The sequence below is a fragment of the Rhodovulum sp. 12E13 genome (assembly GCF_003340565.1).
Classification (GTDB): Bacteria; Pseudomonadota; Alphaproteobacteria; order Rhodobacterales; family Rhodobacteraceae; genus HLUCCA09.
The window spans coordinates 1-56,417 of record NZ_QPLK01000002.1; the positions used below are offsets into that span (position 1 = coordinate 1).

Annotated in this window: 47 protein-coding genes and 2 tRNA genes; 31 read left to right on the forward strand and 18 right to left on the reverse strand. The window is 70.4% G+C overall.

Translation table 11 applies throughout. The annotated features are described in order from the left end of the window. Positions 1-505 precede the first annotated feature (505 nt). Positions 506-1,690 carry a DUF6538 domain-containing protein gene (locus DLJ49_RS01675; protein WP_115391791.1) on the reverse strand — a complete coding sequence of 395 codons (1,185 nt, stop codon included), beginning with the start codon at positions 1,688-1,690 and terminating at the stop codon, positions 506-508. 61 nt (positions 1,691-1,751) lie between these two features. Then, positions 1,752-1,826 (reverse strand) — tRNA-Thr (locus tag DLJ49_RS01680). 343 nt (positions 1,827-2,169) lie between these two features. Between DLJ49_RS01680 and murA the strand changes: the two genes are divergently transcribed. From murA to DLJ49_RS01715, 6 genes are all read left to right on the forward strand, one after another. Beyond that, the gene (murA, locus tag DLJ49_RS01690; RefSeq protein WP_115391793.1) at positions 2,170-3,477 is read left to right on the forward strand and encodes a UDP-N-acetylglucosamine 1-carboxyvinyltransferase; all 1,308 of its coding nucleotides are present in this window, start codon (positions 2,170-2,172) and stop codon (positions 3,475-3,477) included. 2 nt (positions 3,478-3,479) lie between these two features. Beyond that, positions 3,480-3,962, forward strand: a complete 483-nt coding sequence (locus DLJ49_RS01695; protein WP_115391794.1) for a DUF2948 family protein — start codon at positions 3,480-3,482, stop codon at positions 3,960-3,962. 279 nt (positions 3,963-4,241) lie between these two features. Continuing rightward, the gene (gene hisD / locus DLJ49_RS01700) at positions 4,242-5,546 is read left to right on the forward strand and encodes a histidinol dehydrogenase (protein ID WP_115391795.1); all 1,305 of its coding nucleotides are present in this window, start codon (positions 4,242-4,244) and stop codon (positions 5,544-5,546) included. A 65-nt stretch (positions 5,547-5,611) separates the two neighbouring features. Continuing rightward, a complete protein-coding gene (locus DLJ49_RS01705; protein ID WP_115391796.1) occupies positions 5,612-6,250 on the forward strand; it encodes a cation efflux transmembrane domain-containing protein in 639 nt (212 codons plus the stop codon). A 103-nt stretch (positions 6,251-6,353) separates the two neighbouring features. Beyond that, positions 6,354-6,833 carry a UPF0262 family protein gene (locus DLJ49_RS01710; protein WP_115391797.1) on the forward strand — a complete coding sequence of 160 codons (480 nt, stop codon included), beginning with the start codon at positions 6,354-6,356 and terminating at the stop codon, positions 6,831-6,833. A gap of 66 nt (positions 6,834-6,899) precedes the next feature. Further along, complete coding sequence (locus DLJ49_RS01715; RefSeq protein WP_233488654.1) at positions 6,900-7,325, forward strand: arsenate-mycothiol transferase ArsC; 426 nt, start codon at positions 6,900-6,902, stop codon at positions 7,323-7,325. A gap of 52 nt (positions 7,326-7,377) precedes the next feature. Here the strand turns inward: DLJ49_RS01715 and lipB are convergent, their stop codons facing one another. After that, positions 7,378-8,097 (reverse strand): lipoyl(octanoyl) transferase LipB, encoded by a 720-nt coding sequence (lipB, locus tag DLJ49_RS01720; protein WP_115391799.1) that lies wholly within the window; start codon positions 8,095-8,097, stop codon positions 7,378-7,380. Between the two features lie 211 nt (positions 8,098-8,308). Between lipB and DLJ49_RS01725 the strand changes: the two genes are divergently transcribed. The 3 genes from DLJ49_RS01725 (at position 8,309) to DLJ49_RS01735 (ending at position 12,181) form a co-directional block, all read left to right on the forward strand. After that, positions 8,309-8,395 (forward strand) — tRNA-Leu (locus DLJ49_RS01725). A 170-nt stretch (positions 8,396-8,565) separates the two neighbouring features. Continuing rightward, positions 8,566-11,100, forward strand: a complete 2,535-nt coding sequence (locus DLJ49_RS01730) for a heavy metal translocating P-type ATPase (RefSeq protein WP_115391800.1) — start codon at positions 8,566-8,568, stop codon at positions 11,098-11,100. 91 nt (positions 11,101-11,191) lie between these two features. Next, positions 11,192-12,181: a cation diffusion facilitator family transporter gene (locus DLJ49_RS01735; RefSeq protein ID WP_115391801.1), complete on the forward strand. Its 990-nt coding sequence runs from the start codon at positions 11,192-11,194 to the stop codon at positions 12,179-12,181. Here DLJ49_RS01735 and DLJ49_RS01740 read toward each other — a convergent pair. Beyond that, entirely contained in the window at positions 12,147-13,019 is an 873-nt protein-coding gene (locus DLJ49_RS01740) for an MBL fold metallo-hydrolase (RefSeq protein ID WP_115391802.1), read from the reverse strand. The two genes, DLJ49_RS01735 and DLJ49_RS01740, sit on opposite strands and share 35 nt — an antisense overlap. Before the next feature lie 110 nt (positions 13,020-13,129). Here DLJ49_RS01740 and queG point away from each other — a divergent pair, with 110 nt between their 5' ends. Both queG and DLJ49_RS01750 read left to right on the forward strand, forming a co-directional pair. Next, positions 13,130-14,209: a tRNA epoxyqueuosine(34) reductase QueG gene (queG, locus tag DLJ49_RS01745; protein WP_115391803.1), complete on the forward strand. Its 1,080-nt coding sequence runs from the start codon at positions 13,130-13,132 to the stop codon at positions 14,207-14,209. 56 nt (positions 14,210-14,265) lie between these two features. Next, positions 14,266-14,466 (forward strand): hypothetical protein, encoded by a 201-nt coding sequence (locus DLJ49_RS01750; RefSeq protein WP_115391804.1) that lies wholly within the window; start codon positions 14,266-14,268, stop codon positions 14,464-14,466. A gap of 51 nt (positions 14,467-14,517) precedes the next feature. On the opposite strand, the gene DLJ49_RS01755 is transcribed toward DLJ49_RS01750, so the two are convergent. After that, positions 14,518-14,961 carry a hypothetical protein gene (locus DLJ49_RS01755; RefSeq protein ID WP_115391805.1) on the reverse strand — a complete coding sequence of 148 codons (444 nt, stop codon included), beginning with the start codon at positions 14,959-14,961 and terminating at the stop codon, positions 14,518-14,520. Between the two features lie 78 nt (positions 14,962-15,039). After that, entirely contained in the window at positions 15,040-15,909 is an 870-nt protein-coding gene (locus DLJ49_RS01760; RefSeq protein ID WP_115391806.1) for a branched-chain amino acid aminotransferase, read from the reverse strand. 170 nt (positions 15,910-16,079) lie between these two features. Here DLJ49_RS01760 and DLJ49_RS01765 point away from each other — a divergent pair, with 170 nt between their 5' ends. The 7 genes from DLJ49_RS01765 (at position 16,080) to DLJ49_RS01795 (ending at position 22,595) form a co-directional block, all read left to right on the forward strand. Further along, positions 16,080-16,595, forward strand: coding sequence for a MarR family winged helix-turn-helix transcriptional regulator (locus DLJ49_RS01765; RefSeq protein WP_115391807.1), 516 nt, complete (start codon positions 16,080-16,082; stop codon positions 16,593-16,595). Continuing rightward, on the forward strand, positions 16,592-17,374 hold the full coding sequence (locus DLJ49_RS01770; RefSeq protein ID WP_115391808.1) for a response regulator: 783 nt from the start codon (positions 16,592-16,594) through the stop codon (positions 17,372-17,374). Before DLJ49_RS01765 ends, DLJ49_RS01770 begins: the two co-directional genes overlap by 4 nt. Before the next feature lie 78 nt (positions 17,375-17,452). Then, on the forward strand, positions 17,453-18,391 hold the full coding sequence (locus DLJ49_RS01775; protein WP_115391809.1) for a histone deacetylase family protein: 939 nt from the start codon (positions 17,453-17,455) through the stop codon (positions 18,389-18,391). After that, on the forward strand, positions 18,388-18,636 hold the full coding sequence (locus DLJ49_RS01780) for an exodeoxyribonuclease VII small subunit (RefSeq protein ID WP_115391810.1): 249 nt from the start codon (positions 18,388-18,390) through the stop codon (positions 18,634-18,636). Before DLJ49_RS01775 ends, DLJ49_RS01780 begins: the two co-directional genes overlap by 4 nt. Next, complete coding sequence (locus tag DLJ49_RS01785; RefSeq protein ID WP_115391811.1) at positions 18,629-19,519, forward strand: polyprenyl synthetase family protein; 891 nt, start codon at positions 18,629-18,631, stop codon at positions 19,517-19,519. The genes DLJ49_RS01780 and DLJ49_RS01785 overlap by 8 nt, the downstream gene beginning before the upstream one ends. A 33-nt stretch (positions 19,520-19,552) precedes the next feature. Then, positions 19,553-21,511, forward strand: a complete 1,959-nt coding sequence (gene dxs / locus DLJ49_RS01790; protein WP_115391812.1) for a 1-deoxy-D-xylulose-5-phosphate synthase — start codon at positions 19,553-19,555, stop codon at positions 21,509-21,511. 58 nt (positions 21,512-21,569) lie between these two features. Beyond that, the gene (locus DLJ49_RS01795; RefSeq protein ID WP_115391813.1) at positions 21,570-22,595 is read left to right on the forward strand and encodes a PilZ domain-containing protein; all 1,026 of its coding nucleotides are present in this window, start codon (positions 21,570-21,572) and stop codon (positions 22,593-22,595) included. Here DLJ49_RS01795 and DLJ49_RS01800 read toward each other — a convergent pair. From DLJ49_RS01800 to DLJ49_RS01810, 3 genes are read right to left on the reverse strand one after another with little or no spacing between them, the layout of a single operon-like run. After that, positions 22,592-23,929 (reverse strand): glycosyltransferase, encoded by a 1,338-nt coding sequence (locus DLJ49_RS01800; RefSeq protein WP_115391814.1) that lies wholly within the window; start codon positions 23,927-23,929, stop codon positions 22,592-22,594. The two genes, DLJ49_RS01795 and DLJ49_RS01800, sit on opposite strands and share 4 nt — an antisense overlap. Continuing rightward, positions 23,926-26,298: a glycosyltransferase gene (locus tag DLJ49_RS01805; protein ID WP_115391815.1), complete on the reverse strand. Its 2,373-nt coding sequence runs from the start codon at positions 26,296-26,298 to the stop codon at positions 23,926-23,928. Before DLJ49_RS01805 ends, DLJ49_RS01800 begins: the two co-directional genes overlap by 4 nt. After that, positions 26,298-27,668 (reverse strand): class I SAM-dependent methyltransferase, encoded by a 1,371-nt coding sequence (locus DLJ49_RS01810; RefSeq protein WP_233488619.1) that lies wholly within the window; start codon positions 27,666-27,668, stop codon positions 26,298-26,300. Before DLJ49_RS01810 ends, DLJ49_RS01805 begins: the two co-directional genes overlap by 1 nt. Positions 27,669-27,971: 303 nt before the next feature. On the opposite strand from DLJ49_RS01810, the gene DLJ49_RS01815 reads away from it, so the two are divergent. The 3 genes from DLJ49_RS01815 to DLJ49_RS01825 all read left to right on the forward strand — a co-directional run bounded on the left by DLJ49_RS01815 (position 27,972) and on the right by DLJ49_RS01825 (position 35,485). Then, positions 27,972-32,105, forward strand: coding sequence for a beta strand repeat-containing protein (locus tag DLJ49_RS01815; protein WP_147277254.1), 4,134 nt, complete (start codon positions 27,972-27,974; stop codon positions 32,103-32,105). A 296-nt stretch (positions 32,106-32,401) separates the two neighbouring features. Further along, positions 32,402-34,138 (forward strand): type I secretion system permease/ATPase, encoded by a 1,737-nt coding sequence (locus tag DLJ49_RS01820; RefSeq protein ID WP_115391817.1) that lies wholly within the window; start codon positions 32,402-32,404, stop codon positions 34,136-34,138. Positions 34,139-34,219: 81 nt separating this feature from the next. Then, positions 34,220-35,485, forward strand: a complete 1,266-nt coding sequence (locus DLJ49_RS01825; protein ID WP_158547375.1) for an HlyD family type I secretion periplasmic adaptor subunit — start codon at positions 34,220-34,222, stop codon at positions 35,483-35,485. Between the two features lie 130 nt (positions 35,486-35,615). Here the strand turns inward: DLJ49_RS01825 and DLJ49_RS01830 are convergent, their stop codons facing one another. The 5 genes from DLJ49_RS01830 to DLJ49_RS01850 all read right to left on the reverse strand — a co-directional run bounded on the left by DLJ49_RS01830 (position 35,616) and on the right by DLJ49_RS01850 (position 41,118). Continuing rightward, positions 35,616-37,526: a prolipoprotein diacylglyceryl transferase gene (locus DLJ49_RS01830; protein ID WP_115391819.1), complete on the reverse strand. Its 1,911-nt coding sequence runs from the start codon at positions 37,524-37,526 to the stop codon at positions 35,616-35,618. 64 nt (positions 37,527-37,590) lie between these two features. Then, the gene (locus DLJ49_RS01835) at positions 37,591-37,896 is read right to left on the reverse strand and encodes a helix-turn-helix domain-containing protein (RefSeq protein ID WP_115392079.1); all 306 of its coding nucleotides are present in this window, start codon (positions 37,894-37,896) and stop codon (positions 37,591-37,593) included. Between the two features lie 283 nt (positions 37,897-38,179). Continuing rightward, on the reverse strand, positions 38,180-39,601 hold the full coding sequence (locus DLJ49_RS01840; protein ID WP_115391820.1) for a glycosyltransferase family 4 protein: 1,422 nt from the start codon (positions 39,599-39,601) through the stop codon (positions 38,180-38,182). Positions 39,602-39,711: 110 nt separating this feature from the next. After that, the gene (locus tag DLJ49_RS01845) at positions 39,712-40,251 is read right to left on the reverse strand and encodes an MgtC/SapB family protein (RefSeq protein WP_115391821.1); all 540 of its coding nucleotides are present in this window, start codon (positions 40,249-40,251) and stop codon (positions 39,712-39,714) included. Positions 40,252-40,263: 12 nt separating this feature from the next. Further along, the gene (locus DLJ49_RS01850; protein ID WP_115391822.1) at positions 40,264-41,118 is read right to left on the reverse strand and encodes an SDR family oxidoreductase; all 855 of its coding nucleotides are present in this window, start codon (positions 41,116-41,118) and stop codon (positions 40,264-40,266) included. 267 nt (positions 41,119-41,385) lie between these two features. On the opposite strand from DLJ49_RS01850, the gene DLJ49_RS01855 reads away from it, so the two are divergent. The 5 genes from DLJ49_RS01855 (at position 41,386) to DLJ49_RS01875 (ending at position 46,390) form a co-directional block, all read left to right on the forward strand. Then, entirely contained in the window at positions 41,386-42,051 is a 666-nt protein-coding gene (locus DLJ49_RS01855) for an exopolysaccharide biosynthesis protein (protein WP_115391823.1), read from the forward strand. Between the two features lie 155 nt (positions 42,052-42,206). After that, positions 42,207-44,000 carry an IlvD/Edd family dehydratase gene (locus DLJ49_RS01860; protein ID WP_115391824.1) on the forward strand — a complete coding sequence of 598 codons (1,794 nt, stop codon included), beginning with the start codon at positions 42,207-42,209 and terminating at the stop codon, positions 43,998-44,000. A gap of 9 nt (positions 44,001-44,009) precedes the next feature. Beyond that, complete coding sequence (locus DLJ49_RS01865; RefSeq protein WP_115391825.1) at positions 44,010-44,927, forward strand: sugar kinase; 918 nt, start codon at positions 44,010-44,012, stop codon at positions 44,925-44,927. 90 nt (positions 44,928-45,017) lie between these two features. Further along, positions 45,018-45,776, forward strand: a complete 759-nt coding sequence (locus tag DLJ49_RS01870) for an SDR family oxidoreductase (protein ID WP_369932366.1) — start codon at positions 45,018-45,020, stop codon at positions 45,774-45,776. Further along, positions 45,773-46,390 (forward strand): enoyl-CoA hydratase/isomerase family protein, encoded by a 618-nt coding sequence (locus DLJ49_RS01875; protein ID WP_115391826.1) that lies wholly within the window; start codon positions 45,773-45,775, stop codon positions 46,388-46,390. The genes DLJ49_RS01870 and DLJ49_RS01875 overlap by 4 nt, the downstream gene beginning before the upstream one ends. Before the next feature lie 8 nt (positions 46,391-46,398). Here DLJ49_RS01875 and DLJ49_RS01880 read toward each other — a convergent pair whose 3' ends face one another. Continuing rightward, positions 46,399-48,891: a mechanosensitive ion channel domain-containing protein gene (locus DLJ49_RS01880; protein WP_115391827.1), complete on the reverse strand. Its 2,493-nt coding sequence runs from the start codon at positions 48,889-48,891 to the stop codon at positions 46,399-46,401. A 135-nt stretch (positions 48,892-49,026) separates the two neighbouring features. On the opposite strand from DLJ49_RS01880, the gene hydA reads away from it, so the two are divergent. The 4 genes from hydA to DLJ49_RS01900 all read left to right on the forward strand — a co-directional run bounded on the left by hydA (position 49,027) and on the right by DLJ49_RS01900 (position 52,579). Continuing rightward, on the forward strand, positions 49,027-50,421 hold the full coding sequence (hydA, locus tag DLJ49_RS01885) for a dihydropyrimidinase (protein ID WP_115391828.1): 1,395 nt from the start codon (positions 49,027-49,029) through the stop codon (positions 50,419-50,421). After that, complete coding sequence (locus tag DLJ49_RS01890) at positions 50,418-50,813, forward strand: VOC family protein (RefSeq protein ID WP_115391829.1); 396 nt, start codon at positions 50,418-50,420, stop codon at positions 50,811-50,813. The genes hydA and DLJ49_RS01890 overlap by 4 nt, the downstream gene beginning before the upstream one ends. 172 nt (positions 50,814-50,985) lie before the next feature. Then, a complete protein-coding gene (locus DLJ49_RS01895; RefSeq protein WP_115391830.1) occupies positions 50,986-51,675 on the forward strand; it encodes an aspartate/glutamate racemase family protein in 690 nt (229 codons plus the stop codon). Next, the gene (locus DLJ49_RS01900) at positions 51,665-52,579 is read left to right on the forward strand and encodes a dihydrodipicolinate synthase family protein (RefSeq protein ID WP_199533273.1); all 915 of its coding nucleotides are present in this window, start codon (positions 51,665-51,667) and stop codon (positions 52,577-52,579) included. Before DLJ49_RS01895 ends, DLJ49_RS01900 begins: the two co-directional genes overlap by 11 nt. A gap of 4 nt (positions 52,580-52,583) precedes the next feature. Here the strand turns inward: DLJ49_RS01900 and DLJ49_RS01905 are convergent, their stop codons facing one another. The 3 genes from DLJ49_RS01905 to DLJ49_RS01915 are packed head-to-tail and all read right to left on the reverse strand — an operon-like array spanning position 52,584 to position 54,621. Next, entirely contained in the window at positions 52,584-53,453 is an 870-nt protein-coding gene (locus tag DLJ49_RS01905) for an SDR family oxidoreductase (protein ID WP_115391832.1), read from the reverse strand. 3 nt (positions 53,454-53,456) lie between these two features. Further along, the gene (locus DLJ49_RS01910; RefSeq protein WP_115391833.1) at positions 53,457-53,879 is read right to left on the reverse strand and encodes a DUF1810 domain-containing protein; all 423 of its coding nucleotides are present in this window, start codon (positions 53,877-53,879) and stop codon (positions 53,457-53,459) included. Further along, a complete protein-coding gene (locus DLJ49_RS01915) occupies positions 53,869-54,621 on the reverse strand; it encodes a class II aldolase/adducin family protein (RefSeq protein ID WP_115391834.1) in 753 nt (250 codons plus the stop codon). The genes DLJ49_RS01910 and DLJ49_RS01915 overlap by 11 nt, the downstream gene beginning before the upstream one ends. 213 nt (positions 54,622-54,834) lie before the next feature. Here DLJ49_RS01915 and DLJ49_RS01920 point away from each other — a divergent pair, with 213 nt between their 5' ends. Further along, entirely contained in the window at positions 54,835-56,319 is a 1,485-nt protein-coding gene (locus DLJ49_RS01920; RefSeq protein ID WP_115391835.1) for an AMP nucleosidase, read from the forward strand. The last annotated feature ends 98 nt before the right edge of the window (positions 56,320-56,417 follow it).

Here is a 56,417-nt window from a genome sequence, read left to right on the forward strand (position 1 = left end):
GTCTGCTTCTTCTTCATCGCGTGGCGGAGGCCGGGAAAGGCGGGCTGCTTGGGCATCGGGGGCCTCCTTCGTGGTCCCGCCCAGTCTACCCCACGCCGATCAGAGAGCGAGGTTTTTCAGACGTTCCCATTGATCCGATTGCACCAGACAACCCCAATCGAACCAGATTCCCCCCAATTCTGTCGAACTTCGGCTACCCGGCCCCGGTGGAGGCACCGCCATCAACCCGAAGCCATGCCCCTGGGTGGGTCGCGCTCCACCCTGAGGCGGCAGCACAGGCCGTGCCCGGTGCCGTAGTACGAATCGTAGTACCAACGGTGCCTGTTGACCGCGCCTCCGGCCCACTGCTACCCCAGCAAACGCTGAGTGCAGGGCCACAGAGGGTGCTGTGACGGGAGCCAGCCAAGGGCAACCACGCCCTCCGGCAGCACCATCTCCACAGACAACCCTCTGGCTCTCCTCAGCTTTTCTGGAGCTGACCGGAGGCGTAGAACATGCCCCGGAGCTACACCGCCGCTTTCATCCACTTGGCGAGGACCTCAAGCGGGTAGCCCCTGCCGTAGCTGTGCCCCACGCCTTCGGTCTGCCAACCACCAATCTGGTCCACGATGTCAGCCGGGCACTCGACGGCTCGGAGGCGATCCCTCATCGAGTGGCGAAAGCTGTGCATGGTGCAGCGCTCAGGGACGTGTGGCTTCATCCATTTGTTCAGCGCCGCGCTGGCAGAGTTCGCGCTGGTCGCGTCTCCCTTGTTGTAGCGAGGGAAGGCGAACTCGCTGCCGGTCGGCTCAGCAATGATCCGATGAGCGGCCCACAGCGATACGCCAACAAGGGGGACCGTCCTTGCGCTTGTCGAGGTTTTCAGCCGCCGCCATGGATGCTCGCGGATGAGTACGTGCGGGATGGGCGCGTCGAGGACGATGTCCTCCCGAAGAAGACCCACAGCCTCGGCGAGGCGTATCCCGGTGTCGGACACAAGCGCCACGAGCCAGCGAGCCTCGTCATCGACGGCATAGCATCTCTCTTGGACCTTGCGGATGTCCACCAGCGAGAGCGGCTGTCGATCCTCCACACCGGCCTTCCGGTCGTAGTAGACCCCGGCGAATGGATTGGTGAGGGTTATCCCGATCTCCGAGGCGGCGAAGTTGATCACGGAGCGAACCGTGCCGAAGACCCTCGTGATGCTGCTGCCCGACAGTTGTCGCTTGATCAGTGCATCGCGGAAGGCGTTGGCGTCGGCCCGCTTGTAGGCTGAGATGTCCTTGTCGCCGCAGGCGTCGATGACGTATCCGCATGACCGTTCCGCAGCTCTGTGGAAGGTGGCAGGGCGGTTGGCCCCCTTGAGCCGCAAGTAGAGCGCGACGGCCTCGCTGAGGCTGATCCCCTGCTCCTCTGTCTCAGGCTGGGCCAAGGGCGACCCAGGCATGGCGATGGGACGAGACCCGCCCATCCTGAGGAGGTGCTTACCCGGCAGGTCCATGCTGTGCATCCGCAGGAAGTGCCAATGCTCGTCGAGCTGCTGCGACGCCTTGAGCGCCCGCGCTCTGGCCACCGAGGCCGACCTCGTCCTCAGAGAGAAGGAAATCTTGCCGCTCGTGTAGTGGTCTCGCAGGTCGCTCGGGACCCGTCGCGTGAAGTAGAACACCCCCTGCTTCTCGAATGTGAAAGGGGCGGATTTGTTCTCCGGCATGTTCTACGCCTCCGGTCAGCTCCAGAAAAGCTGAGGAGAGTCAGAGGGTTGTCTGTGGAGATGGTGCTGCCGGAGAGATTTGAACTCTCGACCTCTCCCTTACCAAGGGAGTGCTCTACCCCTGAGCTACGGCAGCGTCCGACGCGGCCGGTCATACAGGCATGGACCGTGCGTGCAAGGCATTTCTGCCGCAATGCGGGCAGGGCGTGCCCTGCGCCTCTGGACGTGCCGGGGCATGCTGGCGTAAGGCCCCGCGCATGGGTGGAGGTGGACGCTCCCGCTGGCCCGATGCCGGCACGGTGCCGCGCGACGCGCGGTTGAAGGCCGCTCTGCGGGCCAATCTCCGCCGGCGCAAGGCGCGCCCGGCAGAGGAGCAGGCGACGCCCGGCCCCGCGGCAGGCGATCCGGGACAGCCGGACGCCCGGGAGGCAGGCAGGCCCGGAGAGAGCGGCCAAGGCGAGAACGGGGGCACTTGAGGCATGGACAGGATCGTCGTCACCGGGAACGGCCCGCTATCGGGGGCGATCCAGATATCCGGCGCCAAGAACGCCTGTCTCGCGCTGATGCCGGCGACCCTGCTCAGCGAGTCGCCGCTTACGCTGACCAACGCGCCGCGCCTGTCGGACATCCGCATGATGGCGACATTGCTGCGCTCGCTCGGCGCCGAGGTGTCGTCGCTTGCCGACGGCAAGGTGCTGGCGCTGTCGTCGCACGCGCTGACCGGCTCGCGCGCCGAATACGATATCGTGCGCAAGATGCGCGCCTCGATCCTCGTCCTGGGGCCGCTGCTGGCGCGGCTCGGCCATGCCGAGGTGTCGCTGCCCGGCGGCTGCGCCATCGGCGCGCGGCCCGTCGACCTGCACCTGCGCGCGCTCGAGGCGATGGGTGCCGAGCTCGACCTGCGCGATGGATACGTTCACGCCCGGGCGCCCGGCGGGCGGCTCAAGGGGGCGCGCGTCGTCTTTCCGCTCGTCTCGGTCGGCGCCACCGAGAACGCGCTCCTGGCGGCGACGCTCGCCAAGGGCACGACCGTGCTCGAGAACGCCGCGCGCGAGCCCGAGATCGTCGATCTCGCCCGCTGCCTGCGCGCGATGGGCGCCCGGATCGGGGGCGAGGGAACGGCCACGATCACCGTCGAGGGGGTCGATTCGCTCGGCGGGGCCACGCACGAGGTGGTGGCCGACCGGATCGAGCTCGGCACCTACATGCTGGCGCCCGTCATCACCGGCGGCGAGGTGGACCTGCTTGGCGGACGGCTCGACCTCGTCGAGGCGTTCGTGGAAAAGCTGCACGCGGCCGATGTCGAGGTGACGCAGACCAACCGCGGCATCCGCGTCAAGCGCGCCAACGGCGTGGTGCGGGCCGTCGACGTCGCCACCGCGCCCTTCCCTGGCTTCCCGACCGACCTGCAGGCGCAGATGATGGCGCTGCTGAGCACGGCTCAGGGGGTGAGCCGGCTGGAGGAGACGATCTTCGAGAACCGTTTCATGCACGCCCCTGAACTCGCGCGGATGGGCGCCAGGATCGACGTGCAGGGCGGAGTGGCCACGGTGACAGGCGTCGAGCGGCTGAAGGGCGCGCCGGTGATGGCGACCGACCTGCGCGCCTCGGTCTCGCTGATCCTCGCGGGCCTCGCGGCCGAAGGCGAGACGGTGGTCAGCCGCGTCTATCATCTCGACCGCGGCTACGAGCGGGTGGAAGAGAAGCTCGGTGCGTGCGGGGCGAAGATCGAGCGCATCGCCGGCGAGGGATCGGCCGAGGCGATGGCGGAAGAAGGCGTGTCCTGACGATGCCGGGCGACGCCTCGTTCGACGAGGGCGGCGAGCGCCCGCTCTTCCTCGCGGCGATGGATGACGAAGGGCTGGCCGTGATCTCGGCGCTGGCGCAGGACGCGGTGTTTCCGGTGTCCGAGATGCGGTGGCAGCCGCGGCGGCGCCGCTTCGCCGTGCTGCTCAATCGCTTCCGCTGGGAGGACAGGGCGCGTGCCGAGGCGCGCGGGCGCCCCTACGAGAGGGTGCGGTCGCTGCTGGTGGTCGACGACGTGCTGGCGGTGCGCAGCCAGGGCATCGACCGGTCGGAGGCCGAGACGGTGCTGTCGCTGCTCTCGGTGACGTGGGAGCCGGGCGAGGACGGTGCGGGCCGCGTGCTGCTGACCCTCGCCGGGGACGGGGCGGTGGGCCTCGAGGCCGAGTGCCTCGACGTGACCCTGAAGGACGTGACCCGCCCCTACGCGGCGCCCTCCGGCACGGCGCCCGGACACGACCTGGACTGAGCATGTCACGGGCCGTTTCCGGACGGCGTGCCTGCGGCACGTTCCCTCTTGCCCTTCGGGCGGGGTGGGGCGCTGCCCCCGTCGCCTGCGGCGACTCCCCCGGAGTATTTGAGCCAGGATGATGGGAGAGGCGGGGCGCGCGCAGGCGGCGGGTGCCCGGGCGGGTAGTGTGCCGGACCGCGGCCCGCGCCCGTGGGGCAGGTGCGTCGTGCGCGGGGCGAGTGCTTGTGAGCCGGGCATCGGAGCGGTATCTGCCGGCGGGCGAGAGGGGAGAATGCGATGCCGGTCTTTCTGGACAGTGCGGAGCCGGGGTTCGACGCGGCGTTCGGCGCGCTTCTGACGGCCAAGCGCGAGGAGTCGCCCGAGGTCGAGGGCGCGGTCGACGCGATCATCGCCGACGTGCGGGCGCGGGGCGATGCGGCGCTGGTCGAGCTGACCGAGCGTTTCGACAGGATCCGTCTGACGCCGGAGACGCTCGCCTTTTCAGAAACGGAGATCGAGGCGCTGGTGGCGAAGGTGCCCGCGGCCGAGCGCTCTGCACTGGAGATCGCGGCCGATCGCATCCGTGCCTACCACGAGCGCCAGATGCCCCGGGACGAGAGCTGGACCGACGAGGCGGGCGCCGCGCTCGGCTGGCGGTGGAGCGCGGTGGGCGCGGCCGGACTTTACGTGCCGGGAGGGCTCGCCGCCTACCCGTCGTCGGTACTGATGAACGCGATTCCGGCGCGGGTGGCGGGCGTGGGCCGGCTGGTGATGACGGTGCCGACGCCTGACGGGGTGGCGGATCCGCTGGTGCTGGCGGCCTGCCGGGTGGCGGGAGTCGACGCGGTCTACCGGGTGGGCGGCGCGCAGGCGATCGCCGCGCTCGCCTATGGCACCGAGACGATCGCCGCCGTCGACAAGGTGACGGGGCCGGGCAACGCCTACGTCGCCGCCGCCAAGCGGCGCGTCTTCGGGCGGGTCGGCATCGACATGATCGCGGGGCCCTCGGAGATCCTCGTGATCGCCGACGGCACGGCCGACCCCGACTGGGTGGCGGTCGATCTGCTCAGCCAGGCCGAGCACGACGAGAGCGCACAGTCGATCCTGATCACGCCCGACGCCGCGTTCGGCCGGGCGGTGGCGCAGGCCGTCGAGGCGCGGCTGCCCGCGCTCGAGCGGGCCGCCATCGCCGGGGCGAGCTGGCGCGACTATGGCGCGGTGATCGTGGTGCGCGACCTCGACGAGGCCGCCGCCCTGTCGGACCGGATCGCGCCCGAGCACCTGGAGCTGTGCGTCGACGATCCCGACGCGCTGGCCGGGAAGGTGACCAACGCGGGCGCGATCTTTCTCGGGTCATGGACCCCCGAGGCGATCGGCGACTACGTGGGCGGGCCGAACCACGTGCTGCCCACCGCGCGCTCGGCGCGCTTTTCGTCCGGTCTTTCGGTGATGGACTTTCTCAAGCGCACGACGCTGGCGCGCATGACGCCGGGCGCCCTGGCCCAGGTCGGCCCGGCGGCCGAGACGCTCGCCGCCGCCGAGGGGCTGGGCGCTCACGGCCTGTCGGTGCGTCTGCGGCTCGACCGGCTGAACGAGGGGTAGGGGCAGGCCGGGGCTTGCCTCGCCGCGCCCGTGCCCTCACGCTGAGGTGGGCGAAAGGAGGCGACATGGCGGGCTGCGCCTGCGGCACGAATGTCAGGTTCGAGGGAGTCTCGCGGCGGTATCGCCGCGTGCTCCTGGCCGTGATCGCGATCAACGCGGTCATGTTCGTCGTGGAGATGACGGCGGGTGTGCTCGCGGGATCGCAAGCGCTCAAGGCCGACGCGCTCGACTTTCTCGGCGACACCCTGACCTATGCCCTGTCGCTCTGGGCCATCGGTCGGCCGCTGTCGGTGCGGTCGGCCGCGGCGCTGGTGAAGGGCGCGAGCCTTGGGGCCATGGGGCTTTGGGTACTGGGCGCGACGCTCTGGCAGGTGCTCTCGACGGACGTGCCCGTGGCGCCCGTGATGGGGGCTGTCGGCGCGCTCGCCTTCGCGGCAAACGTTGCCAGTGTTCTGTTGCTTCTGCGCTACCGCGACGGCGATTCCAACGTGCGCTCGGTGTGGCTGTGCAGCCGCAACGATGCGATCGGCAACGTCGCCGTGATCGGGGCCGCGGGCTCGGTGGCGCTGACGGGCGCGGCGTGGCCGGACCTGCTGGTCGCCGCGGCGATGGCGGCTCTCTTCCTGTGGTCGTCGGCACAGATCGTCACCCAGGCCCTCGCCGAGCGTGCCGAGGCGCGCGCCGGGGCGAACGCGCCGACCTGACCCGACGGCGCGCCCGTGCGCAGCCGCGCGCCCTCCGGTGCCGCGCCGGATTGCCCCGCACAACGCCCCGCGATAGAGCTTTCGCGTCACAAGGCTGCCGCCCATGTCCCGCATCGCGCATATCGAGATCGACGACTCGCACCTGCCCCCGCCGACGCCCGAGATCGAGCAGGAGCGGAAGGTGGCGATCTTCGACCTGCTGGAGGACAATTCCTTCGCCCTGCCGCCCCGTGGCGACCAGCCGGTGCCCCCCGGTCCCTACCGTCTTTCGCTTGCGATCCGCGAGCGCAGGCTCGTCTTCGATATCGCCCAGGAGGAGGGGGCGCAAGTCGGCGAGTTCCACCTGTCGCTGTCGCCCTTCCGGCAGGTGGTCAAGGATTACTGGCAGATCTGCGAAAGCTACTTCGACGCCGTCAAGAAGCTGCCGCCCAGCCAGATCGAGGCGATCGACATGGCCCGGCGCGGCATCCACAACGAGGGCGCGCGGGTGCTTCAGGAGCGGCTCGAGGGCAAGGCCGAGGTCGACATCGATACGGCGCGGCGGCTCTTCACCCTGATCTGCGTGCTGCATTACGGTATGTGAGGCAGCGTGGGTGATCTCCCCTCCTCGATCCTGTTCTGCTGCGACCATAATTCGGTGCGCTCGCCCATGGCCGAGGGGCTGGCCAAGAAGATCTACGGCACCCAGGCCTACCTGCAATCCGCCGGCGTGCATGGCGACCGCGAGATCGACGGCTTCGCCATCGCCGTCTGCGCCGAACTGGGTGTGGAGCTGTCGCGCCACCGCTCGCGCAGTTTCGACGAGATGCAGCAATGGGGCGACGATCTTGGCGGCTTCGACCTGATCGTGGCGCTCTCGCCCGCCTCGCAGCGTCAGGCGCTGGAGCTGACGCGCACCCACTCGCTCGACGTGCTCTACTGGCCGGTGATGGATCCCACGGGCCTCGGTGGCACGCGCGAGCGGCAGCTCGAGGCATACCGGCAGGCGCGCGACCAGATCGTGGAGCGCATGATCGCCACCTGGGGCGGCCGAGCGCCCGAACCAGTCGCGGGCAACGCGGCGCGGGGCGCCTGACGCGGGCGTGCCGGCGCGCGAGCACGGCGGCGCATGACCGGCCGGCCCGGCCTCACGTTCGGGGTTGGATCGGGTGTGCCGCCGGCCCCGATGCGGGCGCGGCGTTTTCCGCGGGCGGCTCCGGCGGCGGAAAGTGGTCGGCGAAGGTCGCGCGCAGTGCGACGTCGAGATCGGCCATCGTCACCGGAAGACCGAGATCGACCAGCGAGGTCACGCCGTGCCCCTCGATGCCGCAGGGCACGATTCCGTCGAAATGCGACAGGTCGGGCTCGACGTTGATGGCGATGCCGTGAAAGCTCACCCACCGCCGCAGGCGGATGCCTATGGCGGCGATCTTGTCCTCCCGCGGGGTGCCGTCGGGCAGAGGCGCCTTTTCTGGCCGCGGCACCCAGACGCCTACCCGGTCGCGATGCACCACGCCGGCCACGTTGAACCGGTCGAGCGCAGCGATCGCCCAGGCCTCCAGCCGCGAGACGAAGGCGCGCACGTCGCGCCCGCGCCGGTTGAGGTCGAGCATGACGTAGACGATGCGCTGCCCCGGCCCGTGATAGGTATATTGTCCGCCCCGCCGCGTCTCGTGGACCGGGAAGCGGTCGGGCCAGCGGAGATCCTCCTGCCGGGCCGAGGTGCCGGCGGTGTAGAGCGCCGGGTGCTCGAGCAGCCAGATCGCCTCGTTCGCCGTGCCCGACGCGATGGCGGCGGCGCGCGCTTCCATCTCTGCGACAGCGCGCTGGTAAGGCACCGGCGCCTCCGAGATCAGCCAGTCGGTCATCCATCCGTCCGTTGCCCGAACGGCAGGCCCGCAGCCTGCCCTGCGTGCCACATAGCGCCTCGATGCGGCCGTGTCGTCCCCCCGCTGCTGCGGTTGAAAGCGCCTCGCGCTCACCGCGCACCGGCACGGCTGCGATGCGGGCCGACGGCGGGCGCATCCCCTCTTGCGAGGCCGCGCGCGACTCGCTAGGTAGCCGCTCACCAAGTCGCGGGCGGTCGTGGCGGAATTGGTAGACGCGCAGCGTTGAGGTCGCTGTGGGGTAAAACCCGTGGAAGTTCGAGTCTTCTCGACCGCACCACCCTTATCCGAAGAACGCGCCGGCCCTGGTGGCCGGCGCTTCTTGTTTCGGCAGCGACGTCCGCGACATGGCGCCGTCGGGGTGCGGCAAAGCTGACTGGTCCTGCCCTTGACCTTCCAGCGGCTGGAGGCCCCATATGCCCGATCATGACGCATGATCGGACCCCTGCCATGACCACCGACACTCTCTCCCTCCGGATCGACGGAATGTCCTGTGCCTCCTGCGTGGGCCGCGTGGAGCGCGCGCTCGCAGGCGTCGAGGGGGTGACGGACGCCGAGGTGAACCTCGCCACCGGCGGCGCGACCGTGCGGCATGACGGTACGGTGACGGCGGCGCGGCTGGCCGAGGCGCTGGAGGCGCAGGGCAAGCCGATGCGCACCGACCGGGCGACACTCGATGTCGAGGGTCTGAGCTGCGCCTCGTGCGTGGGCCGGCTCGAGCGGGTCCTCGCCGCGGTGCCGGGCGTGCTGTCGGCCGAGGTCAACCTCGCCACGGGGCGGGCCGAGGTGCACTTCGCCGAAGGGGCCGTCGCGCCCGAGGCGTTGGCGCGGGCCTCGACCGAGGCGGGCTATCCCGCCCGGCCGCACGGCGAAGGTGACGCTGCGTCAGAGGTCGTGCCCGACCGTGAGGCTGCGCAAGCCGAAGAGACCGCGACCCTGCGCCGCGACGCGCTGATCGCGGGCGCGCTGACGCTGCCTGTCTTCATGATCGAGATGGGCGGGCACATGATCCCCGGCGTGCATGACCTGGTGCACCGCACCATCGGGATGCAGGCGTCGTGGGTGCTGCAATTCGTGCTGACGACGCTGGTGCTGGCCGGTCCGGGGCGCCGGTTCTACACGGCGGGCTTTCCGGCGCTGGTCCGCGGCGCGCCCGACATGAACGCTCTCGTGGCGCTGGGCACGTCGGCCGCCTACGCCTACTCGGTCGTCGCCACCTTCCTGCCGTCGCTTCTGCCCGCCGGCACCCGCGCGGTCTATTTCGAGGCGGCGGCGGTGATCGTCACGCTGATCCTGGTCGGCCGCTTTCTCGAGGCGCGGGCGCGGGGGCGCACGGGCGAGGCCATCCGCCGCCTCGCCGGGCTTCGGCCGAAAACGGCGCGCGTCGAACGCGGCGGAGAGGTCGCCGAGACCGCCATCTCCGAGATCGCGCCGGGCGACCTGATCCATGTCCGCCCCGGCGAGCGCATCGCGGTCGACGGCGAGGTGGCGCAGGGCACGTCCTATGTCGACGAGAGCATGATCACGGGCGAGCCGGTCCCGGTGGAAAAGGCGCCGGGCGCGCCCGTGACCGGCGGCACGGTCAACGGATCGGGCGCGCTGGTCTTCCGCGCGACGCGGGTCGGCGCCGACACGGTGCTCGCGCAGATCATCCGCATGGTCGAGGAGGCGCAGGGCGCGCGGCTGCCGATCCAGAGCCTCGTCAACCGCATCACGCTATGGTTCGTGCCCGCCGTGCTGGTCGTGGCGGTGGCGACGGTCGCCGTCTGGCTGCTCGTCGGGCCGGAGCCGGTGCTGACCCACGCGCTGGTCGCGGGCGTGTCGGTGCTGATCATCGCCTGCCCCTGCGCGATGGGGCTCGCGACGCCGACCTCGATCATGGTCGGCACCGGCCGGGCGGCCGATCTCGGCGTGCTGTTCCGCCGGGGCGACGCGCTGCAGGCGCTCGAGGGCGTGAGCGTGGTCGCCATGGACAAGACGGGCACCCTGACCGAGGGGCGCCCCGCCCTGACGGCGTGGGAGGCGGTGCCGGGCGTCGATGCCGAGGCGCTGCTGGCCCGCGTCGCGGGGATCGAGGATCGTTCGGAGCACCCCATCGCCCGTGCCATCGTGGCGGGGGCCGAGCGGCGCGGCCTGGCCCGCGAGACGCCCGACACGGTGGAGGCTCTGGCGGGGCTCGGCGTGCGGGCGCGGGCGCAGGGCGACGAGGTGCTGGTCGGCGCCGCCCGGCTGATGGACCGCGAGGGCGTCGACACCGCGCCGCTCGCCGCGCGTGCCGAGGCGCTTGCCGAGGAGGGGCAGACGGCGCTCTACGTCGCCGTCGGCGGTCAGGTCGCGGCGCTCGCCGCCGTCTCCGACCCGGTGCGCGAGAGCGCGCGGCGCACCGTCGAGCACCTGCACGGGCTGGGCCTGAAGGTGGCGATGGTCACGGGCGACGGTGCGGCGACGGCGCAGGCGGTGGCCCGCAGGCTCGGCATCGACGAGGTGGTGGCCGAGGTCATGCCCGACGGCAAGGTCGAGGCGGTCGACCGGCTGCGCGGGGAGGGCCGCATCGCCTTCGTCGGCGACGGGATCAACGACGCGCCGGCGCTGGCGGCGGCCGACGTGGGCATCGCCATCGGCAGCGGCACCGACGTCGCCATCGAGAGCGCCGACGTGGTGCTGATGGCGGGCGACCCGGCCGGCGTGGCCAATGCCTTTGCCATGAGCCGGGCGACGATGCGCAACATCCGGCAGAATCTCGTCTGGGCCTTCGGCTACAACGTGGCGCTCATCCCGGTGGCGGCAGGCGCGCTCTACGTCTTCGGCGGGCCGCTCCTGTCGCCGATGCTGGCCGCGGGCGCCATGGCGCTGTCGAGCGTCTTCGTGCTGACCAATGCGCTCCGCCTGCGCTTCGCCGGGGGCACGGCGCAGGCGGGCACCGGCCCTTCGGGCGGCGCGCGGGCGACGGCCCGGCCGGCCGCCGTGCCGGCCCCGGCGGAGTGACGCCGCCGCCCGGCGGGGGCGACTTGCCTCATCGCCCTGGTGGCCCTTGACGGGATAGGCACGCCCCGCGCGACGATACCGGCGAGGCGCCATGAAGAGCGAGGCGGACAGGCGGCGGCTCAACCTCTCGGCCGGGGCGGCCTCGGTCACGGTGGCCCTGACGCTCGTGGTGCTCAAGGCCTGGGCGCTGGCGCAGACGCAGGCGCTGTCGATCGCGGCGACCCTGGCCGACAGTGGGCTTGACCTGCTGGTGTCGGCTTCGGGCCTCGCCGCCATCGCCTATGCCGCGCGCCCCCCCGACGAGGATCACGCCTTCGGCCACGGCTCGGCCGAGGATCTTGCCGCGCTCGGGCAGGCGCTGTTCCTGATCGGTGCGGCCGGGGCCATCGGCGCGGTCGCGGTCTATCGGCTCGCGGCAGGTGGCGAGACGCAGCTTCACGCCGAGGGGCGCGGGGTGATCGTGCTGGTCATCTCGATCGGGCTCACCCTCTCCCTCGTCGCCTGGCAGCGGCACGTCGCGCGGCGCACGGGCAACCGCGTGGTGCAGGCGGATTCGCTCCATTACGTCGGCGATCTGGTGCCCAATCTCGGCGCCATCGCGGCGCTCTGGGCTTCGGCGACCTACGGCGTCTCTGGGGTCGACAGCGTGGTGGCGCTGCTCGCGGCGGGCGTGCTCGCCGTCGGCGCCGTGCGGATCGGGCGCGGCGCGTGGGACGCGCTGATGGACCGGCGGGCCGACCCGGCACTGATCGCCGAGATCGAGCGCGCGGCAGCCGCCCACCCCGGCATCGAGGGCTGCCATGACCTGCGCTCGCGGATGGCCGGCGGGCGCGTCTTCGTCGATTTCCACGTCGAGATCGACGGATCGCTGCCGCTGGCCGAGGCGCACGAGATTGCCGCCGCGCTGAAGCGGCGGCTCCTCGCCGATCACCCGCAGGCTGACATCCTTATCCACATGGACCCGGCCGGCGACCCGGCCTCCGGCGCGTCTGGTGCCGGGGCCGGATCCGGGGCCAGAATCGGGGCCGGGCAGCGGGACATGCCGGTCAGCGCGGCTCGAACCGGCCGACCGGGATCTTGAGGTAGTGCCGCCCGTCGGCCTCTGCCTCGGGCAGGCGGCCGCCGCGGATGTTGATCTGCAGGGCCGCGAGCATCCGGTCGGGCAGGGGCAGGGTGGCGTCGCGCTCGGTGCGCATGGCGAGGAATTCCTCCCGGCTGATCCCGTCTTTCACATGACGGTTCCGGAGCCGGTGCTCGGCGACCGTAGCCATGTATTGAGGGGCCTGCCCCGCCGGCGGATAGTCGTGGCCCGGGTAGAGGCGCGTCTCTGCCGGCAGATCGAGGATCGCGCGGATCGACGCCCACAGCTGTTCGGCCGAGCCGCCGGGGAAGTCGGCGCGCGACGTGCCGCTTTCGGGCTTCATCAGCGTGTCGTGGACGAAGGCCGCGTCGCCGGCGACATAGGTGATCGAGGCCAGCGTGTGGCCGGGCGAAAACATCACGCGCACCGGGATCTCGCCCACCTGGAAGGTGTCGCCATCGGCGAACAGCCTGTCCCACTGGCGGCCGTCGGTGGGCAGGTCGGGCAGGTGGTAGAGATCCTGCCACAGCTTCTGGACGCCGGTCACCTTGTCGCCGATGGCGCGCGGGGCGCCGAGCTTCTCCGCAAGGTAGGGCGCGGCCGAGAAGTGGTCGGCATGGGGGTGGGTGTCGAGGATCCAGGCGATGTCGATCCCCTGTTCCTCGACGTAGGCGAGAATCTCGTCGGCGCTCTGGGTCGTCACGGCGCCGGCGGCCGGGTCGAAGTTCCACACCGGGTCGACGATGGCGCCCTGCATCGTGGCGGGGTCGTGGAACACGTATTGCAGGCTGCCGGTGGGCCTGTCGAAAAAGGCGCGGACCTTGGGGCTGGCGGTCATGTCTTGGGCTCCTTGTCTGCTGCTTCGGGCTAAATATTCCATAAAAGGAATATGACAAGGGCGCGGTTGGAGGGGCGTGCCTGCGGGGTTACCTGCCATGCATGAGGCGCATGGTGGACGAACAGGCCCGAAATCTGAAGGAGGCGCTGCGCGCGCAGGCGCTGGCAGAGGGCTTCGCCGCGATGGGCGTGTGCCGGCCCGACGCGGTGCCGGAGGTGCCGGCCCGGCTGCAGGAGTTCGTCGCGCTGGGCTATCACGGGCAGATGGGCTGGATGGCCGAGCGGATGGAGTGGCGGGGCGACCCCGCGAGGCTCTGGCCCGAGGCGCGCTCGGTCGTGATGCTCGCCGAGCCCTACACGCCGAACGAGGACCCGATGGCGGTGGTGAGCCGCCCCGACCGGGGGGCGATCAGCGTCTACGCCCGGGGCAAGGATTACCACGACCTCGTCAAGAAGCGGCTGAAGCGGGTGGCGCGCTGGCTGGTGGGCGAGAGCGGGGAAGAGGTAAAGGTTTTCGTCGATACCGCGCCGGTGCCGGAAAAGGCACTGGGGCAGGCGGCGGGCCTCGGCTGGCAGGGCAAGCATACCAACCTGCTCGGCCGGGATCTCGGAAACTGGTTCTTCCTCGGCTGCATCTTCACCACGGCCGAGATGCCCGTCGACGCGCCGGGGGAGGAACGCTGCGGGAGCTGCCGCGCCTGCCTCGACGCCTGCCCGACCGATGCGTTCCCGGCGCCTTTCCGCCTCGATGCGCGGCGTTGCATCTCGTATCTGACGATCGAGCACCGGGGGCCGGTGGACGAGGCGCTGCGGCCCGCGCTCGGCAACCGGATCTACGGCTGCGACGATTGCCTCGCCGCCTGCCCGTGGAACAAGTTCGCGGCGGAGGCGCGCGAGATGCGCTATGCCCCGCGTCAGGGCCTCGACACGCCGCGCCTGTCCGATCTGGTGCGGCTCGACGACGCGGGCTTTCGCGCCATGTTTTCGGGTAGCCCGATCAAGCGGATCGGGCGTGACCGCCTCGTGCGCAACGTGCTCTATGCCATCGGCAATTCGGGCGATGCGGCGCTGGCCGAGCTGGCGCGGGGCCTCGTGGACGACCCCGATCCGGCGGTGGCCGACGCGGCGCGCTGGGCCCTCGATCGGCTGACGAAGAACGCCGCCGGCGCAGGAACGCGCGCCCGGCCGTGAGCGTTTGGCAACATGCGCGAATCTGCTAATGTCCCGCGAAACGACAGGAGGATGTCATGAAGAAGCATGTTCTCGACCATCCCCGTGACGTCAGCTCGAATGCGCCTGTGACCCGGTATGCGGGGGCGGCACGGCGGCTGTCAGACGAGACGGCGGACAAGAAGATCCTCGGCCTGCGCCGCCGGTCCAAGGGGCCGTACAACCCTGCGGCGCGCATGCGCGCCTTCCTGCGGATCGAGCGTGGCTACGAGGTGTGATCCGCGATCAGCCGGGCAGGTTGCGTCCTGGCCGGCTGCCGCGCCTGCCTGTCAATTGACCGTCCGGGCCGATTGCACGGAAAAGGCGAGGCGCGCCGCCTCGGCCGCTGGCACGACATGCCGGGCGGCATCGGCCACGGGAAAGGGGCCGAACGCGCTCCGGCCCGCGCGCATGTCGAGCAGCGTTTCGCCGCCGTCGCTGGCCATGATGGCGACATGCGCCTCGACCCCCTTCGCGGCGAGCGCCTCGCGCACGGCCATGCGCAGATCGTCGGGCGTGGCGTAGCCCTGCGATGGGCCGGCCCAGTAGATGCGCGTGCGCACGTAGGGGCCCTCGATCTCGATCCGGGCGTCGGACGCGGCGAGGCGCATCTCGGACAGTGACAGCGGGCGCAGCCGCGGGTCGCCGATGATCTCGGCGATGGTGGCCGTGACGACCGAGGGGCCGGCCACCAGCGCGGCGACCGTCAGCGTGTAGGGCAGGCTCCAGGCCATGACGTACCTCCTCCTCGATCGAGAGACCGCTTTGACGCATGGTCGCAACGAGGAGTTAAAGAGCCCTTTTGCCGTCTCTCAGGAGCGCACGAGAGTTTCGTAGGATTCGGCGATATTTCGCGTCAGTTCGCCGACCTCGAAGCGCCACGGCCCGATCTCGCCGACCGGGGTCACCTCGGCGGCCGTGCCGGTGAGCCAGCATTGCTGGAAGCCCTCGAGCTCTTCCGGCATGATGTGGCGCTCGTGCACGCTGATCTGACGGTCACGCAGGAGGCCGATGACGGTCTGGCGGGTGATGCCGTCGAGGAAGCAGTCAGGCTCGGGCGTGTGCACCTCGCCGTCGCGCACGAAGAAGATGTTGGCACCGGTCGCCTCGGCCACGTAGCCGCGATAGTCCATCATCAGCGCGTCGGCGCAGCCCTTGGCCTCGGCGGCGTGCTTGGACATGGTGCAGATCATGTAGAGGCCGGCCGCCTTGGCGTGAGAGGGAATCGTCTCGGGCGAAGGGCGCTTCCACTTCGAGACGTCGAGCTTGGCGCCGCGCGTCTTGCTGTCGCCGTAATAGGCGCCCCATTCCCAGGCGGCGATGGCCATGCGCACGGGGTTGCGCGACGAACTCACGCCCATGTCCTCGCCCGCACCGCGCCATGCGACGGCGCGCACGTAGGCATCCGACAGGCCGTTGGCCTGCATCACGTCGTGCTTGGCCTTCTCGATCTGGTCGACGGTCCAGGGGATGGGCATGTCGATCGCCTCGCCCGAGTCGCGCAGGCGCTGCGAATGCTTGCGGCTCTCAAAGATCCTGCCGCCGTAGGCCCGCTCGCCCTCGAACACCGACGAGGCGTAGTGCATGGCGTGGGTCAGGATGTGCACGTTGGCCTCTCGCCAGGGGACAAGCGCCCCGTCCATCCAGATCTGCCCGTCTCGGTCCGCGTAGTTGCCGGCCATGTCACCCTCTCCCTCGCCCTGAAGGCCACGTTTTCAGAAGTTGCGCAATTTGCGGCCGATCCGGCCATAAAGTTGCGCAAAAAGCGGACAGTCGGTATCAGTCGCCTCTGGCAATGTCAACAACGCTGACGTAATCTCGCTCCCGAGGGAGCACGCCCGGGGAGGTGGCCATGGCAGACGGCAAGGGCGGGCTCGGCCCGCGGGGCGGCGAGACGCTGCTCTTTCTCACCGACGACCAGCTGCGCAAGGGGATCGAGGCGATGTTCTTCGCCTATCGCGGCTTCACGGCCGACCCCGATCGCATCCTCGACGAATACGGCTACGGGCGGGCGCATCACCGGGCGATCCACTTCATCAACCGCTCTCCCGGCACGACGGTGACCAACCTGCTGTCGATCCTCGGCGTGACCAAGCAGTCGCTCAACCGGGTGCTGCGGCGTCTGATCGAGGACGGGCTCGTGGAGGCGCGCGTCGGCGCGTCGGACCGGCGAGAGCGCAACCTGCACCTGACCGAGGAGGGGCAAGCGCTCGAGCGCGCATTGTCGGACGCCCAGACCGACCGGATGCGACGCGCCTTCCGTGCAGCCGGGCCGGAGGCGGTGGCCGGCTTCCGCGCGGTGCTCGAAGAGATGATGGACCCCGAGCAGCACCGCCAGTACCATCGTCTCTCGGAGGCAGGACGATGAACGACACGGACCTGACAGCGCCCTCGCCCGAGTGGCTTGACGAAGGGGAGCAGCCACTGCCCGCGCCCGACCCCTCCGACGCGCACTTGCTCATCGTCGACGACGATGCCCGCATCCGGACGCTCCTTCAGAAATTCCTCATCCGCAACGGCTTTCTCGTCAGCACCGCGCGCGACGCCGACCAGGCGCGGCGGCTGCTCGGCGGCCTCGACTTCGACCTGATCGTGCTCGACGTGATGATGCCGGGCGAGGACGGCGTTTCGCTGACCGCCGACCTGCGCCGCCGCATCGAAACGCCGATCCTGCTGTTGACGGCCAAGAGCGAGGCCGACGACCGCATCTCGGGGCTCGAGGCGGGGGCCGACGACTATCTGCCCAAGCCCTTCGAGCCGAAGGAGCTGCTGCTGCGGATCGGCGCCATCCTGCGGCGGATGCCCGCCGAACCGACAAGCCCGGCGAGCCCCAAGATGCTGCATCTCGGCCCGGTGCGCTACGACGTCGATCGCGGCGAGATGTGGCGCGGCGATGTGCCGGTGCGGCTGACGGCGACGGAATCGGCGCTGATGCGCATTTTCTCCGCGCGGCCGGGCGAGGCGCTCAGCCGGGCGCAGCTCGTCGCGCAGCTCGGCCGCGACGGCGGACCCGACGGGCCGGGCGCGCATGAGCGCGCCGTCGATGTGCAGATCACGCGCCTGCGCCGCAAGATCGAGACCGACCCGCGTCAGCCCCGCTATTTGCAGACGGTGCGCGGCGCGGGTTACATGCTCGCGCCGGAGTGAGTCCCTCCATGGGCGGCGCAGGCCGCCCCGTCCGGCAATGCGTATTTGGGACAGAAAGAAACCGGGAGGGCGGCGCGCTTGGCCACGGCACTCTACACCCACGAGGATTGTCTGCTGCATGTCACGCCGCTGGGCCACCCCGAGCGGGCGGAGCGGCTCGAGGCGGTGATGCGGGCGCTCTCGGCCCCTGCCTTCGCCGCGCTCGAGAGGCGCGAGGCCCCGCTGGCCGAACGGGGGGAGCTGCTGCGCTGCCACCCCGAGAGCTACGTGGCCGAGATCGAGGCGTCGATCCCCGCGAGAGGCAGCCGCGCGCTCGACGCCGATACGCATGTGGTGGCCGGCTCTTGGGACGCGGCGTTGCGCGGGGTGGGCGCGGCGGGGGCGGCGGTCGACGCGGTGCTGGCGGGCGAGGTCGGGAACGCCTTCTGCGCCACGCGCCCGCCCGGCCACCATGCCGAGACCGAGACGCCGATGGGCTTCTGCCTGTTCGGCACGATCGCCATCGCGGCCAGGCGCGCGCTCGACCTGCACGGGCTGGCCCGCGTCGCGGTGCTCGATTTCGACGTGCATCACGGCAACGGCACGCAGGACCTGCTCTGGCGCGAGGCGCGGGCGCTTTTCGTCAGTTCGCACCAGATGCCGCTCTGGCCGGGCACCGGCGACGTGCACGAGACTGGCGCACATGACAACGTGATGAACGTGCCACTGGCGCCCGGCACGGCGAGCCCCGCCTTTCGCCGTGCATGGGAGGAGCGGGTGTTTCCCGCGCTGATCGACTTTGCGCCCGAGCTCGTGCTCGTCTCGGCCGGGTTCGACGGTCATGCCGACGATCCGCTGGCCAACCTGCGGCTCACGGAGGACGATTTCGCCTGGATCACGGGCCGGATCTGCGACGTGGCCGAGGCGAGCGCGGGCGGGCGCGTGGTGTCGACGCTGGAAGGGGGCTACGACCTCGGCGCGCTGGCCGCGTCGGTCGCGGCCCACGTGGAGGTGCTGATGGAACGGGGGGCGGCATGAGCGAGGCGCAGGAGGTGCCGGTGACGGAGCTGAGCTTCGAGGCGGCGATGGCCGAGCTCGAGCGGGTGGTGGGCCGGCTCGAGGGCGGCGAGGTGCCGCTCGCCGATTCCATCCGGCTCTACGAGCGAGGCGACGCGCTGCGCAGGCGCTGCGAGGAGCTTCTGAAGGAGGCCGAGGCCAAGGTCGAGCAGATCACGACCGATGCCGACGGCAGGCCGACGGGCGTGACCCCGCTCGATGAGTGAGGTGGTGGAGACCGACCGCTTCGAGGCGCGGCTGGGCGAGGCGGCGGCGCGCGTGGCCGACCTGTTGGCGGCCGAGCTTGCGGCGGGCCCGGACGTGCCGGTGGTGCACGCGATGCGCTACGCGCTCGAGGGCGGCAAGGGGCTGCGCGGCTTCCTCGTGATCGAGGGCGCGGCGCTGCACGGTGTGGCGCCCGAGCAGGCCGCTCCGGCGGCGGCGGCGGTCGAGGCGCTGCATACCTACTCGCTGGTCCACGACGACCTGCCGTCGATGGACGACGACGAGATGCGCCGCGGCCGCCCCACGGTGCACGTGAAGTGGGACGAGGCCACCGCGGTGCTGGTGGGCGACGCGCTGCACTGCCTCGCCTTCGAGCTGCTTGCGCGCGAGGGGCTGGGGCCGGCCGAGCGGCGGGTGGCGCTGGTGCGCGGGTTGGCCGAGGCCGCCGGGATGCGCGGCATGGTGCTGGGCCAGGCGCTGGACATCGCCGCCGAGAGCGCGGCGGCGCCGCTGGGGCTGGCCGAGATCGAGCGGCTGCAGGCGGCCAAGACGGGCGCGCTGATCCGCTGGTCGGGCGAGGCGGGCGCGGTGATCGCGGGCGCCGACCCGGCCCCGCTGCGGCACTATGCCGGGGCGCTGGGGCTGGCCTTCCAGATTGCCGACGACATCCTCGACATCGAGGGAGACGCCGCGCTGGCGGGCAAGCGGCTCCACAAGGATGCCGATGCGGGCAAGGCGACGTTCGTCTCGCTGCTCGGCCTCGATGGCGCCAAGGCCCGCGCGGCGGGTCTGGTGGAGGAGGCGTGCGACGCGCTCTCCCCCTACGGTGACCGGGCGGACGTGTTGCGGCAGGCGGCCCGCTTCGTTATCGCCCGGCGGAAGTGACAGGGGGCCCTGAGCCCGACGGAGAAGCCATCCATGAGCACGCGACCGAGCACCCCGCTACTGGACCGGGTGAACACCCCTGCCGACCTGAAAGGCTTGTCGGACGCCGAGCTCGTGCGCCTGGCCTCGGAGCTGCGCGCCGAGACGATCTCGGCGGTGTCGGAGACCGGCGGGCATCTCGGCGCGGGGCTGGGCGTCGTCGAACTGACGGTGGCGATCCATGCCGTCTTCGACACGCCGAGGGACCGGCTGATCTGGGATGTCAGCCACCAGTGCTACCCCCACAAGATCCTCACCGGGCGGCGCGACCGCATCCGCACGCTGCGGCAGAAGGACGGGCTGTCGGGCTTCACCAAGCGGTCGGAGAGCCCCTACGACCCGTTCGGTGCGGCGCACAGCTCCACCTCGATCAGCGCCGCGCTCGGCTTTACCGTGGCCCGCGATCTCGGCGCGCGGCCCGAGGAGCGCGGCGAGCCGCCGCTCGGCGACGCGATCGCCGTGATCGGCGACGGGGCGATGAGCGCCGGCATGGCCTACGAGGCGATGAACAATGCCGGCCACGAGGGGCGGCGGCTGATCGTCATTCTCAACGACAACGAGATGAGCATCGCCCCGCCCGTGGGGGCCATGTCGTCCTACCTGTCGCGGCTCTATGCCGGCGCGCCGTTCCAGGAGTTCAAGTCGGTCGCCAAGGGGGCGGTCAGCATGCTGCCCGAGCCGTTCCGCGAGGGGGCCAAGCGCGCCAAGGACCTGCTCAAGCACCTGACGGTCGGCGGCACGCTCTTCGAGGAGTTCGGCTTTTCCTATGTCGGCCCCATCGACGGGCACGACATGGAGCAGTTGCTGCCGGTGCTGCGCACCGTCAGGGCGCGCGCCGACGGCCCGATCCTGATCCACGCGATCACGAAGAAGGGCAAGGGCTATGCCCCCGCCGAAGAGGCCCGCGACCGCGGCCACGGCGTGTCGAAGTTCGACGTCATCACCGGCGAGCAGAAGAAGGCGGCCTCGAACGCGCCATCCTATACCAAGGTCTTCGCCGAGAGCCTGATCGCGCAGGCGGCGCAGGACGAGCGGATCACCGCCGTGACCGCCGCCATGCCCGACGGGACGGGTCTCAAGCAGTTCGCCGAGCGCTTTCCTTCCCGGTGCTTCGACGTGGGCATCGCCGAGCAGCACGCGGTGACCTTCGCCGCGGGGCAGGCGGCTGGCGGGCTGAAGCCGTTCGCCGCGATCTACTCGACCTTCCTGCAGCGCGGCTACGACCAGGTCGTGCACGACGTGGCGATCCAGCGCCTGCCGGTGCGCTTCGCCATCGACCGCGCCGGCCTCGTGGGCGCCGACGGGGCGACCCATGCCGGCGCTTTCGACGTCGCGTTCCTCGCCAACCTGCCCGGCTTCACCGTGATGGCGGCGGCCGACGAGGCGGAGCTCGTTCACATGGTGGCCACCGCCGTGGCGCACGACGAGGGGCCCATCGCCTTCCGCTTTCCCCGCGGCGAGGGCGTCGGCGTCGAGATGCCCGAGCGCGGCGTGCCGCTCGAGATCGGCAAGGGCCGCATGATCCAGCAGGGGCATGGCGTGGCGCTGCTCAATTTCGGCGCCCGGCTGAAGGAGGTGCGCGAGGCCGCCGAGGCGTTGGGCGCGCGCGGGGTCGTGCCGACCATTGCCGACGCCCGCTTCGCCAAGCCGCTCGACCGCGACCTCGTTCTTCGGCTCGCGGCGGAGCACGAGGCGCTGATCACCATCGAGGAGGGGGCCGTCGGCGGCTTCGGCAGTCACGTCGCGCATCTGCTGGCCGAGGAAGGCGTGTTCGACACGGGCCTGCGCTTCCGCTCGATGGTGCTGCCCGACATCTTCATCGACCAGGCGAGCCCGGGCGACATGTATGCCGTCGCCGGGCTCAATGCCGCCGACATCGAGGCCAAGGTCCTCTCGGTGCTGGGGGACGAGGAGCGTGGCCAGACGGTGCAGGGCCTGCCGAGGGCCCAGTGAACCGGTAATCCTCTGCCCGTTCACCGCCCGTTCACCGGGTGGGTGACTAGGATGATCCATGATACGCGCGGTCCGCCATGGCTTCCGGCCGCCGCCCTGGGCCATTGCCGCGGTCTTCGCCGTGCTGCCGCTCGGCGGCGGCACGGCCGCGGCCGACGCCTTGTGCGCCCTGCTGCTCGAGGTCGAGACGGAGGCAGCCGACGCGCTCGAGGGGCGGATGCCGCCACCAGACGTTGCCGCGGCGCGGATCGAGCAGATCGGCACCCTCGCGGCCGCGCAGGTCGACCTGTCCCGCCAGCTTCTCGCGCTGTCCCTCGCCTACCGGTCGGCCCGGGCGAGCCCGTCCCCGGTGGCGTTTGCCACCAGCCTCCGCCGTGCGGCGAGCGAGTTGCGGTGGCTGCTGCCTGCCTGCGACCTGCCGGCGATGGACGGCTCTCTCGACGGTCGGGTCGTCACGCCCCGGCCCCCCGCGACCGCTGCCCGCGATCCGCGCGCACCGGCCGACGATCCCGGCGGTCTCGCCCCGGCCGTCATCCGTCGCTCGGGCGAAGAGGGCGCACCCCTGCCCGGCGCGGCCGGGGATGCGGGGATGCCGGGTCCCGACGCCATCGCCGGCCGGGTCGCGGCACTTGTCGCTCCGGCGATCCTGGCAGCGGCCTGGATTCACTGGCACTTCGTCGGCCGGCCCGCAGGCGCACGGCGCTATCCCTGCCGGGTACGGGCGCGGATGCGGGTGGGCGACCTCGTGGACGAGACACGTGTCGAGGACATCTCGATTTACGGCGCGCGGCTGCGCCTGCAGGAGGTCGAACTCGAGATCGGCGACATGGTCGAGGTCACGTGCCCCCATTTCCGCCGGATCGGGCGCGTGCAATGGGCCAACGCAAGCTATGCCGGGCTGAGGTTTCGACAGGCCGTGTCGCGCGGCGTGATCGAGGCCTGCATCCGCGGCGACGGGGCGCACGACGTCGCGGCGCAGCCGGCCGAGGAAGCGGTCGCGCCCGGCGTCGCCGCGATCGGCGCGCCCCGCGATCCGGCCACGCTTCGCGGGCGCCCCGAGTCAGGCGCCCGGCCGCCTGTCTAGCCCTTGATTCCGGCGGCGATGGCGCGCGTGTAGAGCGCGGCCGCGGCGCTTCCGGACGCGACCGCCCGGGTGACCGGGGCGACCGCCCGCGCAAGCGTTGTGTCGTGCAGGGCGCCGGGGCTCCTGCGGGCGATCTCGGCGATGGCGCGGGCGTAGGCCCGCGGCGCGTGCCGTGTCTCGAGGAGCGCGCGCCCGGCGGCCCCGCGTTCCGCCCCGAGAGACCGGTCGGCGGCGAGGCGGCGCAGCAGGGCCGTCAGGCCCTCGGCTTCGTTCTCGATGCGCGTCTTGAACACGGTCGTCTCGTCGAGCTCGGAATACCAGCCGGCGTCGGTGACGACCGAGGGGGCGCCCGCGTTCCAGATCCGCAACTGGCTGCCCGAGGCCTCGCCCATCGTCGGCCAGCGCAGGTTGAACACGAGGTCGGCCTCGGCGAGCCGCCGGTCGAGCTCGCCCTCGGAGACGAACCCGTGCACCCGCACGCGCTCGGCGATGCCGAGCGCGGCGGCACGGGCCGCGACGGCCTGCTCGTCCCAGACCCGGCCCATGATGTCGAAGCGGAAGGCGAGCTCGTCCTTCAGCGCGCCAAGGACGTCGAGCACCTCCATCAGCCGGCGGTTCGGCCAGATGTGACCGAACTGGACGAGGCGCAGCGGGCCGTGCGCAGGCAGGCGTCCCGGCGGCCCGGGCGTGGCACGGAACGGCAGATCCAGCCGCCAGGCGGGCGTCGTGCGCCGCGCCGCCACCCGCTCAAAGGCGAGGCCCGTATGCGTCAGCACGCCCGCCGCGCGGTCGAGCACGATCTCGAAACCGGGGGCCACGGCGGCGAGGTCGTGCGGCATCATGCGCCGCTCGAGCAGGCGGGGGCCGAACTCGGCGCCGGCCTGCCCATACCAGCGCGACATGGCCGCGAGGTAGTCGTCCGGCGGCAGGATGCCGTTGGCCACGGTGCCGAGGCACAGCTCCTGGATGGCGAGGTCGTGCAGCACGACGATCGAGGGCACGCGCATCGCGAGCCGCAGAAGGCCGGCGTGAAAGACCCAGGAATTGCCGATATGGATGAAGATCGCCTCTGCCCGTCCGTCGGCGCGGGTCTCGCCCGCAAAGTCGCGCGGCAGCGCGCGGCCGGGGTGGAGCATCCGCACCGGCGCATGGCGCTCGAGCCGCCAGTCCCATCTCGGCGCGTCCGTCCAGAGCGTGAGGTCGGTCGCTTCGGCGAGTTCGGGCAGGATGCGGGCGGTGTAGTGGGCGATGTCGGTCTCGGCCGGTGGCAGCGGCGAGACCCAGTGCACCCGTGGCCGCGCAGTGGCGCCGCCCCCGTCGCGCGCGGCGGTCATGCCGGCCGCCCGAGACGGTCGAACGCCTCCCGGCTGCAGGGCAGATCGAGCGGTGCGGCGCGGCCGGTGCCCGAGAAGGGGCCCGCCCCCTTCTGGCAGAGGTGCAGGCGGATGCGGCCCGGTGTGCTCCCCTGCGGCGCTCCGTCGACGGCGAGCGTGACATGGGCGGTCGCGCCGGGGGGCACCGGGTCGCCCGGGCCGGGCAGGGCGCGGCGCCCGTGACACCTCCCTTCGGCGTCGAGCCATTCCGCCAGAAGGGTCGTGCGCTGCGGCCCGTCCACTGTCCACCAGCCCGTGGAGGTGTTGGTCAGGGCGATGTCGGCGCCCCCCTCCGGATCGGGGCCGCCCGCAAGGGCGAGCCGCCCGGCCATGCACGTCGGATCACCCGTGTAGAGGCGCTCCGGCGCCCCGCGCGGCGGACCGTCCTTGCGCCCGAGGTAGAGGATCGTCTCCCCCCGCAGCTCGAGGGGGTGTCCCTGCCGTGCCAGCAACGCGGCCGTTGCGGGGTCGATGCCGTCCTCGCCGGATGCACCGCCCATGTCGTGCGTCGAAAGGCTGACGGTGCCGAAGCCTGCCGCCTCGCCCAGCAGGGGCAACTCGCGGGGGGCGTACTCGCGGTTGTGACGGGCGGACACGCCACCCGCAGGCGCGAAACCACCCGAGGCATAGGGCGCCTCAAGGCCGAGAACCCGGCCGACGGCGCGGTGCGATGCGATGTTCGGCGTCGTCAGAAGCAGGTGACCGCCGGGCGCCAGCACGCGGTTCGCCTCGGCCAGGGCGTGATATGGGTCGAGGGCGAAGCGCTGCAGCACCTCGATGCCCACGACGAGGTCGATGGAACTGTCCTCCCAGGGCCAGCGGTCGCGCTCGGGGTCGGCCGCCGCGACCTCCACCTCGATGTCGGCGCCCTCGCCGTGATCGCGGATGCGTTCCGTCCTCGGCCCGGGGCCCTCGTACAGGCCGAGCAGGCGCGCCCCGGGGAAGCGCGCGGCGAGCAGCGCGGTGAGCACGGGCGGGGCCGAGATGCCGATGTCCAGGATCGTCTGTGGCGCCAGTCCCTCGAGCGCGCCGATGGCCGCCGCGCAACGGGGCCAGGCTGCCTCGATCCCGGCCGCGACGCGATCGACGGCGGGGCTGTCGGATGCCCCCCCGCTCGCTGGAGCATCGAACGAAAAACGGCTTGCCGCGTCGCGGGGAGAGGCGACGGGCAGCCCCGATGCGGAGGGCGGAGCGACGGCCGCGTGCAGGCGGGCGACCGCATCCTCCCGGTGCGCGCTCTGCGGCGCGGCGGGTGGCGGCGGCGCGTGGGAGAGGGTCGGGGCGTCCGCGAGCAAACGGCTGATGACGTGCTCCCAGTCGAGGCTCAGCGCGTCGTAGCGGGCGCGGCCGGCCGCGCCCATCCGCTCGGCCAGCGCCGTGTCTTCGGTCACGCGGGCGAAGGCCCGGCCGAGCGAGGCGGGCGTCGGCGCGGCCACGAGCCCCTCTGCGCCGTCGCCGACGAATTCGAGCGGCCCGCCGGCATCGGTCACGGTGAGCACCGGCTTGGCCGACAGCATCGCCTCGAGCGTGATGTAGCCGTAATCCTCGTCCTTCGGGGCGAAGACCACCGCCCGCGCCCCGGAGTAGCGTCGGATCATCGTGTCGTCGTCGATGGCGCCGAGCCATTCGATCTGGTCGTCGACCCCGCGCGCGCGGGCGAGCGCCTGCAGCCGGTCGAGATAGGCGGGTTCATCTGCGGCGCCGGCCACGACGAGGCGGGGCCCGCGCCCGGCCTCGGCCAGCGCCTCGATCATCAGGTCGAGCCGCTTGTAAGGGGTGATCCGGCCCGGGGCGAAGATGTAATCGCCGGTCTCCCCCGGGGCGAGACGGTCGGCCAGTGGCGGGGGGTGGTAGAGCGGCTCGGCCTCGAGCCCGAGGAACCGGTCGAGTCGCGCCGCCACGTTGCGCGAGTTGGCGAAGAGCGGCGCGCCCGCGCCGAGCGCGGCGCGATCCTCGGCGAGGATCGTCTGGCGCAGGGCGGCGCCTTCGGGGTCGTCCAGCAGTTCGCTGTCGCCGGATTCCCAGAGGTCGTAGGCCTGCCGGTACTGGTGGATGATCCAGAACGTCCTGTTCGGGTGGTGCATCAGCCAGGCCGGGAAGCGCAGCCCGATGGCGAGGTCGACGGGAACGCCTGCCGCCTCGGACACGTCGAGCAGCTTGGCCGCGACGATCGACCGGGCGAGCGTGACGCCGGGATACCACTTGAACGGCAGCGTGACCTCGACGGCCTCGTGTCCGTGCGCGCGCAGCGCCTCGGCCAGCCGCGCGGCGTGGCGCTCCGCGCCTCCGCTCACGAAGGGGACCTGCGTGTTGAGAAGGGCGACCCGCATCAGGCGCCCCCGCCCCGGTCGGGCGAGCCCCGGTCCACCGGGTTCCCGTCCACCGGGTTTCCGTCCAATGGGCCCCCGCCCAATGCGACGTCGAACGGCGCGTCCATCGGCTCGGGCTTGGTGCCGACCACGCCCAGGTCTTGCGGGCCGTAGAGCAGGTGGGCGACCTCCGCGTCGAAGCCCGGACGCGCGAGGGCGTCCTCCAGCCGTTCGTGCGGATTGAGATGCATCAGTCGCACGGGGGCGTAGCCTGCCGTCTCGAACAGCACGCCGAGGATATGCTCGGGCATCGGCTTGAGGTGGGTGGGGTCGGTGAAGAACGTCGTCGCCCCGACGAGCACGTTCGAGGTGTTCGGCGTCTCGACGATCAGCACGCCCCCCGGCGCGAGGGCGCGGAACGCCCTTCGCACGAGCCGCACCACCAGATCGAACGGCAAATGCTCGACAACATGGTGCGCCGTGATCACCGACAGGCTGCCGTCTTCCGCTTCGTCGAGCGCGGCGAGCACGTCGCCAAGGCGGATGTCGAGCCCGCGCTCGATGGCGTCGGCGATCTGCTCGGGATTGCTGTCGACGCCGGTCGCGGTGATGCCGGCCTCGCGCAGGAGCGTCAGCCATTCCCCCCGGCCGCAGCCGAGGTCGAGCGCGGGGCGCCCGCCCGTCCGCGCTGAGGCTTCCTTGACGACCGGCAGGTAGACACGCAGGCGGCGCATGATCTTTTCCTCCGAGCCGCGATGCCGGTCTTCGAAGGCGCGGTAGAAGCGGTCGAGGAACGCTGCGTGGTCGGGGTCGGTGTCGGCGGCGGAGGTGTCGCCGGGGAGGGCCGGCGGCGCGTGCCCCCCGGTCTCGGCGCCGCGCCCGGCGCCGGCTAGGCGCGCCGTCATGTTGCGCACGGCCAGTTCCAGTGCGTCCAGCCGCAGCGACAGCTCGCGGCGCAGCGTCGTTCGCTCCGCCGTGGCGCGCTCTACCGCTACGTCGGCCGATTGGACCCGGTCGAAGGCCTCGAGCAGATCGTCGGACTGCTTCTCGAAGCCGACCTGCAGGCGGTTGGTATGGTCGGTCGTTCGCTCGATGTTCTGCTGAAGGCCGTCGACATGCTGGCGCAGCTCGGACAGCGCATCGTCGACATGCTGGCGCAGCTCGGACAGCGCATCGTCGATACGTGCGACCGACCGGCTTGCGCGTTTCGCCATCTCCTCGGTGCGCCCGAGCTTGAACAGGGCGGTGAGGCCGCGTTCGAGCCGCTTGTGCAGGGGCGGGCGCGGCTTCGTCTCGCCCCCGCGGTGGTCGGGCGCTTTCCTGTCGGCCGGCGCCGTCTCGCGCGATGCAGGTTCGCGGCCCTGCGGGTGTGGCTGCTCTGGCTCAGTCACGGATCTTTCCTCTGCAGCGCGCGTCGGTGGCGCGTTCTGGCGCGGCGCTCGTGATACGCTCTTGCCGCGGGTGTGTCACGGGCACCCGCGCCGCTGCGGCGCCGGGCGACGCCTGCGCCCCGAGCGGGCGGCGCAGACAGTTCGGCAAGGTGGTGCCAATTTGCACGCAGTATGAAAATCGCGCTACCTTTCCGCTTGCCCGCGCGGCGCGAAGGCGTTAGGGCGATCATCGAGGAGCGGTGGGTCGGTCGCGTGCCACGAACGTCGAGCTTGCGCTCCGCAAGAACCAGAGAGGGCTAAGGAATGTCGATCACACCAACACAGCTGGTCACGTTGTACATCTCGTACTTTAACCGTGCGCCGGATCCAGACGGCTTTGCATACTGGCTCCGCGTGGCCGGTGAGCAGGATTTGTCTCTCGTCGGCTTGGCGGAGAGCTTTTCTGTTTCCGACGAGGCACGTGAAAATTATCCGCTTCTGGGCACCCCTGGCTTCCTGACCGAAGGCCGTATCGAGAACTTCCTCGAGGACGTGTACCAGAACCTCTTCAACCGCGGGCTCGACGACGTCGGGCGCGATTTTTATGTTCCGCGGATCGAAAGCGGCGAAATTCCCGTCGAGGTAGCGATTGAGCAGATCGCGTTCGGCGCCCGCGGGCTTGACGAGGTGGCCCTCGCGAACAAGACCGAATCGGCCCTCTTCTTCACCACGTCGCTTCTCGACGTGCCGGGCTTCTCCTATGTCGATGCCGACGGCAATCCGATCCCCGAGGCCGAGGCCGCCGCTCAGGCCGCCGTGGCAACGGTCGACGAGACGACCGAATCGGTCGACGCGGCCAAGGCTGCGACCGATACTTTTGTGGCGTCTGTGGGCAATGCTCCGCCTGTCGCCGTGGACGACAGCGGCGTGACGACCGGTGAGAGCGCCGCAGTCACGGTCGAGGGGCCGGGCGTCCTTGTGAACGATTCCGATCCCGAAGGCGGCCCGCTGACTGTCACCGCAGTCGAAGGTGCTGCGAGCAATGTCGGCGCCTCGGTCACCTTGGCATCGGGTGCCAACGTGACCCTGAATGCCGATGGCAGCTACACCTATGACCCGAACGGCGCGTTCGACGGCCTAAACTCCGGCCAGACCGCGAACGACACTTTCACCTACGAGATCGAGGACGAGTTTGGCGCGACCGACACCGCGACCGTGACCGTCACGGTCCAGGGCGCCGACAACTTTACCGTCGGCACCGACAACGTCACCGGCACCGCGGGCGATGACCTGTTCACGGCCGGGCTCGTGGCCATCCAGGATGGCGGCGGCGTCACCGAGAAGCAGACGCTGAACGACAGCGACGTGGCCGACGGTGGCGACGGAGCCGACCGGATCGACATCCAGCTCAACGGCACGCCCCGTGCCGGCGACCCCTTTGATAACCCTAGCGCCGATATCACCCAGCCCCTGGCGATCTCGAACATCGAGAATTTCTTTATCCAGGCGCGGAACGTCGGCGCGCAGGCGATAGACTTCACCAATGTTACCGGCGCCGAGCAGATCTGGAACAACAACTCGAACGAGGTTCTCAGCGTTCTGAACGTCCAAGAGGTCGTCACGATCGGCATGATTGGCGGCTTCGACCAGGGCTACATAGTCAATTACGGCGGCGCCGTGACAGGTGACTTCACGCAGGCCTTCGTCCTCGACAACGCCAACATTACCAACCTCAACGTGGACGAGGGCGGTGGCAACATCACCGGGCTCGATTTTACCGTGCTCGGGCGGGATGTCGCCACGGCGCTGAGCAACAGCCTCGGTGATGTTGACATTACGTCGCTCAACATAGCCGGTGACGCGGGGCTGGACCTCACGACCACGCTTAACGGCCTCGAGACGGTCGAATCGACCACGACCGGCGACGTGGGCGTTCTGGCCGGTAACGCCCTTGAAACGGCAACCTTCGGCGAGGGCGACGACATGCTCACGACCGGGGGCGGCAGTCTGACCGACACTGGTGTTTCGACAGGAGCGGGCGATGACATGGTCGTCATCAACTCCAATCTGGCCGAAGGTGCCGCGGTCGATCTCGGTGCGGGCGACGACGAGCTCGACATCGGCGGCAACTTCGTCGTCGGGCGCACGGCCGACCTGCAGGGCGGCGAGGGTGAAGACATCCTCAAGGGCGACGGCGCCATGTTCGACGACCTTACGGATGCCGGCAACCAGGCCGTTCCGTTCGAAGACCAGATCGACGGCTTCGAAAAGCTCGAAGTCAATGAGGTCGCCCCCGGGGAAGACGTGGTCATCGACCTCGCCAACCTCGACGACATCAGCTACGTCATCTCGAATGGGGGGCCGGAATCGTCTGATGCGCCAGTAAACGAGCGGGAAGCTCTTGATCCCTCTGACGCGGACGCAGATGGCGGTGAAATCATCGTTAATGGAGTTCGCATCACGATCCCGAACAATGCCAATGCGGCTCAGATCCAGAACCTGATCTTGGCGAACGAAGCTGACATCCTCGCCGCAACGCCGGGCGCAATTGACCTGGATGACATTGGAAGCGCCTCCTTCATCGACGTCGTCTACGACTCCGCGCTTGGTGACGTCGTTAATCCGGACGTGAACGCGGGCGACAACCCCTCAACTGTCAATGGAAACTTTTCGGAAGTTGACGGGACCGATGGGACGTCCGAGGTGCAGACGTTCGACTCGCTTGTGCCGGACTCCTCTGGCACGTTTGAGGTGCTGATCCCTGATCGCGACGGTAACTTCACGCCGGTCAGCGTGAATGTCCTGATCAGCGACACACAACCGGAGGTTCGAGACAAGGTCGTGGCCGCTATTAATGCGGCAGGTCTGCCGGTGACCGCTGCCCCAGACGGCTTTGACGATGTGGAGGTCACCTGGGATCCGGAACAGGGCGCGGTGCCCGACCTGATCGAATTCGAAGGCGGCACGGCCTACACGAACGTGTCGGAAGGCAATCTTGAAGCCAGCGTGTCCGAGTCCACACCCGGTGTCGATGGCACGGCAGAAGTGCAGACGCTGGAGATCACCAGCGGAACAGACGCGACCGGTGGCGAGATCGTCATCGGCGACACGCGCATCGTGCTTGGCGAGAACCTGACCATCGACCAGGTGGGCGGCGCGATCGTTGCCGCCGGCGGGGATATCATCGCCAACAATCCCAATGTGACGGCGGTCAACTACAATACGGCGACGAGCGAGGTGACGTTCGACTTCGATCCGCTCCAGGGCGATGTTCCGCCCCTGGGCTTCTCGGACAACGGCTCCGGCGTAACCTTCTTCCAGGGTGAGATCGAACAGGGCAACGTCGGCACGCCGAACGGCACGCTGACGCTCGACAACATGGCCTCGGGCGGCACCTTCGAGCTGACCGGGGATTCGTTCGGCGGCGTGACCATCAACGTCACCGACGCAACGTCTGTTGGCACCGACGACGTGCTGAACATCATGCTCACCGGTCCAGAGCAACTCGACGACGCTGACAACCGGATCGTGGCGGCCGGTGTGGAGACGCTGAACATCACGTCGATGTTCGACGATCCCGACACCGACACGATGGACGACCCGACCGGCCCGAGCACCCTCACGCTCGTCGCCGGCGATGCGGAGGCTCTCAACATTTCGGGCAACGCGGGTGTCACCCTGGTGGGTGCGGGTCAGGATCTGTCGAGCGTGACCACGATCGACGCCAGCGGCGTCCAGGCCGTGGAGTCTGGCAATGGCGACACTCCGGGTGCCGTGGGTGCCGTGGGCGTTAACAGCAATGCGTACGCTACTGAGGGTGACGTGACCGTGCTGTTCGGTAACGGCGACGACTTCCTCAACGGCATCAACGTCGGCACGACCGATGACGGGACCCTGACCGCCGACGGCGGTGCGGGTGACGACGAGATCATCGGTTCGGGCAGCGACGACACTATTGATGGCGGCACGGGCGACGACATCCTCACCGGCGGTGACGGCGACGACGTGATCGACGGCGGCGAGGGCGACGATCTCATCACCGGCGGTGGCGGGGCCGACGTTTTGACCGGAGGGGCCGGGAACGACACGTTCATCCTGTTCCAGGGTGACGCTGCCCTGCCGGGTGCGGACACGATCGTCGACTTCCAAGCGAACACGGTCCTCGAAGACCCGGACAACGCCGACCAAGGTGGTGAAGTCACGCTCGCCGATCGCGATGGTGACATCATTGACCTTTCGGCCTTTGGCTTTGCCTCGATCGATGTAGAAGTGTTCTCTAATGCTGCCGACGCGCTGACCTTCATCAACAACGGCGACGGGGATGGTGTTGGCCAGATCGCCCTCGACTCGTCGACCGGCCGTCTGCGTATCGAGGGAACCGGTGACAATGGTGTGCCGAGCGACGTGATCGACCTCACCGGCGTCACCACCATCGACGAAGCCGCGTTCCTCATCTGATCCGGCTTGCCTCGGCTCAGACAGGGGCACTGAAACCCCGAAGCCTCCCGAGAGATCGGGAGGCTTCTTCTTTCTCGGCCGGAGCGAGGCCGGGATCCGCCCGCCTTAATCGTCGGGAAACCAATGCCCGCCATGGTGGCCCGGCTTTCCCGAGGAGGGCGCTCGACCGTTGCCAATGCTGCAGGCTGCGTTTCCTTTGGATTGTCGAGGGACCGCTCGTGGCGTACATTAGAAACCTATGGAAGCTGCCTACCACGCCGCCCAAACGCGACGCTGACCGAAGGACGCCCCCACCCATGCGCGAAAAGACGTCGCTCGATCTCGCCTATCGGAAGTATCGATCCGCTTTCGCGGCCACGCTCGTGTTCAGCTTCTGCACGAACCTGCTGATGTTCGTGGGTCCGATCTACATGTTGCAGATCTATGATCGCGTGCTGGCCAGCCGCAACGAGACGACGCTGATCATGCTGACCGTGATCGCGGTCGCCCTGCTCGTCAGCTACGGCCTTCTGGAATTCACCCGCTCCAAGCTGCTCGTGCGGGCGGGCCTGCAATTCGACGAGGTTCTGGCGAACCCCGTGTTCCACCGCGCGGTCAAGCAGCAGGCAGCCGTCCCCAACAGCGCCGCCCACGTCGCCCTGCAGGACATCGACAAGGTGCGCGAGTTCATCACCGGCCAGGGTGTGCTCGCGTTCTTCGACGCGCCGTGGGTGCCGCTCTTTCTCGCGCTCTGCTTCGCCTTCCACCCCTGGCTCGGCATCGTGGCGACGGTCGGGGCGCTCATCATCTTCGCGCTCGCGCTCATAAACGAGTTCTCCACGCGCGGCAGCCTGTCGGAAGCGGGTCGTGCCTCGCAGGGCGCCTCGCATTTCGCCAGCACCGCTCTCCAGAACGCCGAGGTCATCCGCGCCATGGGGATGGAGCGGTCCCTGTCGGCGCGGTGGCGCAAGCAGCACGAGGAAATGCTCGACAACCAGGCCACGGCCAGCGCCCGGGCCGGCGGCGTCGTCGCCACGTCGAAATTCGTGCGGATGTCGATGCAGATCGCCATTCTCGGTGTCGGGGCCTACCTCGCCATTCAGCAGCAGATCTCGCCGGGCATCATGATCGCGGCGTCCATCGTGATGGGCCGGGCGGTGGCGCCCGTCGAGCAGGCGGTCGGGCAGTGGAAGCATTTCATTGCAATGCGCAACGCGCACACGCGCCTCAGGCAGCTCTTCGCCACGATTGACGAAGACCCAGAGCGTGTCGCGCTGCCCGCACCGCGCGGTGCGCTCACGGTCGAACAGGTCGTCGCGGTCGCCCCCGGCACGCGCGAGACGATCCTCCGAAACGTCTCGTTCGGCATCGACGCCGGCGAGGTGCTCGCCATCATCGGGCCGAGCGGATCGGGCAAGACCACGCTGGTGCGTCACCTCGTCGGCGCGTCGCAGCCGGCCACCGGCGCCGTCCGGCTCGATGGCACCGAGCTCGACCACTGGGATCCCGAGCAGCTCGGCCGCCATGTCGGCTACCTGCCGCAAGACGTGAAGCTGTTCCGCGGCACGGTGGGCGAGAACATCTCGCGCTTCCAGGATGACGGCAAGGACGACGAGATCGTGTCTGCCGCCACCCTCTCGGGCGCCCACGAGATGATCCAGAAGCTCGCCGAGGGTTACAACACCGATGTCGGCGACGGCGGCAACGTGCTCTCGGGCGGGCAGCGCCAACGCGTGGGCCTCGCGCGCGCCGTCTTCCGCGAGCCCTCCCTGGTCATCCTCGACGAGCCGAACTCCAATCTTGACAGTTACGGCGAGCAGGCCCTGATGAACTGCGTCAAGACGCTCAAGGGCAAGGGCAAGACGGTTGTGCTCGTCACCCACAAGACGAGCCTGCTCGCCCTGTCCGACAAGACCCTGATGCTGGTCGATGGCCGGGTAGAAAAGTTCGGGCCGACCAAGGAGATGTTCAAGCCGCAGGGCCAGAGCGACGCCGCCCGTGCCGATGGCCAGAAACCCTCTGTCGTCGCGCTCAACCCGAGCGCGCCGGGCTGATCGCGCGGCCCCAGCCCCGCGACCCGCCCCGACACTGAACGCAAGGACCACGACTTGGCAAAAGCTCGCAGCATTCGCCCCGTGACCCTCTTCGGGTTCGCCATCGTCTTCCTCACCTTTGGCGTCTTCGGCGTCTGGGCCGCCGTGGCCAAGATCGACAGCGCGGTCATCGCGCCGGGCGTCATCTCCCTCGAGGGGAACCGGAAGGTCGTCCAGCATCTCGAGGGCGGCATCGTCGAGGAAATCCACGTGGCGGAGGCCGATTCCGTTGACGAGGGCGATCTTCTGCTGCGCCTCAGCTCTGTCGAGGCGCGCTCCAACCTCGAGGTCGTGCGGACCCGTCTCGATCTCGCGCGGATCGTCGAGGCCCGGTTGCTCGCCGAGCGCTCCTCCGCCGAGGAGATGAGCCTGCCGGACCATCTCGCCGAGAGCGAGCGGCCGGGTATCCGCGAGGTGATCGACGATCAGCTCGAACTCTTCGTCGATCGCAGGTCGCTGTTGCAATCGCGGGTCGAGATCCTCGATGCGCGGATCGACCAGACGCACGAGCAGATTGCCGGCCTCGAACAGCAACGGGATGCGCTGGAGCGCCGCCTCGCCAATTATCGCGAGATGGTCGACAGGATGACGGAAGGCTCGCAGCAAGGTCTCGTGCAGACCAACCTGGTGTCTCAGCGTCAGGACGAGTTGATCCAGATCGAGGCCGATCTCGGTCGCGTCATCTCGGAGATCGCGACGGCGAAGACCACGATCAGCGAGACCGAGTTGCAGCGACTCCAGGCGACGCAGGAATATCGCGAGCGCGCCAATTCGGAGCTCGAGGAGATCCGCAGCCAGATCTCGGAATTCCAGGAGCGCATGAAGGTGGCGCAGGACGTGCTGACCAGGACGGAGGTCCGGGCGCCCGATTCCGGCACCATCCAGAACCTCAAGGTGCATACGGTCGGGGCCGTTATTCGTCCTGGCGACGTATTGATGGAGCTCGTCCCCGAGGACGAGCGCCTCATCATCAACGCTCGCGTGGCGCCGATCGACGCCGACAACGTCTTTCCCGGGATGGAAGCCGAAGTCCGCTTCACGGCGTTCAAGGCGCGGCTCACCCCTTTCGTGCTCGGGACCGTCGAAAGCGTCTCGAACGACGTGATCGAGCCGCAGAATCCGCAGGAAGCGCCCTATTTTCTCGCCCGCGTTCATGTCGCCGACGAGGATATCGAGGATGACGTGCAGGCGCGCCTGACCGCGGGCATGCCGGCCGACGTCGTCGTGACCGGGGGGGAAAGAAGCGTCCTGACCTACCTGTCTGCCCCTCTCATGGACGCTGTCCGCAAGAGCATGACGGAGGAATAGCGGCCTCGCGTTTCGGGCGCCGTCACCCTTCGACATCCGTTTCCGGACAGCCGGTGATCAGGCCGCCACGGAGAACCGACAGCAGCTGTGGGCAATCAAGCCACGCGCGGGGACATGCCGCGCTTCCGGGTCAGACCAGGAGACCGAACGCCTCATACTCGGATTGCGCGACGAGCGTGGTCACGGTGCCGCCGTCCGGCAAACCCCATGTCATGTAGACGGGGCTTTCCGTGAGACCCATGTCGACAAGCATGATCGCATCGTTCAGGGCCAGCGTCTCCAGATCATCCGTGCGCGAACTCACGAAGAGGATGAACTCTTCTGCCGTCTGGTCGAACATGGGATGGACCTGCTCGCGCTGATGCCCCGCCGAAGCGACGCGGCCGTCATGGGCCTCGGCACCCCCTTGGCTGACGACGGCTGCATGATCGACCTGCCCGCCTTGACCGGGGCGGTCGGGTGCCTGCAGTTCTGCAACCGGCTCGGTCCACACGGGCGGCGTGGGGGAGAGGCTGTCGATGCCGGATTCGTCCGTCGAGGCAATCTGGCGAGCGGGCGCGGTCGTCGAGCCGGCCGCGGACTGCGGCAGCGACCCGAGCAGAAGGGAATCGACCCCGGGCTTGCCCTCGTCACCGTGCGCGACAGCCAAGGCGGCATTGACCATCTCGCCACCCATCCCGCCGATGGACGCGAGATCGAAGCTCGCCTTGACCCTGAAACCGTCGAAGTCGAATGGACGTATCTCGGCCGGCAGCATGTCGACCAGATCATCGATCGAGAGAATCGCCGTCGGGAGGCCAACGTCGCCGGCCCGCTGATCGGGCGCATTCTCGCCAATCGCGTTCGCCGACATGCCCAGGAAGGCGAGGGGCTGACCGGTCGCGTCCGGTTGAATGACAACCCGGGGTGTGGCCGCCACGATCGCGGCATCCACCGGGGCATCACTCACCCCGAGCGGCAGGAGCCCATCGGCCTGTGCGACACCGGGCAATCCGCCCTCGCGCTCATCCGGCCGGCCGGCGACGAGCTCTGTGCCCGGTTCGGCCGCTCTCGTGCCGCTTTCGGGCGCGCTGCGCGCGCCCGCGATGACCGCGAGGCCAGCCTCGCGGGGGCCTGACGACGCATCCGCCTCGTCGTCCTGCGCGGGGGTGGGGATCGGCTCGTCGAGCGGCGAGACTGACAGCCGACCCGTCTCGCCGAGAAGGCCCTCCGACATGAACCCGCAGGCGATGGCGATCGAACTCAGGCCGGCCGCCACGCCGGAGACCAGCGGCACCCCCCCCGCCTTGTTCAGGGTATCGCGTTGCCCGCCGGCGCCCTCGGAGACGGCCGTGCGCCCATCGTCCAGCCCGCGCCCCGCATCTCCGGTCGCGGCGTCGGTCGTCGCGGCAAGGGGCTCCTCGATCGGCAGGCCGGAGCCGACATCGACCCCCGGCCCGCCGTCCGGGGAGACAATCCGGGCCGCATTGGCAGCGGCATCTTCGGGATCGACCTGCAACAGAACGATCTCTTCGGATTCAAGCAGCAGCGTCCAGACGAGGGCCGCAAGCATGGTGACCGGATGCAGGACGACATTGTCGCCGCGGTGAAGGCGCACGACCCGACCCAGCCCGGGCGCGGATGCGCCGGGCGACGGGGCGAGCGCGCCAGCCGAGAACGCGTCGATCAATTCGCCGAACGTCTCGCCCGCGAGCGGCTGCCCGAGGCTGGGACTGTCGAGCAGATAGCGCCCGTCGATCCGGCACAGGTGAATGAAGACATCGCCATCCGCTCGGCAGAAGACGCACCAGGGGTCGCCCTCGTCGGTGACGCCGCGATCGACCACGGTGCTCATGCCGGCTGCGGTAAGCAGGCTGCGCACATGGTAGATGCTCGCAAGCTCCTGGTTCGACCAGTCCACATTCTCGGCGGACGGCCCGGCCGGTTCTGAGATGGCATTGCGCGAGAGATCGTCGAACTGGACGAGATCAACTGTCTCGCACAGGAATTCTGTCGACTTCTTGTCGGACGGGCCGGGGGGGAAGTCGAAGATGTTGCTCATGCGCGCCGACCTTCAGCCAACCCTGTGAAGACCATGCCGGAAGACGAAGCCGTCCGTACCCCAGTCAGGACACGTCGTCATCGAAAAGGATGCTGTAGGTGGTCGGCTCGTAGTAGAAAAGCAACGTCTTGACGAACTGGCGCTGCTCGACCCCGAGGGCCTGCGCCCACTCGGCATAGCGGTGCACCGGTATGCGGCCCCGACCGTTCTCGAGTTGCGAGATGAAGGTGTAGTAATCGAGCGAGAGCCTGTCGGCGAGATCCCTCTGGGACAGGCCGCGCTCCTCGCGCAGCTTCTTCAGCCAGTGTCCCAGTGCGGCGCGTTGCTCCTTGGCCGCCTCCGGGCTTGTCTTGGGTGCTCCCGCAAGCATGTCGTCAATCCTCTCGGTCTGCCGGTGCCGGCACAACCCCACCGGACGAACCGTGTGCTCCATCCGGCCCTCTACAGTGAATCACTATATGGTCTGGATTGACGAAAAGCAAACGGCGACGGGCAGAAACCGACTTCTGGTCAGAGCGTTCCCGCCGCACCCCGGTTGACCTTTCGGCAATAATTCGCGGCTTCTCCGCCTGCGCGGCCCGTGTCCGACTGGCCGGCATGCCGCACGGCGGCCGGTCGCGGCCCGCCCGCCGCCGGCCCGCCCGCCGCCGGCCTTACCGCTGCCGGCCGATCGCGCCCACGAGATCGTCCGCCACGTCGCCCCAGCCGCGCAGCCGCGCCCGAGCGATGCGGCGCTCGAGGGCGGCGCGGTGGTCGGGGTCGGCCACGAGCCGCCGGCAGGCCGCCTCGATCGACGAGATCGAGCGGGGATCGCAGTATTCCACCATGTCGCCGCCGACTTCGGGCATCGACGAGACGCCAGACACGACGCCTGTCTTGCCGTAACCGAGGCTCTCGCCGATGGGCAGGCCCCACCCCTCCTTCAGCGAGACGCTGACCGTGAAGAGACTGTTGCGATACAGGTGGTCGAGCTCGGCATCCGTCGGCCCGTGAACCACCCGGATCCAGCCGCCGAGATTGCCGGTGGCCGCCATCAGCTTCTCGAAATCCTCGTTGAGCCAGCCGGCGCGGCCGGCCAGCACGAGGCGGGGCACGTCGAGCGAGGTGTCGGCGCGCAGCCTGTCCCAGGCTTGCGCCAGCGCCCAGAGGTTCTTGCGGATCTCGAGCGTGCCGACGGACAGCGCGTAGGGCCGCGTCGACAGGCTCGCCACGGAATCGCTCAGCCCCTGGCGGATGTCGACGCGATCACGGCCCGCGCGCACCGCGGGCGCCCTCGCCGCCGCCTCGTCCGGCAGGACGAGGCGCGACTGGGTCAGCGGTATCACGTCGATCGGGGCCTCGCTGCCATGCGCGTCGAGAAAGGCGCGCAGGTCTGCCGCGGTGGCTTGCGAATTGGCGAGGTAGCGGTCGGTGAACGCCATCGTCGCGGTCAGCCAGTCGCGGAACTCGAGTGCCGATTGCCGCGGGAAGAGCTCCGGGCACAGGATTGGGCAGAGATCATGCACCAGCAGCGCCACCTGAAGGCCGGCCTCGTGCGCCCGGCGATGCATCTCGATGATCCGGCGGTCGCGCCACGCGGCATCGAGCACGACCAAGGTGTCGCCGGGTCGGGCGTCGGCGGACAGGTCGCGTGGCGCGGGGCGGCGCGCCGTGGCACGCCCCGCGGCTTCCGCCTTCGCATCCATCCACTCGGAGATGGAGCTGTTGCGCTGCGCGAAATGCGCCTCGCGCCCGCGCGCGGCGTTCCAGTCGCGGATCGCCCTGTGGAAGCGATAGGCAAGCGGCCGATCGATGTATCGCCCGAGCGTGGGCAGGGGGCTACCCTTCGCGCCGTCGCCGCCGAGCGCCATCGACAGGCTGGCGACGTCGGCCACGCCTCCGGGGATCTCGGCCACCGGCAGCCAGCGATACTCGCCCGAGCCGAAATCGAGGAAGGCCAGAGCCGCCCGATCGCCCCCCACACGCTCGGCGACCTGGTGGATCAGGTTGAGCACGACGCGCTGGATTCCAGACGGGTGCTGATACTGCGCCACGAACCGGCGCAGATCGGAAATCTCGAAGAAGATCATGCTCATGGCGAAGGCTCGCTCGTTTCCTGTCCGCGTGCCGCCATGCCCGGCGGGGCCGCCTTAAGGTCCGGGCGGTCTATGGGGCAATTCGCGGACGAGCGCCAGAGCGGCCTCGATCATGCGCCAGGCGGCCGGCGCTCAACGCCCGGGCGCTCGTCGTTGCCGCCGCGCCGGCGGGTGAGGGCCCTTTCGCCGCGCCGCTCCAGCGATCCGAGCAGCCGGGTGACGATCAGCGCCAGAACGGTGGAGAGGGTAGCCAGCGGCCAGAGGCCGAGGCCGGCGGCCAGCCCGACCGAGGCCGACAGCCACAGCCCCGCCCCGGTGGTCAGCCCGCGCACCTTGTCGCCGGTGAAGATGATCATGCCCGCGGCGAGGAAGGCCACGCCGCTCGTGACCGCCTCGATGATGCGGATCGGGTCGGTTCGGACGGTGTCGGCGTAGCTGTCGGCGCGGCTCACGAGCTCGACCATGATGAGGGTATAGACGGCCGAAGCCAGCCCCACGAGAATATGCGTGCGCAGCCCGGCCGGCCGGTTCTTGACCTCGCGCTCCAGCCCGATCAGCGCACAGAGGAGGGCGGCGCCGCCCAGCCGCACGAGGAGCACCGGCCAGGAAAGGACGGGGGCGCCGAACAGCTCCGCCGAGAGCTCTGCCATTGCGCCGACCGCTCAGGCGTTGACCACGGTGCCCCCGTTCGGGTGCAGGCACTGGCCCGAGAAATAGCTGCCGTCGTCGGAGGCGAGGAAGAGGTACGAGGTTGCCACTTCCCATGGCTGGCCGGCACGGCCCATCGCCGTCTGCGTGCCGAAATCCCCGACGTTCTCGGCCGGGATCGAGCCGGGGATGAGGGGTGTCCAGATCGGCCCCGGCGCCACGGCGTTGACGCGGATGCCCCTGGGCGTCAGCGCCTTCGCCATGGATCGGGCAAGGGCCAGCGTCGCGCCGCGCGTCGTCGAATAGGCGACAAGACCGGCATTGCCTTTGAAGGCGTTGACCGAGGTGGTGTAGATGATCGACGCGCCCTCGCCGAGGTGGGGCAGCGCGGCCTGGGTGACGAAGAAGGCGCTCATCACGTTGCTGTCGACGATGCGGCGCAGGAACTCCTCGTCGATGTCCTCGAGGCCGCGGTCGAGCCATTGCTGCGCCGCGTTGTTCACCACGATGTCGAGCCGGCCGAACGCCTCGAGCGTCTTTTCCACCGCGTGCCGACACTGCTCTGCACGGCCGAGATCGCCGGGAATGGCGAGCGCCTTCGCACCTTCTGCCTCGACCAGCCGCTTGGTCTCTTCGGCGTCCTCGTGCTCGTTCAGGTAGGCGATGGCGGCATTCGCCCCCTCCCGGGCGAAGAGCACCGAGACCGCCCTGCCGATACCGCTGTCGCCGCCGGTGATCAGGGCCACCCTGCCCGTCAGCTTGCCCACGCCGGGATGGCGGGGCATGCAGTCGGGCTGCGGGGTCATCGGCCCTTCGAGGGCTGGCATCCTGTCCTGCTCCTGCGGCGGGATCGTGGGGGCATCGGGCATCGGTCTCTCTCTCCTGGCGCGGCGCGGCCGGACGGCGGTGTCGGGCTCGGGCGGATGGTCGCCGGGTTAACGGTGTGCCGCGGGCGGTGTTCCTGATGCGCCGCCCGCCGGCCGCGCTCGCCCGTCTGCCGATGTCACGGAACAGCTGCGGCGCCCGGCGCTTTCCGACAGGAGGCTTCGCGCCTAGGTAAGGCGTGAGAGCGGTGTCGGCGCGGGCCGGTGCGCGCGCTTCGGCCACGGGGCCGATTTCCCATCGAGAGCGACCGAATGACCGACCAGAGCGATCCACAGACCTATGACGACGCGGTGGCCCGGCACGGTCGATCCGGCCTCGGCCCGGTGCAGGAGATCGTCGCCCGGCTCGAGGGCCCGTCGCAGAACGAGAGGGTGACGCTCGGCGACGCAATCGAGGCGTTCGGTCGCCGCTCCTTTCTGCCGCTGCTGATGGTGCCGGCGCTGCTCGTGGTCTCGCCGCTCTCGGGCATTCCGTTCTTCTCGTCGCTCTGCGGCCTGACCATCGCGCTCATCGCCGGGCAGATGCTCTGGCCGGGGCAGGATTACCTCTGGTTGCCCGATCGCTTCACCCGGCAGACCATCAGCGGGGAGCGCGCGCGCAATGCGTTGGCCCGGCTCGCCCGCTTCGCCCGCTGGCTCGACACGCATTCAAGGGAGCGGTTCTCGGTGCTCGTCGGTCACCGCCCCGGGCGCAAGGCCATCGAGGTGTGCTGCCTGCTCGCCGGTCTGTCGATGCCGGTGCTCGAGATCGTGCCCTTCTCGTCGTCGATCCTGGGGGTTTCGGTGTTGTTCATGGCGACCGGCCTGCTCACGCGCGACGGCCTGTTCGCGCTGCTCGGCCTGTGCGTGCTGGTCGCCACGCCGCTCTTGCCCGTGCTCGTGGTCGACAACGTGCTGGATGGCAACGGCGCAGGCTGACCGGTGCGGCAATTGACAGCGGGCAGCCCCCTTCCTAGCGTCCGCCGCACTGCGTGCGCCCCGCCCGCCAGCGGCAGCCGATCCGCACCCGCACCCGCCCGGACCACGCTGCACGGCCGTCGGCGCGTGCGCCTCGGGCCAGACCGGAGCCACCCATGACGACCAAGAAACCCGACCTGCGCTCGCGCCAGTGGTTCGACAATCTCGACGATCCCGAGATGACGGCGCTCTACATCGAGCGCTATCTCAACTACGGGCTCACGCTGGACGAGCTGCGCGCGGGCAAGCCGATCATCGCCATCGCCCAGACGGGCAGCGACCTGTCGCCCTGCAACCGCCACCATCTCGAACTGGCCAAGCGCGTGCGCGACGGCATCACCGCGGCGGGCGGCGTGCCGCTCGAGGTGCCGTGCCACCCGATCCAGGAGACGGGAAAGCGCCCGACGGCGATGCTCGACCGCAACCTGCAGTATCTCTCGCTGGTCGAGAGCCTGTTCGGCTACCCGATCGACGGCGTGGTTCTGACCATCGGCTGCGACAAGACCACGCCGGCGCTGCTGATGGCGGCGGCGACGGTGGGCATTCCCGCGCTCGCGCTTTCGGTCGGGCCGATGCTCAACGGCTGGCACAAGGGCAAACGCGCGGGCTCGGGCAGCGTGATCTGGGACGCACGGCAGCGCATGGCCGCCGGCGAGATCGACGCCGAGGAATTCCTGCAGATCGCCGCCTCGTCGGCCCCCTCGGTCGGCTACTGCAACACGATGGGCACGGCGACGACGATGAACTCGCTCGCCGAGGCGCTCGGCATGCAGCTTCCCGGCTCGGCCGCGATCCCCGCGCCGCACCGCGAGCGGGGTCAGATGGCGTGGCATACCGGGCAGCGCATCGTCGAGATGGTGCACGAGGATCTGCGGCCCGCCGGTGTCATGACGCGGGAGGCGTTCGAGAACGCCATCGTCGTGTGTTCGGCGCTCGGCGGCTCGACCAACGCGCCCATCCACCTCAACGCCATCGCGGCGCATCTCGGCATCGAACTGACGAACGCCGACTGGGAGCGGATCGGCTACGAGATCCCTCTCCTGGTCAATCTCCAGCCCGTCGGCACCTATCTCGGCGAGGATTTCCACCGCGCGGGCGGCGTGCCGGCCGTCGTGGGAGAGTTGCTGCGGGCGGGGCTGCTGCCGCACCCCGACGCGCCCACCGCCGCGGGCCGCACGATGCGCGATCTCTACGCGGGCGCTCCGATCCACGACGCCGACGTGATCCGCACCCTCGACGCGCCGATCCTGCGGAACGCGGGGTTCCTGAACCTCTCGGGCAATCTCTTCGACTCCGCGATCATGAAGACCTCGGCCATCGGCGACGAGTTCCGCGCGCGTTACCTCGAGACGGCCGACGACCCCATGGCCTTCGAGGGCACCGCGGCGGTGTTCGACGGGCCCGAGGATTATCACGCCCGTATCGACGACCCCGCACTCGCACTGGACGAGCATACGGTGCTCGTCATGCGCGGGGCCGGGCCGATCGGATATCCCGGCGGGGCCGAAGTGGTGAACATGCGCCCGCCCTCCTACCTCATCAGGCGCGGCATCCGCGCGCTGCCCTGCATCGGAGACGGCCGGCAATCGGGCACGTCCGGCTCGGCGTCGATCCTCAACGCCGCGCCCGAGGCGGCCGACGGCGGGGGGCTGGCCCTGCTGCGCATGGGCGACAGGGTGCGCGTCGACCTAAATACCCGCCGCGCCGACATGCTCGTGCCCGAGGACGAGATCGCGCGCAGGCGGGCGGAGCTCGAAGCGGCCGGCGGCTATCCCGTCCCCGAGAGCCAGTCGCCCTGGCAGGCGCTGTTCCGCGAGAAGGTGCGCCCCTTCGACAAGGGCGCGGTGATGCGCGGGGCGACCGAACACCGCGACATCGCGGGCCGGCACCTGCCGCGCAACAACCACTGAGGGGGGCGCATGGGCTGCCAGATCCTCTGCCTTGGCGAGCCGCTGGTCGAGTTCAACCAGGTCGGCGGCACCGAATGGCGCCAGGGCTTCGGCGGCGATGTGTCGAACGTGGCGGTCGCCGCGGCCCGTCAGGGCGCGCGGGCGGGCATCGCGACGCGGCTGGGCTCTGACGGCTTCGGGCGGATGCTGCGCGAGATGTGGGCGGCCGAGGGCGTCGATGCCGCCGCCGTCGAGGCCGATGCCGAGGCGCCAACGGGCCTCTACTTCGTCACCCACGGGGACGAGGGGCATGCCTTCGAGTATCGCCGGGCGGGCTCGGCCGCGAGCCGGATGACGCCCGGCACCCTGCCGCGCGCCGCCATCGAGGCGGCCGGAATCCTGCACCTTTCCGGTATCAGCCAGGCGATCAGCGAGAGCGCGCGCGCCGCCACCGTCGCGGCGATGGAGGCGGCGCGCGCTTCGGGCGCCCGCGTTTCCTACGACACCAACCTGCGCCTTGCGCTCTGGCCGCTGGACGACGCGCGGTCCGCGATCCTCGACGCGCTGTCGCGCGCCGATATCGCCCTGCCGGGCATCGACGACGCAAGGGCGGTTCTGGGCGAGGACGATCCCGAGCGCATCGTGGCGGCCATCCGCGACCTCGGCCCCGGGATCGTGGCTCTGACCCTCGGCAGGGAAGGCGTGCTTCTGGCCGACGGCGAGACGGTGACCCACGTGCCGGGCGTCGCGGTCGAGGCGGTCGACGCCACCGGCGCGGGCGATTGCTTCGACGGCGCCTTCCTCGCCCGCCTGGCCCTTAACGACACGGCCCTCGACGCGGCGCGCTACGCCGCCGCCGCGGCGTCGCTCTCGACGACGGGCTACGGCGCGGTCGCGCCCATCCCCCGCCCCGACGCGGTGCGCGCGGCGCTCGACGCCCGGGGCTGAGCGCCGCCCTCGGCGGGTGCGCCTCGGGCGCCCGTTGATCGCCCTGCCGCGGCTCGGTAGCGTCGGCGCGCAACAGACATGGAGGCACGCATGGGCGGGATGGACGGCAAGTCGGTCATGATCACCGGGGCGAGCCGGGGGATCGGCGCGGCCGCCGCGCGCGCCTTCGCCGAGGCCGGCGCCCGGGTGGCGCTTCTCGCCCGCACCGAGGACAGCATCGCCGAGATCGCCGGCGAGATCGGGCCCGATCACGCCATCGCCATCCCGTGCGACGTGTCGCGCTACTGGGAGGTCGAGACGGCGGTGAAGGCGACGGTGGGTGCCTTCGGGCGGCTCGACGTGCTGGTGGGCAATGCCGGCATCATCGACCCGATCGGCCACATGGGCGGCCTCGACCCCGACGCATGGGGCCAGGCCATCGACGTGAATCTCAAGGGTGTCTTCCACGGGATGCGCGCGGCGCTGCCGGTGATGCTGGAGCAGGGCGGCGGCACGGTCATCACCGTCTCGTCGGGCGCGGCGCACGGGCCGGTCGAAGGCTGGTCGGCCTATTGCGCGTCGAAGGCGGGCGCGGCCATGCTGACCCGCATGCTCGACAAGGAATACGGGCCGCGCGGCATCCGCGCCATGGGCCTCTCGCCAGGCACCGTCGCCACCGACATGCAGCGCGAGATAAGGGCCTCGGGCATCAACCCGGTCAGCCAGCTCGACTGGTCGGAGCATATCCCGCCCGACTGGCCGGCCAAGGCGCTGGTCTGGATGTGCGGGCCCGAGGCGGCCGCCCATGCGGGGCAGGAGATCAGCCTGCGCGACGAGGGCATCCGCGCCACGCTGGGGCTGTCGCGGTGATCCGGCTCGACCGCGACGGCCCGGTCTGGACGCTGACGCTCGACCGACCCGACAAGGCCAACGCGCTCACGCGCGAGATGCTGGTGCAGATCCGCGATGCGGCGGCCGAGGCCGAGCAGGCCGGGTTGGCCGCGCTGATCCTGACGGGCACCGGCAAGGTCTTCTCCTCGGGGGCCGACATCGACGCGGCGCGGGCGGGGCTGGCGACCGACGGTGTGTGGGAGGAGGTGTCGTCGCGGATCGCGCGGCTGCCCTTCCTGACGGTCGCGGCGCTGAACGGCACGCTCGCCGGCGGCGCCTTCGGCATGGCACTGGCCTGCGACCTGCGGCTCGCGGTGCCGGGGGCCAGCTTCTTTTACCCGGTGATGCGGCTCGGCTTCCTGCCGCAGCCGTCCGACCCCGCGCGCCTCGCGGCGCTGATCGGGCCGTCGCGCGCGCGGATGCTGCTGATGGCGGGTCAGAAGATCGACGCCGAGACCGCGCTTGCCTGGGGCCTCGTGGACCGGATCGTGCCGAGAGAGGCGCTAGTCGAGGAGGCCCGCGCCCTGGCCGAGGCCCCGGTGGCCGCGCCGGAGCACATCCGGCGCACGATCAAGCGGATGATCCGCGGCTGAAGGCGGCATCAGGGGTCGTCGGAGGCGGGCATGTCGGTGCCGTGCACGGTCTGGTGCGTGCTCGTCGGCTCGGACTCGCGTGGCGTCTCCTCGCGGCTGGCGGCCGCACGCTCCCGCTCGATCCGCATGTGCAGCGGCGGCGCCTTGCCCTGCTTGTCCTCGCCGAAATACAGCGTCTGGTGCGGGAACGGTATCTCGATGCCCCGCTCGTCGAAGATGCGCTTGACGATGCCGTTGTAGGCCCGTCCGACGCCCCATTGCTGGCCCGGCGCCGTCTTGATCCGCGCCCGCATCACCAGTTCGCTCGCGCCGAAGGCATTGAGGCCGAACCATTCGAGGTCGCCGATCACGTGCTGCCCAACCTCCTCGTCGCGGCGCAGCTCGTCGAAGGCGTCGTTCATGGCCTGGCGCACGTCGTCGACGTTCTCGCGATAGGCGACGCCGATATCCGCCACATGATAGGAGAACTCGCGCATGTAGTTCGAGATCTTGGCGGCCGACGAGAACGGGATGACATGCACCACGCCCGACAGGTCGCGCAGGGTGACCGAGCGCACCGTCAGCTTCTCGACCGTGCCGACGGTGCCGCCGACATCGACCACGTCGCCCACGTTCATCGCGCCCTCGGCCTGGATGAAGATGCCCGAGAAGATGTCCTCGACCATGCGCTGCGCGCCGAACGAGATGGCGAGGCCGATCACACCGGCCGAGGCGATCAGCGGCCCCACGTTCATGCCGAGCTGCGCGAGCGAGGTGATGCCGCCGATGATGATGATGGCCACGGTCGCGGCGTTCTTCATCAGCGTCAGCAGGGTGATCTCGCGCGGGGTGGGCACCGAGCCGACGAAGGGGTTGAGCCGGTAGTCGACCCACGAGGTCATGCCGAGCCAGACCACCGACAGGACCGCGACGATCAGGAACACGCTGAACAGCCCGCTCGACAGCCGCTCCACCGCGTCGGAGGTCAGCAGGCCGCCCAGCGTCTGCAGCCCGAGGATCTCGAGCACCACGACAAGCGCGACCACCGCGATCAACAGCCGCGCGATCCGCAGCACCGCGGGCACGAGCTGGTTCAGGCGCTCCTCGAGCAGCGGCAGGCGCAGCGCGAGCGCATCGGGCACGCGCAGGCGCCGCGCGGCTGCCGCCGCGAGGGCGCCGAACAGAACGGCCGCCACGACGATCACCAGGGCCACCTGCGAGGTGGTGACGAGCAGCGGCACCAGCACGTTGCCCGGCCGCGTCATCACCGTGATCAGCACGTAGAACAGGTAGGCCAGCACCGGCCAGTGCCAGCGCAGGGCCAGCGGCTTGAGGGGGCCTGCAAGGGGCATCGTCCGCTCTTCCGAGGCCAGCCAGTCGGCGACGCCGCGCCGCCACCTCAGCACGAACACGATCAGACCGGCGACCACCAGGGTCGAGAGCACCGCCGCCGTTGCCCGGCCCACGAAGACAGACACCCCCGAGGACACTACTGGCACGACCCAGAACTGGCCGTAGCCCATCACGTAGATCACCGAGATGCCGACCCGCCACAACCAGCGGATCGCCACGTCGGGCAGGCCGACCACCCGCACTTCGGGCGTCAGGGGTGACAGGACGAGGCGCAGGAGGACCGCCGATATCTCGACTGCCGCGAAGGCGTAGATGAACAATGCGCCACTGTCGGAGAGCTGCGCCTGCCCGTTCTCGTCTGCCTGGACGAGGCCGAGCGCGAAGAGCGCGAATATGCCGGCGAAGACCGCCAAGGGCAGGGTGACCAGATCGAGCGCGCTGGCACCGAGACGGCGGAACACCCGGTTGAACCAGTTCGGATCGGGGCGCTTCGGCAGCATGCGGCGGCGCAGGGGGCGCGCGATCAGCCGCAGCACGATCAAGCTCGTGTAGATGGCAAGGGCCAGCGGCGCGATCCTGTGGACCGCCTCGATCAGGGCGTTTCCCTCGAAGGCGCGCGCCGACAGGGCGACCGTGGAGGGAATGCGCTGCACCCTCAGCCAGATCTGGCCGAGTTCGTCGACCAGCCAGCGGGCCACCTGCCGCGTCGCGTCGGCGGCACGGGCGCCGATGGTGTTATCGGCCGCGGGCGCTGCGGGCGCGGGTGCAGGCGCCGCCACCCCGTCGGGCGGCTGCGCTCCGCCGTCGCTCGCGGCCGCACCCGCGCCGTCCGCCGCTCCGGCGGCCGCGGCTTCCAGCTCGCGGATCAGGGCCTCGCGTGCGGCCTCGTCGCGCAGGATGTCGATCAGGGCCTCGGTCGGGCTGCCCCCGGCCCGGGGCGCTGCGCTCTCCCCCGGGGCCGTCTCGGTCGGCGCTTCCGGCGTCGGCTGGGCGGGTTGCGCGGGCTGCCCCCCGCCGACGCCGCCCAGCGCGTCGGGCAGGCCCGGGATCGGCAGCACCTGCGCATGCGCCGGGGCTGCGGCCCAGAAGAGCCAGAGCGCGATCGCGGCGAGGAACGCGGCGCTGATCCGGGCAAGGCCGAGCGGGAGGGCGTGGGGGCGTTGCTGCATGGACCTCCGTTCGCATGCGGGCTGGCGTGCCGCAAGCCCGGCGCGGCCCTTGCGGCGCCCGTCCGCCCGGCCCATTCTGCACCCCGGCGCGGAACCGCAGGGGTCCTGCGCCGCGATCCGGGGGGCGAGGGCCGCATGACCTACGACATCGTGATCCGCGGCGGCGACGTGATCGCCCGGGCCGGCCGCTTCACCGGCGACATCGCCGTATCAGGCGGGCGCATCGTGGCGCTGGGCGCCGGCCTCGGCCCGGCCGACCGCGAGATCGATGCAGCGGGCCGGGTCGTCACGCCCGGCGGCGTCGACCCGCATTGCCATATCGAGCAGCTCTCGGGCATGGGCCTCGTGAACGCCGACACGTTCGAGACCGCCACCGCGGCCGCCGCGATGGGGGGCACGACGACGCTGATCTCCTTCGCCGCCCAGATGCGGGGCGAGCGCCCGCGTGACACCGTCGCCGCCTATTCCGACCGCGCCCGGCGCGGGGCGCGGGTGGATCACGCCTTTCACGTCTCGGTGGCAGATCCGGCCGCTCCCCACTTCCACGACGACCTGATGGCCCTCGCCGCAGAGGGGCACCGCTCGATCAAGGTCTTCACCACCTACGCGATCGGCCTCGGCGACGCGGAGATCCTCTCGGTCATGGATACCGCGCGCGAAGCCGGCGCGCTGGTCTGCGTGCATTGCGAGACCGACGCCATCGTCGCCCGTGAGCGCGCCCGCCTGCTGGCGGCCGGCCGGACCCGGCCGCTCGACCACGCCGCCTCCCGCCCGCGCGAGGCCGAGGCGGAGGCCGTGCACCGCATCTGCCGCTTCGCCGAGTTGACCGGCGCGCGGGTGATGATCTTTCACGTCACCTGCATCGAGGCGCTGGAGGAAGTGCGCGCCGCCCGCGCCCGCGGCGCGCCCGTGCTGGCCGAGACCTGCACGCATTACCTGTTCCAGACAGAGGCCGATCTCGACCGCCCCGGCCTCGAGGGCGCCAAGTGGATGTGCTCGCCCCCGCAGCGCGCGCCCGCCGACCGCGACGCTCTGTGGGAGGGTCTGGCGCGCGGCGACCTCGCGCTCGTCTCGTCCGACCACGCGCCCTACCGGTTCGACGCCTCCGGCAAGCTCGCGGCGGGAGAGGCTCCGCCGTTCGACAGGATCGCCAACGGCCAGCCGGGCCTCGAGCTGCGGCTGCCGCTGCTGTTCGACGCGATGGTGACCCAGGGGCGGCTCGGCGCGCAGGCCTTCGTGGAGTTGACGGCGACCGCGCCCGCCCGCCTCTACGGCCTGCCGCGCAAGGGTGACATCGCGCCGGGCATGGACGCCGACCTCGTGCTCTGGGATCCGGGGCGCACCCACACGTACGGCGCCGACGACCTGCACGACAACGTGGGCTACAACCCGTTCGAGGGCCACACCGTCACCGGCTGGCCCGAGCGCGTGCTCCTGCGCGGCGAGACCATCGTCGAGGACGGGGTGCTGCACGCCGGGCCCGGGTCCGGCCGCTGGATCGCCCGCCCGGAGCCGGGGGCGCCGCGATGAGCGCCGCCGCCCGCCCCGAAGGCGCGACCCTCGCGATCACGTTTCTCTACTATCGCGATCTCGCCGCGGCGGCGCGGTTCTACGAAGACGTGCTCGGCCTGCCGCTGGCGATCGACCAGGTCTGGTCTCGCATCTACCGGCTGGCCGGCGGCGCCCATGTCGGTCTCGTCGACGAAGCCAGGGGCGCCCACCGCGCATCGGACAGCAAGCCCGTCCAGCTCTGCCTGCGGGTGCCGGATGTGGACGCATGGCATGTCTGGGCCGCGGCGCGGCGGGTGGGTGCGCTGACACCCGTGCGCGACAACGACGCCCTCGGCATTCGCGTCTTCACCTTCGAGGATCCCGAGGGCCATCAGATCGAGATCCAGACGCCGACACGGGAGGGCGCATGAACCCTGCGCACGGCCATGCGGCCCGCGGCGGCCGGGCGTCTCCCTCGGGGCGGGACCTGCCCGTGCTTGGACCCCCCCTGCTTGGCCTGTCCGGGCGGGGCCTGTCCGACGCCCCGCCCGCCCACCCGCGTCGGACAGGCCCCGCCCCCACGCGCCGGCACGGAGCCCCGGCATGACCTTCGACCGCGCGCTCGTCGTCATCAACCCCAATTCGTCGGAGCACGTGACCGACGGCATCGCCGAGGCCATCGCGCCGCTGACGGGCCGCGGCACGCCGATCCGCTGCGTCACGCTGCACGACGGCCCGCCCGGCATCGAGAGCCAGGCACAGGCCGACGCAACGGTGCCGCACCTGCTTTCCCTCGCCGCCGATCTGGAGGCCGAGGCGGCGGGCTTCGTGATCGCCTGCTTCTCCGACCCCGGCCTGCATGCACTGCGCGGCCGCACGGCCCTGCCCGTGACCGGCATCGGCGAAGCGGCCTGCCTGACGGCGCTGTCGCTCGGCGACCGCTTCGGCGTGATCTCGATCCTGCCCGCCTCGATCCCCCGCCACCGGCGCGCGCTTCGCGCCATGGGGATCGAGGGCCGCTGCGCCGGCGACCGCGCCATCGGCCTGGGCGTGGGCGACCTCGCTGCCGCCGACGCGCGCGACCGGATGGAGGAGACAGCCCTCGCGCTGCGCGACGACGACGGCGCCGACGTGCTGATCCTCGGATGTGCCGGCATGGCCCATGCGCGGGCCTGGCTGGAAGAGGCCACCGGCCTGCCCGTGATCGACCCCTGCCAGGCCGGCGCGGCGATGGCGCTGAGCCAGATCGCCCTCGGTCTCACCCACGCACAGGAGCCTGCACATGCTCGATGAAACCGCCTCCGGCGTCTTCACCATCGCCTGCACCCCTTTCCTGCCCGACGGCACGCTCGACGAGGGCAGCATCGACCGCATGGTCGATTTCTACGTCGAGAAGGGCGCGACGGGGCTGACCATCCTCGGCATGATGGGCGAGGCGGGAAAGCTGACGGCAGAAGAATCGGTGACTGTCGTCCGCCGGGTCTGCGCGCGCACCGACCTGCCGGTGGTGGTGGGTGTCTCGGCCCCCGGCTTTGCCGCGATCACCGCCCTGGCGCGCGAGGCGATGGAGGCGGGCGCGGCCGGTGTCATGGTGGCGCCCCCCGGCAGCCTGCGCACCGACGATCAGATCCTGGGCTACTACCGCACCGTGGCCGAAATGCTGGGCGACATCCCGTGGGTCCTGCAGGACTTTCCGCTGGTGACGAACGTGCAGATCGCGCCGAAGGTGATCGACCGTATCGTGGCGGAGTGCCCGCGCTGCGTCATGCTCAAGCACGAGGACTGGCCGGGGCTGGAAAAGATCAGCGCGCTGCGTCGCACCTCGGCCGCCGGCGGGCGGCGCATCTCGATTCTCACCGGCAACGGCGGCCTGTTCCTGCCCGAGGAGATGGCACGCGGCGCCGACGGCGCGATGACCGGATTCGCCTACCCCGAGATGATGGCCGCGATCGTGCGCCTCTGGCACGCGGGCGAGACCGAGCGGATGCACGCCACCTTCGCCGCCTACCTGCCCCTCGTGCGCTACGAGAGCCAGCCGGGCCTCGGGCTGGCCATCCGCAAGCACACGCTGGCGAAGCGCGGCGCCATCGCCCACCCTGCCCTGCGCAAGCCCGGGCCGGCCCTGTCGCAAGAGACGGTCGCCGAGATCGAGGCGCTGATCGCCCGGCAGGAGGCGCGGCTGGCCGAGCTCGGCTGACGGCTCAGCCGCCCTCGGCGGCGAGCACGGCGGCGAGGCCCTCGCGGTAGGTCGGGTAGAGCAGGCGCACGCCGAGACGCTCCTTGATCCGGTCGTTCCGCACCCGCTTGCTCTCGGCGTAGAAGCTGCGGGCCATGGGAGACATCCCGGCCGCCTCGAAGGGCACCTCCGGGGGCGGTGGCAGGCCGAGCAGGCGGGCCGCCTCCTCCAGCACGTCCTGCGGGGGGGCCGGATCGTCGTCGCACACGTTGAAGGCGGTGCCGCCGGGCGCGGCCGCCTCGGGTCGGGCCATGGCGGCAGCGACGACCTGGGCGATGTCGTCGACATGGATGCGCGAGAAGACCTGGCCGGGCTTGACGATCCGCCGCGCCGTGCCGCTGCGCACCCGCTCGAAGGGACCCCGGCCGGGGCCGTAGATGCCGGCGAGACGAAAGATGGCGAGCGGCCAGCCGCCATCTTCCGAGACCGTGCGCCACTGCTCTTCGGCGAGCGCCCGGCGGCGTCCCCGTTCGGTGCCCGGCGCAAGCGGGCTGTCCTCGTCGACCCAATCGCCGTCGGCGTCGCCGTAGACGCCGGTGGTGGAGAGATAGCCCACCCAGGCCGGCCGTGCCCGCGCCAGTGCCCCGCCGAGACGCCGCAGGAACGGGTCGCCTGCCTCGTCGGGGCCGGCCGAGGCCAGGATGTGGGTCGCCTCGGCGATGTCGTCGGAAAGGTCGGCGCCCGGCCAGACCCGCGGCTCCACGCCCTCTTCGCGCAGGGCGGCGGCCTTGTCCGGGCTGCGGGTCGTGCCGATCACGCGCCAGCCGGGGCCGAGGCTCTGCGCCAGCGTCCGCGCCGAATAGCCGTGACCGAGCGAAAGAAGGGTGCCCGCCATCGCTCAGACCCGCGCTGCCGTCTCTGGGCAGGGCGTGCCGTCGTAGAAGGCCGAGAGCAGCGCCGGAAAGACGCGCGCTGCGGGGTCGGCAGCGGCGAAGAGCGTCGCGCAGGAGCGCAGCTTGGCCGCGTCGACCGCGCCCATGATCGCCTCGGCCGGCCGCCCGGCATGCGACAGCACCAGTTCTGCCGCCGCACGCAGTCGCGGAGCGAGCACCGGGTGGGCGGCGTAGTCGCGCGCCTCTTCCAGCCCCTCGATGCCGTAGAAGCGCGCCCGCTCCGACCGGCCGAGGCCGCGAAGCTGGGGAAAGACGAACCACATCCAGTGCGTCTCCTTCCGGCCGCGGGCGAGCTCTGCCATCACCGTGTCGATCACCGGCGCCTGTGCATCGAGGAAGGGCGCGAGCCCCGCGCGCTCAGCTGGCATAGTCAGCCCCTTCTGCGTCGAGGATCGCCTTGAGCTCGGCCAGGTGCGCCGCGCCGCCCGAAGGCTCGCTCTCGAGTTCGGCGGCGGTCTTGGCGGCGATCTCGTCGGAGAGGATGCGCAGGGGCCGGCCGGTCTGCAGGGCGCGGATATAGGTCTCGGCCGCGCGCTCGAAGTAGTAGAGCCGGTCGAAGGTCTGCGCGACCGTCTCGCCGACCACCATCACCCCGTGGTTGCCCATGATCAGCACCGACAGCGCGGGGTCGGAGAGCAGCTCGGCGCAGCGTTCGCCCTCTTCCTGGAGCGCCAGCCCGCCATAATGCGTGTCGATGAGCTGCCGGCCGTAGAACATGCAGGCGTTCTGGTCGAGCGGCGGCAGGCGCGGGTCTTCGAGGCAGGCGAGCACGGTGGCGAAGGGCGAGTGGACGTGCATCGCGCAGCGGGCATGCGGCACCCGCCGGTGCAGAGCGCCGTGCAGGCCCCACGCCGTGGCGTCGGGCGCGTCGGGGCGGTCGAGCGTGGCAGGGTCGGTCGCGTCGATCTCGATCAGGTCGGAGGCGCGCACGCGGGAGAAGTGCCGCCGGTTGGGATTGACCAGAAAGCGCGTGCCTGCTTCGGTCACGGCAAGGCTGAAGTGGTTGGCCACGGCCTCGTGCAGGTTCAGCCTCGCGGCCCAGCGCAGGGCGGCGGCAAGGTCCACCCGCTCGTCCCAGTGGGTGATGTTGGCGGTGCGCGGCGCGTTCATCTCGGCCCTCCTGTTATGCCCCGGTCACGGGGCGCTGCCACGGGAACGGCACGGATGGGATCATGCCGACGGCCTCTTGGCCAGCCCCGACATCTCTGTCGCCGCTTGCATCGGCGCTCCGGATACGAAAGACTCTGCCATGGCTGATACCACATGTTCCATGATCCATTCGCTCTGCGCCGTCCCGCATTCCCTCGGCCGGAGGGCCGCGCCATGAACGTTCGCGATCGTGTCGCCCCGGTCCTGACGCCCGATGGCCAGGCACCGGCGCTGTTCCGCGATGCCGAGGCCGCCGTCGACCGCCTGCAACAGCTCTACGACGGCGCCATCGGCTTCCTGCGCGGCCGCTTCGCCGATACGGTGCGGGCCGGCAAGCCCGACACCCGCTTTCGCGCCTACTATCCCGAGATCCGCCTCACCACCACCAGCTTTGCCGAGGCCGACACGCGGCTGGCCTTCGGCCACGTCCCGTTGCCGGGAACGTATTCGACCACGATCACGCGGCCCGACCTGTTCCGCAACTACCTGATCCAGCAGATCGGCCTGTTGATCGAGAACCACGGGCAACAGGTCGAGATCGGGCCGTCGAAAACGCCCATCCCGATCCATTTCGCCATGGCGGGGGCCGACGACCCCACCGTGCCGCAGGAGGGGGCGCTCGACTTTCCGCTGCGCGACGTGTTCGACGTGCCCGACCTCGCCACGACGAACGACGCCATCGTCAACGGCTACGAGTTCCACCACGAGGACGGCTCGGGCGCGCTCGCCCCCTTCACCGCGCAGCGCATCGACTATTCGCTCGCGCGCCTGTCGCACTACACCGCGACGGATGCCGAGCACTTCCAGAACCACGTCCTGTTCACGAACTACCAGTTCTACGTGCAGGAGTTCGAGGCCTACGCCCGTGTCGCGCTGGCCGATCCCGCAAGCGGCTACGAGAGCTTCGTCGGACCGGGCAACCACGTGCTGACCGATCCGCGTGGCATGCTGCCGGTGCCGCCCAAGCTGCCGCAGATGCCGACCTACCACCTCAAGCGGCCGAACGGCGCGGGGATCACGCTGGTCAACATCGGGGTCGGGCCTTCGAACGCCAAGACGGCGACCGACCACATCGCGGTGCTGCGCCCCCATGCATGGCTGATGGTCGGCCACTGCGCGGGCCTGCGCAACAGCCAGAAGCTGGGCGATTTCGTGCTCGCCCATGCCTATCTGCGCGAGGACAAGGTGCTCGACGACGACCTGCCGGTGTGGGTCCCGATCCCGCCGCTGGCCGAGATCCAGGTGGCGCTGGAGCAGGCGGTGGCGCAGGTGACCGAGCTGCAGGGCTTCGAGCTGAAGCGCATCATGCGCACCGGCACGGTCGCCACCGTCGACAACCGCAACTGGGAGCTGCGCGACCAGTCCGGCCCGGTGCAGCGCCTCAGCCAGTCGCGCGCCATCGCCCTCGACATGGAGTCGGGCACGATCGCCGCCAACGGCTTCCGCTTCCGGGTGCCCTACGGCACGCTTCTGTGCGTCTCCGACAAGCCGCTGCACGGCGAGCTGAAGCTGCCGGGCATGGCGTCGGACTTCTACAAGACGCAGGTCGCCCGCCACCTGCTGATCGGCATCCGCGCGATGGAACGGCTGCGCGACATGCCCCTCGAGCGCCTCCACAGCCGCAAATTGCGCAGCTTCGAGGAAACAGCCTTCCTCTGATCGGCGCTCGGAGGCTCGAAAACCCTTGTTTTCTTGATTGACGCGCCACTAATCGTTGTGAGCGTGCGCTAGATGGCGTAGAATCACTGGATCAGACC

Bases quoted from the DNA above. Each gene is read 5' to 3' on its own strand.
- DLJ49_RS01780 (WP_115391810.1), top strand. From the start codon at position 18,388: ATGAGCGAGGCGCAGGAGGTGCCGGTGACGGAGCTGAGCTTCGAGGCG.
- DLJ49_RS01900 (WP_199533273.1), top strand. From the start codon at position 51,665: ATGCTCGATGAAACCGCCTCCGGCGTCTTCACCATCGCCTGCACCCCT.
- DLJ49_RS01715 (WP_233488654.1), top strand. From the start codon at position 6,900: ATGGCCGAGGGGCTGGCCAAGAAGATCTACGGCACCCAGGCCTACCTG.
- DLJ49_RS01860 (WP_115391824.1), top strand. From the start codon at position 42,207: ATGACGACCAAGAAACCCGACCTGCGCTCGCGCCAGTGGTTCGACAAT.
- DLJ49_RS01770 (WP_115391808.1), top strand. From the start codon at position 16,592: ATGAACGACACGGACCTGACAGCGCCCTCGCCCGAGTGGCTTGACGAA.
- DLJ49_RS01915 (WP_115391834.1), bottom strand. From the start codon at position 54,621: ATGAACGCGCCGCGCACCGCCAACATCACCCACTGGGACGAGCGGGTG.
- DLJ49_RS01865 (WP_115391825.1), top strand. From the start codon at position 44,010: ATGGGCTGCCAGATCCTCTGCCTTGGCGAGCCGCTGGTCGAGTTCAAC.
- dxs (WP_115391812.1), top strand. From the start codon at position 19,553: ATGAGCACGCGACCGAGCACCCCGCTACTGGACCGGGTGAACACCCCT.
- DLJ49_RS01760 (WP_115391806.1), bottom strand. From the start codon at position 15,909: ATGGCCGGCAACTACGCGGACCGAGACGGGCAGATCTGGATGGACGGG.
- DLJ49_RS01735 (WP_115391801.1), top strand. From the start codon at position 11,192: ATGAAGAGCGAGGCGGACAGGCGGCGGCTCAACCTCTCGGCCGGGGCG.
- DLJ49_RS01820 (WP_115391817.1), top strand. From the start codon at position 32,402: ATGCGCGAAAAGACGTCGCTCGATCTCGCCTATCGGAAGTATCGATCC.
- hisD (WP_115391795.1), top strand. From the start codon at position 4,242: ATGCCGGTCTTTCTGGACAGTGCGGAGCCGGGGTTCGACGCGGCGTTC.
- DLJ49_RS01705 (WP_115391796.1), top strand. From the start codon at position 5,612: ATGGCGGGCTGCGCCTGCGGCACGAATGTCAGGTTCGAGGGAGTCTCG.
- DLJ49_RS01710 (WP_115391797.1), top strand. From the start codon at position 6,354: ATGTCCCGCATCGCGCATATCGAGATCGACGACTCGCACCTGCCCCCG.
- murA (WP_115391793.1), top strand. From the start codon at position 2,170: ATGGACAGGATCGTCGTCACCGGGAACGGCCCGCTATCGGGGGCGATC.
- DLJ49_RS01695 (WP_115391794.1), top strand. From the start codon at position 3,480: ATGCCGGGCGACGCCTCGTTCGACGAGGGCGGCGAGCGCCCGCTCTTC.
- DLJ49_RS01920 (WP_115391835.1), top strand. From the start codon at position 54,835: ATGAACGTTCGCGATCGTGTCGCCCCGGTCCTGACGCCCGATGGCCAG.
- DLJ49_RS01910 (WP_115391833.1), bottom strand. From the start codon at position 53,879: ATGCCAGCTGAGCGCGCGGGGCTCGCGCCCTTCCTCGATGCACAGGCG.
- DLJ49_RS01870 (WP_369932366.1), top strand. From the start codon at position 45,018: ATGGGCGGGATGGACGGCAAGTCGGTCATGATCACCGGGGCGAGCCGG.
- DLJ49_RS01850 (WP_115391822.1), bottom strand. From the start codon at position 41,118: ATGCCCGATGCCCCCACGATCCCGCCGCAGGAGCAGGACAGGATGCCA.
- DLJ49_RS01815 (WP_147277254.1), top strand. From the start codon at position 27,972: ATGTCGATCACACCAACACAGCTGGTCACGTTGTACATCTCGTACTTT.
- DLJ49_RS01765 (WP_115391807.1), top strand. From the start codon at position 16,080: ATGGCAGACGGCAAGGGCGGGCTCGGCCCGCGGGGCGGCGAGACGCTG.
- DLJ49_RS01830 (WP_115391819.1), bottom strand. From the start codon at position 37,526: ATGAGCAACATCTTCGACTTCCCCCCCGGCCCGTCCGACAAGAAGTCG.
- DLJ49_RS01755 (WP_115391805.1), bottom strand. From the start codon at position 14,961: ATGGCCTGGAGCCTGCCCTACACGCTGACGGTCGCCGCGCTGGTGGCC.
- DLJ49_RS01840 (WP_115391820.1), bottom strand. From the start codon at position 39,601: ATGAGCATGATCTTCTTCGAGATTTCCGATCTGCGCCGGTTCGTGGCG.
- DLJ49_RS01675 (WP_115391791.1), bottom strand. From the start codon at position 1,690: ATGCCGGAGAACAAATCCGCCCCTTTCACATTCGAGAAGCAGGGGGTG.
- DLJ49_RS01795 (WP_115391813.1), top strand. From the start codon at position 21,570: ATGATACGCGCGGTCCGCCATGGCTTCCGGCCGCCGCCCTGGGCCATT.
- DLJ49_RS01855 (WP_115391823.1), top strand. From the start codon at position 41,386: ATGACCGACCAGAGCGATCCACAGACCTATGACGACGCGGTGGCCCGG.
- DLJ49_RS01785 (WP_115391811.1), top strand. From the start codon at position 18,629: ATGAGTGAGGTGGTGGAGACCGACCGCTTCGAGGCGCGGCTGGGCGAG.
- DLJ49_RS01750 (WP_115391804.1), top strand. From the start codon at position 14,266: ATGAAGAAGCATGTTCTCGACCATCCCCGTGACGTCAGCTCGAATGCG.
- DLJ49_RS01835 (WP_115392079.1), bottom strand. From the start codon at position 37,896: ATGCTTGCGGGAGCACCCAAGACAAGCCCGGAGGCGGCCAAGGAGCAA.
- DLJ49_RS01805 (WP_115391815.1), bottom strand. From the start codon at position 26,298: ATGCGGGTCGCCCTTCTCAACACGCAGGTCCCCTTCGTGAGCGGAGGC.
- DLJ49_RS01890 (WP_115391829.1), top strand. From the start codon at position 50,418: ATGAGCGCCGCCGCCCGCCCCGAAGGCGCGACCCTCGCGATCACGTTT.
- DLJ49_RS01895 (WP_115391830.1), top strand. From the start codon at position 50,986: ATGACCTTCGACCGCGCGCTCGTCGTCATCAACCCCAATTCGTCGGAG.
- lipB (WP_115391799.1), bottom strand. From the start codon at position 8,097: ATGACCGACTGGCTGATCTCGGAGGCGCCGGTGCCTTACCAGCGCGCT.
- DLJ49_RS01740 (WP_115391802.1), bottom strand. From the start codon at position 13,019: ATGACCGCCAGCCCCAAGGTCCGCGCCTTTTTCGACAGGCCCACCGGC.
- DLJ49_RS01905 (WP_115391832.1), bottom strand. From the start codon at position 53,453: ATGGCGGGCACCCTTCTTTCGCTCGGTCACGGCTATTCGGCGCGGACG.
- DLJ49_RS01800 (WP_115391814.1), bottom strand. From the start codon at position 23,929: ATGACCGCCGCGCGCGACGGGGGCGGCGCCACTGCGCGGCCACGGGTG.
- hydA (WP_115391828.1), top strand. From the start codon at position 49,027: ATGACCTACGACATCGTGATCCGCGGCGGCGACGTGATCGCCCGGGCC.
- queG (WP_115391803.1), top strand. From the start codon at position 13,130: ATGGTGGACGAACAGGCCCGAAATCTGAAGGAGGCGCTGCGCGCGCAG.
- DLJ49_RS01730 (WP_115391800.1), top strand. From the start codon at position 8,566: ATGACCACCGACACTCTCTCCCTCCGGATCGACGGAATGTCCTGTGCC.
- DLJ49_RS01880 (WP_115391827.1), bottom strand. From the start codon at position 48,891: ATGCAGCAACGCCCCCACGCCCTCCCGCTCGGCCTTGCCCGGATCAGC.
- DLJ49_RS01845 (WP_115391821.1), bottom strand. From the start codon at position 40,251: ATGGCAGAGCTCTCGGCGGAGCTGTTCGGCGCCCCCGTCCTTTCCTGG.